At 65.5% G+C, this 53,886-nt stretch carries 61 protein-coding genes and 1 riboswitch (1 of these 62 only partly in view); of the genes, 26 read left to right on the forward strand and 35 right to left on the reverse strand.

From position 1 onward, the window contains the following. The first annotated feature begins 15 nt into the window (after positions 1–15). Positions 16–129: a hypothetical protein gene (locus HZB49_RS30100; protein WP_365858028.1), complete on the forward strand. Its 114-nt coding sequence runs from the start codon at positions 16–18 to the stop codon at positions 127–129. 37 nt (positions 130–166) lie between these two features. Here HZB49_RS30100 and HZB49_RS22605 read toward each other — a convergent pair whose 3' ends face one another. Further along, positions 167–1,009 carry a MoxR family ATPase gene (locus HZB49_RS22605; protein ID WP_291615338.1) on the reverse strand — a complete coding sequence of 281 codons (843 nt, stop codon included), beginning with the start codon at positions 1,007–1,009 and terminating at the stop codon, positions 167–169. Positions 1,010–1,122: 113 nt separating this feature from the next. After that, on the reverse strand, positions 1,123–1,368 hold the full coding sequence (locus HZB49_RS22610; RefSeq protein ID WP_291615340.1) for a GlsB/YeaQ/YmgE family stress response membrane protein: 246 nt from the start codon (positions 1,366–1,368) through the stop codon (positions 1,123–1,125). 123 nt (positions 1,369–1,491) lie between these two features. Here HZB49_RS22610 and HZB49_RS22615 point away from each other — a divergent pair, with 123 nt between their 5' ends. From HZB49_RS22615 to sseA, 3 genes are all read left to right on the forward strand, one after another. Then, positions 1,492–2,667, forward strand: coding sequence for a VWA domain-containing protein (locus HZB49_RS22615; RefSeq protein WP_291615342.1), 1,176 nt, complete (start codon positions 1,492–1,494; stop codon positions 2,665–2,667). A 140-nt stretch (positions 2,668–2,807) separates the two neighbouring features. Then, entirely contained in the window at positions 2,808–3,221 is a 414-nt protein-coding gene (locus HZB49_RS22620; protein WP_291615343.1) for a rhodanese-like domain-containing protein, read from the forward strand. 131 nt (positions 3,222–3,352) lie between these two features. Beyond that, the gene (gene sseA / locus HZB49_RS22625; RefSeq protein ID WP_291615346.1) at positions 3,353–4,204 is read left to right on the forward strand and encodes a 3-mercaptopyruvate sulfurtransferase; all 852 of its coding nucleotides are present in this window, start codon (positions 3,353–3,355) and stop codon (positions 4,202–4,204) included. A 74-nt stretch (positions 4,205–4,278) separates the two neighbouring features. Here sseA and HZB49_RS22630 read toward each other — a convergent pair whose 3' ends face one another. Then, positions 4,279–5,136: a hypothetical protein gene (locus HZB49_RS22630; protein ID WP_291615347.1), complete on the reverse strand. Its 858-nt coding sequence runs from the start codon at positions 5,134–5,136 to the stop codon at positions 4,279–4,281. Positions 5,137–5,408: 272 nt separating this feature from the next. Between HZB49_RS22630 and HZB49_RS22635 the strand changes: the two genes are divergently transcribed. Together HZB49_RS22635 and HZB49_RS22640 are read left to right on the forward strand one after the other, a co-directional pair. Continuing rightward, positions 5,409–6,644 carry a L,D-transpeptidase gene (locus HZB49_RS22635; protein ID WP_291615350.1) on the forward strand — a complete coding sequence of 412 codons (1,236 nt, stop codon included), beginning with the start codon at positions 5,409–5,411 and terminating at the stop codon, positions 6,642–6,644. 114 nt (positions 6,645–6,758) lie between these two features. After that, on the forward strand, positions 6,759–7,550 hold the full coding sequence (locus HZB49_RS22640; protein WP_291615351.1) for a creatininase family protein: 792 nt from the start codon (positions 6,759–6,761) through the stop codon (positions 7,548–7,550). Positions 7,551–7,765: 215 nt separating this feature from the next. Here the strand turns inward: HZB49_RS22640 and HZB49_RS22645 are convergent, their stop codons facing one another. Continuing rightward, positions 7,766–8,728, reverse strand: coding sequence for a D-2-hydroxyacid dehydrogenase family protein (locus HZB49_RS22645; RefSeq protein ID WP_291615353.1), 963 nt, complete (start codon positions 8,726–8,728; stop codon positions 7,766–7,768). 137 nt (positions 8,729–8,865) lie between these two features. Then, positions 8,866–9,060 (reverse strand): hypothetical protein, encoded by a 195-nt coding sequence (locus tag HZB49_RS22650; RefSeq protein ID WP_291615355.1) that lies wholly within the window; start codon positions 9,058–9,060, stop codon positions 8,866–8,868. A gap of 266 nt (positions 9,061–9,326) precedes the next feature. Here HZB49_RS22650 and ettA point away from each other — a divergent pair, with 266 nt between their 5' ends. The 3 genes from ettA to HZB49_RS22665 all read left to right on the forward strand — a co-directional run bounded on the left by ettA (position 9,327) and on the right by HZB49_RS22665 (position 12,945). Next, positions 9,327–10,976 carry an energy-dependent translational throttle protein EttA gene (gene ettA / locus HZB49_RS22655; RefSeq protein ID WP_291615357.1) on the forward strand — a complete coding sequence of 550 codons (1,650 nt, stop codon included), beginning with the start codon at positions 9,327–9,329 and terminating at the stop codon, positions 10,974–10,976. Between the two features lie 137 nt (positions 10,977–11,113). After that, entirely contained in the window at positions 11,114–11,692 is a 579-nt protein-coding gene (locus tag HZB49_RS22660; RefSeq protein WP_291615359.1) for a TIGR00645 family protein, read from the forward strand. Between the two features lie 47 nt (positions 11,693–11,739). Then, positions 11,740–12,945, forward strand: coding sequence for a lytic murein transglycosylase (locus HZB49_RS22665; protein ID WP_291615361.1), 1,206 nt, complete (start codon positions 11,740–11,742; stop codon positions 12,943–12,945). Positions 12,946–13,031: 86 nt separating this feature from the next. Here the strand turns inward: HZB49_RS22665 and HZB49_RS22670 are convergent, their stop codons facing one another. Then, the gene (locus tag HZB49_RS22670) at positions 13,032–13,304 is read right to left on the reverse strand and encodes a hypothetical protein (RefSeq protein WP_291615363.1); all 273 of its coding nucleotides are present in this window, start codon (positions 13,302–13,304) and stop codon (positions 13,032–13,034) included. Positions 13,305–13,528: 224 nt separating this feature from the next. After that, complete coding sequence (locus tag HZB49_RS22675) at positions 13,529–13,792, reverse strand: hypothetical protein (protein ID WP_291615365.1); 264 nt, start codon at positions 13,790–13,792, stop codon at positions 13,529–13,531. Positions 13,793–13,950: 158 nt separating this feature from the next. Between HZB49_RS22675 and HZB49_RS22680 the strand changes: the two genes are divergently transcribed. From HZB49_RS22680 to bfr, 3 genes are all read left to right on the forward strand, one after another. Beyond that, complete coding sequence (locus HZB49_RS22680) at positions 13,951–14,259, forward strand: hypothetical protein (RefSeq protein WP_291615367.1); 309 nt, start codon at positions 13,951–13,953, stop codon at positions 14,257–14,259. A gap of 165 nt (positions 14,260–14,424) precedes the next feature. Then, complete coding sequence (locus HZB49_RS22685; RefSeq protein WP_291615785.1) at positions 14,425–14,688, forward strand: (2Fe-2S)-binding protein; 264 nt, start codon at positions 14,425–14,427, stop codon at positions 14,686–14,688. Positions 14,689–14,823: 135 nt separating this feature from the next. Next, complete coding sequence (bfr, locus tag HZB49_RS22690; protein ID WP_291615368.1) at positions 14,824–15,309, forward strand: bacterioferritin; 486 nt, start codon at positions 14,824–14,826, stop codon at positions 15,307–15,309. A 165-nt stretch (positions 15,310–15,474) separates the two neighbouring features. Here the strand turns inward: bfr and HZB49_RS22695 are convergent, their stop codons facing one another. Genes HZB49_RS22695 through HZB49_RS22710 form a run of 4 tightly spaced genes read right to left on the reverse strand, consistent with a single transcriptional unit; the run spans position 15,475 to position 17,548 of the window. Continuing rightward, complete coding sequence (locus tag HZB49_RS22695) at positions 15,475–16,077, reverse strand: MSMEG_1061 family FMN-dependent PPOX-type flavoprotein (protein ID WP_291615370.1); 603 nt, start codon at positions 16,075–16,077, stop codon at positions 15,475–15,477. Between the two features lie 60 nt (positions 16,078–16,137). Next, entirely contained in the window at positions 16,138–16,569 is a 432-nt protein-coding gene (locus tag HZB49_RS22700; protein WP_291615372.1) for a DoxX family protein, read from the reverse strand. 10 nt (positions 16,570–16,579) lie between these two features. Further along, a complete protein-coding gene (locus HZB49_RS22705; protein ID WP_291615374.1) occupies positions 16,580–16,927 on the reverse strand; it encodes an MmcQ/YjbR family DNA-binding protein in 348 nt (115 codons plus the stop codon). Positions 16,928–16,945: 18 nt separating this feature from the next. Beyond that, on the reverse strand, positions 16,946–17,548 hold the full coding sequence (locus HZB49_RS22710) for a hypothetical protein (RefSeq protein ID WP_291615375.1): 603 nt from the start codon (positions 17,546–17,548) through the stop codon (positions 16,946–16,948). A gap of 124 nt (positions 17,549–17,672) precedes the next feature. Here HZB49_RS22710 and HZB49_RS22715 point away from each other — a divergent pair, with 124 nt between their 5' ends. Together HZB49_RS22715 and HZB49_RS22720 are read left to right on the forward strand one after the other, a co-directional pair. Next, on the forward strand, positions 17,673–17,945 hold the full coding sequence (locus HZB49_RS22715) for a DUF2277 domain-containing protein (RefSeq protein ID WP_291615377.1): 273 nt from the start codon (positions 17,673–17,675) through the stop codon (positions 17,943–17,945). A gap of 87 nt (positions 17,946–18,032) precedes the next feature. Then, complete coding sequence (locus tag HZB49_RS22720; RefSeq protein ID WP_291615379.1) at positions 18,033–18,230, forward strand: hypothetical protein; 198 nt, start codon at positions 18,033–18,035, stop codon at positions 18,228–18,230. A gap of 7 nt (positions 18,231–18,237) precedes the next feature. Here the strand turns inward: HZB49_RS22720 and HZB49_RS22725 are convergent, their stop codons facing one another. Then, positions 18,238–19,005, reverse strand: a complete 768-nt coding sequence (locus HZB49_RS22725; RefSeq protein ID WP_291615382.1) for a glucose 1-dehydrogenase — start codon at positions 19,003–19,005, stop codon at positions 18,238–18,240. 110 nt (positions 19,006–19,115) lie between these two features. Here HZB49_RS22725 and HZB49_RS22730 point away from each other — a divergent pair, with 110 nt between their 5' ends. Then, positions 19,116–19,601, forward strand: a complete 486-nt coding sequence (locus HZB49_RS22730; protein WP_291615384.1) for a hypothetical protein — start codon at positions 19,116–19,118, stop codon at positions 19,599–19,601. Between the two features lie 46 nt (positions 19,602–19,647). Here the strand turns inward: HZB49_RS22730 and HZB49_RS22735 are convergent, their stop codons facing one another. Continuing rightward, a complete protein-coding gene (locus HZB49_RS22735; RefSeq protein ID WP_291615385.1) occupies positions 19,648–19,902 on the reverse strand; it encodes a hypothetical protein in 255 nt (84 codons plus the stop codon). A 271-nt stretch (positions 19,903–20,173) separates the two neighbouring features. Here HZB49_RS22735 and HZB49_RS22740 point away from each other — a divergent pair, with 271 nt between their 5' ends. Continuing rightward, positions 20,174–20,518, forward strand: a complete 345-nt coding sequence (locus tag HZB49_RS22740) for a hypothetical protein (protein ID WP_291615387.1) — start codon at positions 20,174–20,176, stop codon at positions 20,516–20,518. 363 nt (positions 20,519–20,881) lie between these two features. On the opposite strand, the gene HZB49_RS22745 is transcribed toward HZB49_RS22740, so the two are convergent. Further along, positions 20,882–21,265, reverse strand: a complete 384-nt coding sequence (locus HZB49_RS22745) for a RidA family protein (protein ID WP_291615389.1) — start codon at positions 21,263–21,265, stop codon at positions 20,882–20,884. Between the two features lie 204 nt (positions 21,266–21,469). On the opposite strand from HZB49_RS22745, the gene HZB49_RS22750 reads away from it, so the two are divergent. Further along, entirely contained in the window at positions 21,470–21,904 is a 435-nt protein-coding gene (locus HZB49_RS22750) for a hypothetical protein (protein WP_291615391.1), read from the forward strand. A 171-nt stretch (positions 21,905–22,075) separates the two neighbouring features. Here the strand turns inward: HZB49_RS22750 and HZB49_RS22755 are convergent, their stop codons facing one another. The 6 genes from HZB49_RS22755 to HZB49_RS22780 all read right to left on the reverse strand — a co-directional run bounded on the left by HZB49_RS22755 (position 22,076) and on the right by HZB49_RS22780 (position 27,565). After that, positions 22,076–22,606: a hypothetical protein gene (locus HZB49_RS22755; protein ID WP_291615393.1), complete on the reverse strand. Its 531-nt coding sequence runs from the start codon at positions 22,604–22,606 to the stop codon at positions 22,076–22,078. A 21-nt stretch (positions 22,607–22,627) separates the two neighbouring features. Beyond that, on the reverse strand, positions 22,628–24,526 hold the full coding sequence (thiC, locus tag HZB49_RS22760) for a phosphomethylpyrimidine synthase ThiC (RefSeq protein WP_291615395.1): 1,899 nt from the start codon (positions 24,524–24,526) through the stop codon (positions 22,628–22,630). Between the two features lie 263 nt (positions 24,527–24,789). Further along, the gene (locus HZB49_RS22765) at positions 24,790–25,398 is read right to left on the reverse strand and encodes a thiamine phosphate synthase (protein ID WP_291615397.1); all 609 of its coding nucleotides are present in this window, start codon (positions 25,396–25,398) and stop codon (positions 24,790–24,792) included. Next, positions 25,385–26,167: a thiazole synthase gene (locus HZB49_RS22770; RefSeq protein WP_291615399.1), complete on the reverse strand. Its 783-nt coding sequence runs from the start codon at positions 26,165–26,167 to the stop codon at positions 25,385–25,387. The genes HZB49_RS22765 and HZB49_RS22770 overlap by 14 nt, the downstream gene beginning before the upstream one ends. A 196-nt stretch (positions 26,168–26,363) precedes the next feature. Then, positions 26,364–26,561, reverse strand: coding sequence for a sulfur carrier protein ThiS (thiS, locus tag HZB49_RS22775; protein WP_291615402.1), 198 nt, complete (start codon positions 26,559–26,561; stop codon positions 26,364–26,366). Next, positions 26,552–27,565, reverse strand: a complete 1,014-nt coding sequence (locus HZB49_RS22780; RefSeq protein ID WP_291615404.1) for an FAD-dependent oxidoreductase — start codon at positions 27,563–27,565, stop codon at positions 26,552–26,554. The genes thiS and HZB49_RS22780 overlap by 10 nt, the downstream gene beginning before the upstream one ends. After that, positions 27,553–27,662, reverse strand: a riboswitch (TPP riboswitch). (Overlaps the previous gene by 13 nt.) Before the next feature lie 230 nt (positions 27,663–27,892). Between HZB49_RS22780 and HZB49_RS22785 the strand changes: the two genes are divergently transcribed. From HZB49_RS22785 to HZB49_RS22800, 4 genes are all read left to right on the forward strand, one after another. Then, positions 27,893–29,383 carry a hypothetical protein gene (locus HZB49_RS22785; protein WP_291615406.1) on the forward strand — a complete coding sequence of 497 codons (1,491 nt, stop codon included), beginning with the start codon at positions 27,893–27,895 and terminating at the stop codon, positions 29,381–29,383. 206 nt (positions 29,384–29,589) lie between these two features. Further along, positions 29,590–29,790, forward strand: coding sequence for a hypothetical protein (locus HZB49_RS22790; protein WP_291615407.1), 201 nt, complete (start codon positions 29,590–29,592; stop codon positions 29,788–29,790). Positions 29,791–29,931: 141 nt separating this feature from the next. Further along, positions 29,932–30,450 (forward strand): PRC-barrel domain-containing protein, encoded by a 519-nt coding sequence (locus HZB49_RS22795; protein ID WP_291615409.1) that lies wholly within the window; start codon positions 29,932–29,934, stop codon positions 30,448–30,450. 184 nt (positions 30,451–30,634) lie between these two features. Beyond that, positions 30,635–30,850 carry a dodecin family protein gene (locus tag HZB49_RS22800; RefSeq protein WP_291615410.1) on the forward strand — a complete coding sequence of 72 codons (216 nt, stop codon included), beginning with the start codon at positions 30,635–30,637 and terminating at the stop codon, positions 30,848–30,850. A gap of 69 nt (positions 30,851–30,919) precedes the next feature. Here the strand turns inward: HZB49_RS22800 and HZB49_RS22805 are convergent, their stop codons facing one another. The 8 genes from HZB49_RS22805 to HZB49_RS22840 form a co-directional block, all read right to left on the reverse strand. Next, on the reverse strand, positions 30,920–32,113 hold the full coding sequence (locus HZB49_RS22805; protein ID WP_291615411.1) for an HlyD family efflux transporter periplasmic adaptor subunit: 1,194 nt from the start codon (positions 32,111–32,113) through the stop codon (positions 30,920–30,922). 1 nt (position 32,114) lies between these two features. After that, entirely contained in the window at positions 32,115–34,478 is a 2,364-nt protein-coding gene (locus HZB49_RS22810; protein WP_291615412.1) for an FtsX-like permease family protein, read from the reverse strand. Continuing rightward, positions 34,475–35,134: an ABC transporter ATP-binding protein gene (locus HZB49_RS22815; RefSeq protein WP_291615413.1), complete on the reverse strand. Its 660-nt coding sequence runs from the start codon at positions 35,132–35,134 to the stop codon at positions 34,475–34,477. Before HZB49_RS22815 ends, HZB49_RS22810 begins: the two co-directional genes overlap by 4 nt. Before the next feature lie 194 nt (positions 35,135–35,328). Continuing rightward, positions 35,329–36,894: a DUF4403 family protein gene (locus HZB49_RS22820; RefSeq protein WP_291615787.1), complete on the reverse strand. Its 1,566-nt coding sequence runs from the start codon at positions 36,892–36,894 to the stop codon at positions 35,329–35,331. Positions 36,895–37,224: 330 nt separating this feature from the next. After that, positions 37,225–37,902, reverse strand: a complete 678-nt coding sequence (locus tag HZB49_RS22825; RefSeq protein ID WP_291615414.1) for a L,D-transpeptidase — start codon at positions 37,900–37,902, stop codon at positions 37,225–37,227. A 191-nt stretch (positions 37,903–38,093) separates the two neighbouring features. Then, complete coding sequence (locus HZB49_RS22830) at positions 38,094–39,548, reverse strand: FecR domain-containing protein (protein ID WP_291615416.1); 1,455 nt, start codon at positions 39,546–39,548, stop codon at positions 38,094–38,096. Between the two features lie 165 nt (positions 39,549–39,713). After that, positions 39,714–40,034: a hypothetical protein gene (locus HZB49_RS22835; RefSeq protein WP_291615417.1), complete on the reverse strand. Its 321-nt coding sequence runs from the start codon at positions 40,032–40,034 to the stop codon at positions 39,714–39,716. A gap of 228 nt (positions 40,035–40,262) precedes the next feature. Then, on the reverse strand, positions 40,263–41,021 hold the full coding sequence (locus HZB49_RS22840) for a DUF2147 domain-containing protein (RefSeq protein WP_291615419.1): 759 nt from the start codon (positions 41,019–41,021) through the stop codon (positions 40,263–40,265). Between the two features lie 166 nt (positions 41,022–41,187). On the opposite strand from HZB49_RS22840, the gene HZB49_RS22845 reads away from it, so the two are divergent. Further along, positions 41,188–42,051 carry a DUF2147 domain-containing protein gene (locus HZB49_RS22845; RefSeq protein ID WP_291615421.1) on the forward strand — a complete coding sequence of 288 codons (864 nt, stop codon included), beginning with the start codon at positions 41,188–41,190 and terminating at the stop codon, positions 42,049–42,051. 13 nt (positions 42,052–42,064) lie between these two features. Here the strand turns inward: HZB49_RS22845 and HZB49_RS22850 are convergent, their stop codons facing one another. Continuing rightward, complete coding sequence (locus tag HZB49_RS22850) at positions 42,065–42,355, reverse strand: hypothetical protein (protein WP_291615422.1); 291 nt, start codon at positions 42,353–42,355, stop codon at positions 42,065–42,067. A gap of 365 nt (positions 42,356–42,720) precedes the next feature. Between HZB49_RS22850 and HZB49_RS22855 the strand changes: the two genes are divergently transcribed. Continuing rightward, positions 42,721–43,899 (forward strand): extensin family protein, encoded by a 1,179-nt coding sequence (locus HZB49_RS22855; protein ID WP_291615424.1) that lies wholly within the window; start codon positions 42,721–42,723, stop codon positions 43,897–43,899. 20 nt (positions 43,900–43,919) lie between these two features. Here the strand turns inward: HZB49_RS22855 and HZB49_RS22860 are convergent, their stop codons facing one another. Both HZB49_RS22860 and HZB49_RS22865 read right to left on the reverse strand, forming a co-directional pair. Then, complete coding sequence (locus HZB49_RS22860; protein ID WP_291615426.1) at positions 43,920–45,473, reverse strand: caspase family protein; 1,554 nt, start codon at positions 45,471–45,473, stop codon at positions 43,920–43,922. 46 nt (positions 45,474–45,519) lie between these two features. Beyond that, on the reverse strand, positions 45,520–46,008 hold the full coding sequence (locus HZB49_RS22865; RefSeq protein WP_291615428.1) for a hypothetical protein: 489 nt from the start codon (positions 46,006–46,008) through the stop codon (positions 45,520–45,522). A 155-nt stretch (positions 46,009–46,163) separates the two neighbouring features. Here HZB49_RS22865 and HZB49_RS22870 point away from each other — a divergent pair, with 155 nt between their 5' ends. Then, a complete protein-coding gene (locus tag HZB49_RS22870; RefSeq protein WP_291615430.1) occupies positions 46,164–46,619 on the forward strand; it encodes a hypothetical protein in 456 nt (151 codons plus the stop codon). Positions 46,620–46,733: 114 nt separating this feature from the next. Continuing rightward, positions 46,734–47,588 (forward strand): RMD1 family protein, encoded by an 855-nt coding sequence (locus HZB49_RS22875; protein WP_291615432.1) that lies wholly within the window; start codon positions 46,734–46,736, stop codon positions 47,586–47,588. Positions 47,589–47,618: 30 nt separating this feature from the next. Here the strand turns inward: HZB49_RS22875 and HZB49_RS22880 are convergent, their stop codons facing one another. From HZB49_RS22880 to HZB49_RS22895, 4 genes are all read right to left on the reverse strand, one after another. Next, positions 47,619–48,536, reverse strand: a complete 918-nt coding sequence (locus tag HZB49_RS22880; protein ID WP_291615434.1) for an FAD binding domain-containing protein — start codon at positions 48,534–48,536, stop codon at positions 47,619–47,621. After that, a complete protein-coding gene (locus HZB49_RS22885) occupies positions 48,533–51,223 on the reverse strand; it encodes a molybdopterin-dependent oxidoreductase (RefSeq protein ID WP_291615436.1) in 2,691 nt (896 codons plus the stop codon). The genes HZB49_RS22880 and HZB49_RS22885 overlap by 4 nt, the downstream gene beginning before the upstream one ends. Further along, entirely contained in the window at positions 51,220–51,870 is a 651-nt protein-coding gene (locus HZB49_RS22890) for a TetR/AcrR family transcriptional regulator (protein ID WP_291615438.1), read from the reverse strand. Before HZB49_RS22890 ends, HZB49_RS22885 begins: the two co-directional genes overlap by 4 nt. A gap of 82 nt (positions 51,871–51,952) precedes the next feature. Beyond that, positions 51,953–52,591 (reverse strand): TetR/AcrR family transcriptional regulator, encoded by a 639-nt coding sequence (locus HZB49_RS22895; RefSeq protein WP_291615440.1) that lies wholly within the window; start codon positions 52,589–52,591, stop codon positions 51,953–51,955. 193 nt (positions 52,592–52,784) lie between these two features. Between HZB49_RS22895 and HZB49_RS22900 the strand changes: the two genes are divergently transcribed. Continuing rightward, on the forward strand, positions 52,785–53,886 hold the 5' portion of the coding sequence (locus HZB49_RS22900) for an HlyD family secretion protein (protein WP_291615442.1). It continues 206 nt past the right edge of the window; only the first 1,102 of its 1,308 coding nucleotides appear in the window; the start codon lies at positions 52,785–52,787; its stop codon lies off the right edge, out of view.

Consider the following 53,886-nt stretch of genomic DNA (forward strand, 5'->3'; position numbering starts at 1 on the left):
CACTTCGCCAACGAACTGTTCGAGTACCTGGTCTACTACAACAACCACAGGCCCCATCAGGCCCTCGCAGGACAAACCCCGAAGGCCTTCGCCGAAACCAAGACCACCGCGATCCAATCAGCGAATTAGTGAACATCGACAGCAATGACGGGGAGAGACTGACGGCCTACACTTCCCTTCGGCTCAGGAACGCCAGCCGCTCGAACAGATGCACGTCCTGCTCGTTCTTGAGCAGGGCGCCGTGCAGCGGCGGGATCAGCTTGCGCGGGTCGCGCTCCCTGAGCATCTCGGGCGTGATGTCCTCGTTGAGCAGCAGCTTCAGCCAGTCGAGCAGCTCGGACGTCGACGGCTTCTTCTTCAGGCCCGGCACCTCGCGCACCTCGAAGAAGATGCGCAGCGCTTCTTCCACCAGGCGCTTCTTGATGTTGGGGAAGTGCACGTCGACGATTCGGCTCATGGTGTCGGCGTCGGGGAACTTGATGTAGTGGAAGAAGCAGCGGCGCAGGAAGGCGTCCGGCAGTTCCTTCTCGTTGTTGGAGGTGATCATCACGATCGGGCGCAGGCTGGCCTTGATGTTCTCGCCGGTCTCGTAGACGAAGAACTCCATGCGGTCGAGTTCGAGCAGCAGGTCGTTGGGGAATTCGATGTCGGCCTTGTCGATCTCGTCGATCAGCAGCACCGGGCGCTTGTCATGGGTGAAGGCCTCCCACAACTTGCCGCGCTTGATGTAATTGCTGATGTCGGAAACCTTGGAGTCGCCGAGCTGGCTGTCGCGCAGGCGCGACACGGCGTCGTATTCGTAGAGGCCCTGCTGGGCCTTGGTGGTGGACTTGATGTGCCAGGTCAGAAGCGGCGCGCCGAGCGCTTTCGCGACTTCCTCGGCCAGCACCGTCTTGCCGGTGCCGGGCTCGCCCTTGATGAGCAGCGGACGTTCCAGCACGATCGAGGCGTTCACCGCGACCTTGAGGTCATCGGTCGCGACGTAGTCCTTGGTACCGGTAAATTTCATCGGGGTGCCTTAAGTCCGTTCCATACATGTTTCTTGTGCGCAGCCGCTATGCTCCTGCCTTAACAGGAAATTCCGCTCAAAACAGCATTCGCCGCCGGAATAGGGGGGATGCGTCAGGCGCGCTTTACCAGCGACAGGATGACCAGCACGACCACGGCGCCAATGGTGGCGTTGACGATGTCGCGGACCCAGCCGACGCCCAGGTTGACGCCCAGCGCCGGCAGCAGGAAGCTGGCCACCAGCGCGCCGATGATGCCGATCACGATATTGCCGATCAGCCCGAAGCCCGCGCCGCGCACGATCTGTCCGGCCAGCCAGCCCGCAACCGCGCCGATGATCAAAGCTGCAATGATGCTCATGGAAAACCCCTGCCAAAATACCCCGTCGAGAGGCCAATTCTAGTTGAAAAACCGCCCCGGTCTAGGGCCTGCCATGCGCCCGGCACCCTTGACCTTCCGCCACCGGCGGGCAATCTGTCGGCCATGTTCCTGCAATTCTTCACATCGCTCCGCGACGCCCAGGTCCCGGTGACCTTGCGCGAATATCTGACGCTGATGGAGGCGCTCGACGCCGACCTCGCCGATCAGTCGGTGGATCATTTCTACTATCTGTCGCGCGCCACCCTGGTGAAGGACGAGCGCAATCTCGACAAGTTCGACCGCGTGTTCGGCTCGGTGTTCAAGGGGCTGGAGAGCCTGCTCGACGCCATGGGCAAAGCCGAGATCCCCGAGGAGTGGCTGAAGAAGCTCGCCGAAAAATACCTCACCGAGGAAGAGAAGAAGCAGATCGAGGCCATGGGCTGGGACAAGCTCATGGAGACCCTGAAGAAGCGCCTTGAGGAGCAGAAGGGCCGCCACCAGGGCGGCAGCAAGTGGATCGGCACCGCCGGCACCTCGCCGTTCGGCGCCCACGGCTACAATCCCGAAGGCGTGCGCATCGGCCAGGAGAAGAACCGCAACAACCGCGCGGTGAAGGTCTGGGACAAGCGCGAGTTCAAGGATCTCGACGGCAATGTCGAGCTCGGTATCCGCAACATCAAGATCGCGCTGCGCCGCCTGCGCAAGTTCGCCCGCACCGGCGCGCCCGACGAACTCGACCTCGACACCACCATTCGCGAGACCGCCAACCAGGGTTATCTCGACGTCCACATGCGTCCCGAGCGGCGCAATGCGGTGAAGGTGCTGGTGTTCTTCGACATCGGCGGCTCGATGGATTCCCATATCGAGCAGGTCGAGGAACTGTTCTCGGCGGCGAAGACCGAATTCAAGCACATGGAATATTTCTACTTCCACAACTGCCTCTACGAGGGCGTATGGAAGCAGAACAAGCGGCGCTTCACCGACCGCACGCCGACCTGGGACGTCCTGCACAAATATCCGCACGACTACAAGGTCGTGTTCGTCGGCGACGCCTCGATGAGCCCCTACGAGATCATGGTGCCGGGCGGCTCGGTCGAGCACGTCAACGAGGAGGCAGGCTCGGTCTGGCTCGATCGCGTGATCCGCACCTATCCGCACGCGGTGTGGCTCAACCCGGTCGCGCAGCGGCACTGGGACTATTCTGAATCCACCACCATCATCCGCCGCCTGTTCGCCAACCGCATGTATCCGATCACGATCGAGGGTCTGGAGAGCGCGATGAAGGAACTGGTGCGGTAAAAGACCCTCATGGTGAGGAGCGCGCAGCGCGTCTCAGGACGATACTAGCGCATCGCCTGGGGAACCATGAGGCCACAGACAGGCCTGCATCCTTGGAGACGCCGCTTCGCGGCTCCTCAGGATGAGGAAAGGGAGTGAGAATGCCCCAGAACATCCACCGCGGCATCAAGGCGATGATCGACGAGGCCAATGCCGAGATCGAGACCGTCAGCGCCGCCGACGCCATCAAGCTGGTCGGCGACCAGAGCGTCGTCATCGTCGATATCCGCGACCCCCGCGAGATCGAGCGGGACGGCCGCATTCCCGGCGCCTTTCCCTGCACGCGCGGCATGCTGGAATTCTGGATCGATCCGCAGAGCCCCTACGCCAAGGCGATATTCCAGGAAGACAAGAAGTTCGTCTTCCATTGCGCCGGCGGCCTGCGCTCGGCGCTCGCCGCCAAGACCGCCAAGGACATGGGGCTGAAGCCGGTCGCGCATATGGGCGGCGGCTTCGCCGCCTGGCGCGACGCCGGCGGCCCGGTGGAGAAGTGGGAGCCGAAGAAGAAGGGGTAGGGGCACGCTCTATCCACGCGTCATGGCCGGGCTCGTCCCGGCCATCCACGTCTTGGCCGCGAGCAAGGAAGTCGTGGATGCCCGGGTCAAGCCCGGGCATGACGATCGAGAGAACAGCGAGAGAAGCACTCATGACCGCCACCGATCCGCTCGTCTCGACCGAATGGCTGGCCGCCAACCTCGGCAAGCCCGACATCAAGGTCGTCGACGCCACTTCCAAGCTGCCCGGCATGCTGCCGCTGCCGAAGGACGACTATCTCGCCGCGCACATTCCGGGTGCGGTGTTCTTCGACGTCGACGCGGTGTCGGATCATTCCAATCCGTTGCCGCACATGTTTCCGCACCCCGAACAGTTCGGCCGCGACGTCGGCGCGCTCGGCATCGGCAATGACGACACCGTCGTGGTCTACGATTCCGGCGGCTGGACGGCCGGCCCGCGCGCCTGGTGGATGTTCCTGTCGTTCGGCAAGGACGTTCGCATCCTCAATGGCGGCCTGAAGAAGTGGGTCGCCGAGGGGCGCAAGGTCGAGAGCGGGCAGGTGACGCCTGCGCCGTCGACGTTCAAGGCAAAATTCGATGCGCGGCGGGTGCGCAGCATGCAGCAACTGGTCGCCAACCTTTCGAGCCGCGCCGAGCAGGTGATCGATGCCCGCTCCAATGAGCGCTACCAGGGCAAGGTCGCCGAGCCGCGGCCGGGACTGCGCTCCGGCCACATTCCCGGCAGCCTCAGCTTGCCCTTCAATAATCTCTTCAACGCCGCGACCGGCGAGATGAAGCCGCTCGAGGAGTTGCGTGCCGCGTTTGTCGGCGCCGGCGTCAATCTCGATGCGCCCATCGTGACGAGCTGCGGCTCGGGTATCAGCGCCGCCGTGCTGACGCTGGCGCTCTATCGCCTCGGCGTCGAGAATCCGGCGCTCTATGACGGCTCATGGACGGAGTGGGGCGCCGCCGACGGCCCACCGGTCGCCACCGGTCCTGTCTGACGCTTTCACCTCTCCCCGCTCTTTCGCGGGGAGAGGTGAGCCAACGATACCGTCTAAATCTGTTGCATCTCACGCTAGCGGCGACGCGTGGTTGTCGTCGCCGGCTGCGCAGACGGCACCGCGGTTTGCGAGAAGGGGTCGGCCGCCTGCTGCGCGGCCGCCTGTTGGGCCGCGAGCCTTGCGCGGCGAGCCGCCTGACGCCGGCGCTCCTTGGCGCGCTCGGCGCGCTGCTGCTTCCTGATCTCGGCGCGATCTGGCTTCTCGCTCGCTTTCTTCGCCTCGGCCGGCTTCTCGACCTTCGCAGCCGGGCTGCTGAGCGCCGCCGTCTTCGTCACGGGGACACCCGGGTCGATCATGGCAGGTGTTGCGACTTGTTCGAGCAGGGCAGGCGCGGCCTCGACGGGCGGCGGGGGCGCCGCATCGAGCGCGGCGACCTTCGTCCCGGTTGCAACGGCGGGCTCGGCCGCCGGGGAGGGCGGCGTCTCCAATGCGGCGGCCTCGGGCTTTGCCGCGATTTCTGGCTGCACGGCGATTTCGGGCTTCGCCGTTTCGGCTGCCGCGGCATCGTCGAGCTTCAGCGCGGCGAGCTTTTCCGCCTCCACGTTCGGCACCGGCATCGCTTCCGGCGCAGGCAGGGCGGCGGGCGGTGGGTCCGGCGCCTTCTCGGGCACAGCCGGCTCGATGCGGAGCATGGCCAGCGTCGGGGCCGGCGCCTCGGCCGGCTGCGCAAAGATCGGCTCGGGCATCACCCGCCGCGTCGGAACGCTGGCAACTTCCTCGTGCGCGGCGCGCAGCAGGGCTGCCGCGCCGAGGCCGAAGATCAGGATGGACATGGACAGCAGGATCGCGGCGAGCAGAAAACGAATTCCGGGGAGCATGGGCTCGGGTTCCGCCTGAGCGGCTTTTTTGACCTCGGGAAACGCGGTGAACACTGAATCAGCCGCCTTCGCCGCCGCGAATCAGGCTGAATCCAGAATACAGCAATCCGGGCCCGACCGTTGCTGCCAAAGTGACGGGCCGGAACGGCTGAAAAGACCGGGGGGTCGAGGGTTAAAATCCGCCGCAATCCGGGCATTTCCGGGGTGGCTGCCGATCACGAAGCGCCTGATTTGGGCCGAATTTCGCTGATTTGTCTTGAATGCGCCGCTATCTTCCTCCACTGACCGTTAACGGTCCGGTGTGGCTTGGGGTCTATACAAGAGCGATGATGACCAAGAGAATTCTGACGATCGGCGCCGCAGTGGCAGCCGCCGCGGCGGGAAGTTTGCTCGCCACCACGCTAGCCACCTCGGTTGCCTTGGCCCAGAGCTATCCGGTGCCCCCCGGCTCGGTGTATTCGGCCAACCCCGGCTATCCGCCCGGCGGTTATGTGGTCGACGAACGCCGCCGGCCCGGCGCCCCCGATTTCGACGAGCTGGAAGACGACGATACGCCGAACGCCCAGTCCTCGACGGCGCTGCCGCCGCCCGGCCCGGTGCTGTCGCCGAACGATCCGCGCTACGGCCGCCCGGTCTATTCCAACGTGCCGCCGCCGCTCCCGACCGGCCCGATCCTGTCGCCCGATGATCCCCGCTATGGCCGCCCCGCCGGTCCGCCGCCGGTGATCTATGCCGACCGCCCGCCGGCCTCGGCGCCGCCGGTCAGCGACAACCGCATCCCGGGCTCCGGCATCGTCAACTCGAACGAAGATTTCCCGCGTCCGCCGGGCGCGATTGGTGCAGCGCCGCCCACCGTCACCGGTGCTGTGCCGCAGCAGCCGCAGGCCGGCGCCGACGGCAAACCGTTGCAGCTGTCCGCGCTGCCGCCGGAAGAGCAGCCGGAAGTGGGCGCTGTGCAACTGCCGCCGCATCTGCGCCGCACCGAAGTGGCCTTCGCCACCAAGGAGCCGGCCGGCACCATCGTGGTCGATACGCCCAACACCTATCTCTACTACGTGCTCGGTAACGGACGTGCGGTGCGCTACGGCGTCCGCGTCGGCCGTGACGGTTTCACCTGGACCGGCGTGCAGAAGATCACCAAGAAGGCTGAATGGCCGGACTGGCATCCGCCGACCGAGATGATCGAGCGCCAGCCCTATCTGCCGCGCTTCATGGCGGGCGGCCCCGGCAATCCGCTCGGCGCGCGCGCGATGTATCTGGGTTCGACGGTCTATCGCATCCACGGCACCAACCAGCCTTCGACCATCGGCAAGTTCGTCTCCTCCGGCTGCATCGGCATGCTGAACGAGGACGTCTCCGACCTCTTCGAGCGCACCAAGGTCGGCACCCGCGTGGTGGTGATGCCCGGCGGCCCGCCGCCGGGAACGGCGACTGCCAATGCCGCGCCGCCCGCCGGTGGCGCGCCGGTGGCCGCCATGGCCCCGCCGGCTCCGGTCGGCGCCGTCCCCGGTACCGGACCGACCGTGGTGGCGCCGCTGCCGCCGCCGACCACGATCCGCTGATCCAGCACCGCTTTCGAATTCATTCCGCTCTCGCCCGAGAGCGGGCTTTTTCATGCGTTGGTGAGAACGGCGGGCTTATGCTGGCGTGCGTGATTCCATTCGCCGGAGGCGCCCGTGAGGAAACTGCACCTGCTCGTCGCGATGTTCGCCTTCATCGCCGCGCCTGCGCTGGCGCAGCCGCGCCCGGTCTGGATCGATGACCTCACCTGGGTGGAAGTGCGCGCCGCCATCGCCGACGGCAAGACCACGGCGATCATCTTCGTCGGCTCCAGCGAGCAGAACGGTCCGCATATGGCGATCGGCAAGCACAACTTCATCGCCCGCTATTGCGCCGAGCAGATCGCGGGCAAGCTCGGCGATGCCTTGGTCTATCCCGTCATTCCCTTTGCCATCACCGGCGATGCCGCAGCGAAGAGCGCGCATATGCGCTTTCCCGGCTCGGTGACCTTGCCGCCGGACGTGTTTGCGGGCGTCGTGCGCGCGGTGGCGCAGAGCGCGCTCGCCGCGGGCTTCAGGCTGGTGGCGTTGATGGGCGACCATGGCGGCGGCCAGGAGGAGATGGCACGCGTGGCGCAGGCGCTTGACGCGCAATCGAAAAGGAGCGGCGGGCGCGTGCTCCATGTCGGCGATCTCTACAGCAAGGCCGACGCGCAGTTCGACGAGCTGATGGCCAGGCGCGGGATCACCAGCAAGGAGTTGCATGCCGGCATTCCCGATACGTCGGCGATCCTGTTCCTCGGCGCGGATGCGTGGATCAGGAAGGACCAGATCGCGGCCGCCAATGAGTCAAACGGCGTGCAGGGCTCGCCCGCGCTTGCCACAGCCGAACTCGGCAAGCTCTACCTCGACATGAAGGTCGACAACGCCGTCAACCAGATCCGCGCGTTCCGGGCCAACCCACGGTAACAACCCCTCATGATGAGGAGCGCGTCTTCGCGCGTCTCCGGACGATGCTGGGCGCATCGCCGGGCAAACCATGAGGCCCCTATCGTGCCATTCATCCTTCGAGACGGCGCTACCGCACCTCCTCAGGATGCGGTCCAGGACTCATGCCATCGGCCACCGGCTACTTTGCATGGGGTTGTTTTCGATATTTTTGACTGGGAGCGGAAACCGCCGGTTCACGCCAGCCGCCGCGGCGGTTCGTTGCCTTTGGTGAAGGCATCGATGCAGTCGACCATCTGGCTGTAGTGGATGCCGAGGCTTTCCCGCGTCGCGTAGCCGAGATGCGGGGTCAGCACGAGATTGTCGAGCGTGCGGAAGGGATGGTCTGATGGCAACGGCTCGACCGAGAACACGTCGATCCCCGCGCCGGCGATCTTCTTCTGCCTGAGCACATCGAGCAGCGCATCCTCGTCGACGATCGGCCCACGCGCGGTGTTGACCAGATACGCCGTCGGCTTCATCCGCGCGAGATCGGCGGCGCCGACGAGGCCGCGCGAGCGCTGGCTCAGCACCACATGGACGGTGACGATGTCGGCGGTCGAGAACAGTTCTTCCTTGCTGGCGTAGCCGACGCCGGCTTCGGCGCACTTCTCGGGCGTCAGATTCGGGCTCCAGGCGATCACGTTCATGCCGAACGCCTTGGCGAGGCCCGCGATCTTGCTGCCGAGCTTGCCCAGCCCAACGACGCCGAGCGTCTTGCCCTCGATCTCGGTGCCCGCAAAGACCTGCCAGGGCTCGCCCGCATGCATGCGCGCGTTCTCGCGGCCGATGCCGCGGGTCAATTCCAGGATCAGGCCCATGGTCAGCGGTGCGGTGGGGTCGCGGGTATATTGCGTGCCGCAATAGACGATTTTGCGGTCCTTGGCGGCGTCGCTGTCGATCGAGGCATTGCGCATGCCCGAGGTAATCAGCAGCTTCAGCTTCGGCAGCGCAGTGAACAGCGAGCGCGGAAACGCCGTGCGCTCGCGCATGGCGCAGACGATCTCGAAATCCTTCAGGGCGTGTGCTGCGGCAGCCTCATTGGCGAACGGCTCCTTGAACACCGTGATATCGACGCGATCGCGGATTCTGGACCAGTCCGCCACCGACAAAGCGAGATCGAAATAGTCGTCCGGGATTGCACAGCGCAGCCGCGTCATGGGGAGGTCCGATTCTGCAAGGGATGACGGCGCAGATGGCGCCGCCGGGAGAGGCCGCCATGGTCGCGCGCAATCGTGCCTCGCGCAAGCGCGCGGGCGGGGCGAAGCGGCTCAAAACTCGGAGGGAGGCCGTCCCCTTACCCGCCCGGGGAGCGCATATGCTTGGCGCGCCAGGCCGGGCCCGGGCCGCGCATGTAGTGCAGTTCCGGTCGGTAGGGGTTGAAGGCCCTGGCGAAGAAGGCACGCCAGAAGGCGCGGAATTCGGCGAGCGGCTTTTCCGGCGCCATGTGGCCGGCGGCCGGAGCGGGGGATACAGAGGTGATCGTAGCCATGACGCAAGACCCGTTGTTTCACCGCGGCTTTTGTTGCCCCTTTTCTTGCTCTGGGGCGTGTTTCGCCGCGCTGAAACCGAGCTTTGGCCCGATTCATTAAAAGTTGGTTTCAATTGTAGGGATGGGCTTTCCCTATGGTGTCGGTCCCGTAATCATCCGTGGTGAACGGAGGGAAAACGAGTTCCCGCGGTTGCCCTTTGGCCGCTGCGCCGCTATGTCAACGGCAGCAAATTTTCCCCAAATCCAAGGGTTTCCAAGGGATCGCGATGGCGCGCCAATTCGTCTATTTCATGCAGGGTCTGAGCAAGAGCTATCCGACCCGCAAAGTCCTCGACAACATCCACTTGTCCTTCTACCCGGACGCCAAGATCGGCGTGCTCGGCGTCAACGGCTCGGGCAAATCGACCCTGCTGCGGATCATGGCGGGGCTCGACAAGGAATATACCGGCGAGGCCTGGGTCGCCGAGGGCGCGCGCGTCGGCTATCTCGAGCAGGAACCGCAGCTCGATGCCAGCAAGACCGCCCGTGAAAACGTCATGGAGGGCGTCGCCAAGCAGAAGGCGATCCTCGACCGCTACAACGAGCTCGCCGCCAACTATTCCGACGAGACCGCCGACGAGATGACCAAGCTGCAGGACGAGATCGAGGCGCAGGGCCTCTGGGATCTCGACAGCAAGGTCGACCAGGCGATGGACGCGCTGCGCTGCCCGCCCGACGATGCCGATGTGACAAAACTCTCCGGCGGCGAGCGCCGCCGCGTCGCGCTGTGCCGGCTGCTGCTCGACCAGCCGGAATTGCTGCTGCTGGACGAACCGACCAACCATCTCGACGCCGAGTCGGTGAATTGGCTGGAAGGTCACTTGAGGCAGTATCCCGGCGCGATCCTGATCGTTACCCACGACCGCTACTTCCTCGACAATGTCACCGGCTGGATCCTCGAGCTCGACCGCGGCCGCGGCATTCCCTATGAGGGCAATTACTCCTCCTGGCTGGTGCAGAAGCAGAAGCGGCTGGAGCAGGAAGGCCGCGAGGATGCCGCCCATCAGCGCACGCTGGCGCGCGAGCAGGAGTGGATCGCGTCCTCGCCCAAGGCGCGCCAGGCCAAGTCCAAGGCGCGTTACCAGCGCTACGAGGAGCTGCTGAAGCAGGCGAGCGAGAAGCAGACCACGACCGCACAGATCATCATCCCCGTCGCCGAGCGGCTCGGCGCCAACGTCGTCGACTTCGAGCACCTCAGCAAAGGTTTCGGCGACAAGGAGCTGATCGACGATCTCACCTTCAAGCTGCCGCCCGGCGGCATCGTCGGCGTGATCGGTCCGAACGGCGCCGGCAAGACCACGCTGTTCCGCATGATCACCGGGCAGGAGAAGCCCGACAAGGGCACCATCACCGTAGGCGAGACCGTGCACCTCGGCTATGTCGACCAGTCGCGCGACGCGCTCGACGGCAAGAAGTCGGTGTGGGAGGAGATTTCCGGCGGCAATGAGCTGATCCTGCTCGGCAAGAAGGAAGTCAATTCCCGCGGCTATTGCTCTGCGTTCAACTTCAAGGGCGCCGACCAGCAGAAGAAGGTCGGCGCGCTCTCCGGCGGCGAGCGCAACCGCGTGCATCTGGCCAAGATGCTGAAGTCCGGCGCCAACGTGCTGCTGCTGGACGAACCGACCAATGACCTCGACGTCGACACGCTGCGCGCTCTGGAAGAGGCGCTGGAGGATTTCGCCGGCTGCGCCGTGATCATCAGCCACGACCGCTGGTTCCTCGACCGCATCGCCACGCACATCCTCGCCTTCGAGGGCGACAGCCATGTTGAATGGTTCGAGGGCAACTTCCAGGACTACGAAAAGGACAAGATGCGAAGGCTCGGCCAGGACAGCATCATCCCGCACCGGCTGAAGTACAAGAAGCTGACGCGGTGATCCTGCGGCGCCAGCTGCTCGCCGCCTGCTGCCGACAACTTTATGGCAGGCCGCTGCGGCCAGTTGTCGCTTCCCATGCAGACCAGATTGAGTAGATAAGAGCTTCCTTCCTCAACCCTTTCGAACTGTTCCCAAACATGTCCGCCACGTCAGAAGTTTTGCCGAAGAGGAAATCCCTCGGCCCCGTTCCTATGCTGATCTTCGGATCGCGATGGCTGCAATTGCCGCTCTATGTCGGCCTGATCGTGGCGCAGGGCATTTACGTCGTGCTGTTCCTCAAGGAGCTGTGGCATCTCTTCCTGCACTCCTTCGATTTCAGCGAGCAGCAGATCATGCTGGCGGTGCTGGGCCTGATCGACGTGGTCATGATCTCGAACCTGCTGGTGATGGTGATCGTCGGCGGCTACGAGACCTTCGTCTCCCGCCTCAACCTGCAAGGTCACCCCGACGAGCCGGAATGGCTCAGCCACGTCAATGCCAGCGTGCTGAAGATCAAGCTGGCGATGGCTATCATCGGCATCTCCTCGATCCACCTGCTGCGCACCTTCATCGAGGCCGGCGGGCTGGCGGCGGGCAAGACCGCCTACACCGAAACCGGCGTTATGTGGCAGACCATCATCCACACGGTGTTCATCCTCTCGGCGATCGGCATCGCCTATGTCGACCGCATATCGAATATCGCGCAAGATGAGGCCAGGCGCGCCGCCTCGCACTGACAGGGGTCGACTGGGCTATGGGTTTGCGTGAGCATGCGATAGCCACAATGTTTGCGGTCGCGACCGCCTTCAACGTGTCGCCCGCCCGCGCAGCTGACGCCGCGTTCGCGCAGTTCATCGCCTCGCTGTGGCCGGAGGCGCAGGCCGCGGGCGTGTCGCGCGCGACGTTCGATCGCGAGACCCGTGGACTGGAGCCGGACTACAAGCTGCCCGACCTGATCCTGCCGGGACGGCCGGCCACCGGCGCGCCGTCACAGGCCGAGTTCGTGCAGGTGCCGGCCGACTATGTCAGGGAAAAAACCATCGCGCGGCTTGCATCCGAGGGACAGCGGCTGATGCAGAAGCATCGCGCGGCGCTGGATCAGATCGAACAACAGTTCGGCGTGCCGGCAACGATCGTGCTGGCGATTTGGGGCCGCGAGACCGATTACGGCCGCTATGCGCTGCCGCATGACACGCTGCGTGTGGTGGCGACGCAGGCCTTTGTCGGGCGGCGCAAGGACCAGTACCGCGGTGAATTCATTCTCGCGTTGAAACTGCTTGGCGAGGGCGTGGTGACGCGCAAGACGTTCCGCTCGTCCTGGGCGGGCGCAACGGGGCTGACGCAGTTCCTGCCGTCGGAATATTACAAGCATGGCGTCGATCTCGACGGCGACGGCCGCGTCGATATCTGGCATTCGGTTCCGGATGCGCTGGCCTCTGCCGCGAAGCAACTCGTCAACAAGGGCTGGCAGGGCGGCCTGCGCTGGGCCTATGAGGTGCGCGCGCCCGCCAATGTCGACTGCACCATGGGCACCCCCGAGGTACAGCGGCCGATCGGCGAATGGCTGCGCGCAGGCTTCGTGCCGGTGCGCGGGCAAAAACTTTCCGCGGCCGAGCAGGCGCAGCCGGCCTCGCTGCTGCAGCCCGAGGGCATCTACGGTCCGTCATTCCTGACCACGAAGAATTACTTTGTCATCAAGGAATACAATTTCTCGGATCTCTATGTGCTGTTCGTCGGCCACCTCAGCGATCGCATGACGAGCCCGCAGCCCTTTGCGACGCCGTGGTCGGCCTCGACGCAATTGCGCACGACATCGGTGGAGGCAATGCAGAAGCATCTGACGCGCATCGGTCTCTACAAGGACAAGATCGACGGCAAGGCGGGGATGCTGACCCGTGCGGCGCTCGGCGCCTATCAGAAGTCCGCAGGCATCAAGGTCGATTGCTGGCCCAGCGAAGCGGTGCTGCAGTCCATGAGCGCGACACGATAGCGTCCCCGCGCTACGCGCAATGAAAAACCCGGCCGTTGCCGGCCGGGTTTGAATTGGAGCGCGGAATGGTCGCGCTGGAAGGCCGCCTAGTTGCAGACCTCGTAGCGGCGGACGCGCCAGCCATAGCCGTCCCAGAAGCGCTCGCGCACCATGCGGCAGGCCGGATATTCATCCACATAGACCGGCGCCGGCGCGGCATAGGCCGGGCGGCTGGCGGCAATCGCGCCACCGACGATGGCGCCGCCGATCAGGCCGGCCGCCACGCCCGCGGCGATACCGCGCTGCGCATGAGCCGGCGTCGCACTCAGCGAGGCGGCAATGGTGGCGACCGCAACCATGGCGGCAAATGTCTTCTTCATGTCCTGCTCCTGGAGGGGCGCATCGCGGCGCCGGGTTTTGCTATTCGCACGCTGTCTTCGAGTAGGTCGTTCCCGCAAGGGAAGCGCAGAACGGTCAACCGAAAGTAAACGCAAATGGTCAATGGCCGGAAAAGGCGGCTTTTTCTGGCCACTTGCGGCAGATGCCGGGGGAATACTGGTGTTTCCCGGGGTGTCCTGCGCGATTTAATGAAGATGAACGGGACTTATCCGCAGACCCTGACGCTGCGGAACCGCCAGCCGACACCGTCCCAGAAGCGCTGGCGCTGCCAGTAGCAGGGGCCGGCGGGATCGGCCACAGGGGCCGGCGCGCCGTTGTAGTAGTAGCTTTGCGGCGGATAGTAATAGCCCGGGCCGTAATAGTAGCCTGGGCCGTAATAATAGCGCTGGGCATGAGCGGGGGCGGATGCCGCGACGACAGAGCCGGCGAGGGCGGCAATGGCGGCAAGCGCCTGCAAGGATTTCCTCATGACTTCACCTGTTTCATGGTCCCGATGACCAGCAAATTGCCGGTGTGAAAGTTCCATATCCGGATGGAATGTTCAATGAACGCTCCCTCTGGATCTGGCGACAAACATGGCGGCCGCGGATATCGGCGCGGCACCTCGATTCTCGGCGGAAACCGGCCATGAGCGGCATTATGGGCTTCTTCATCGCGGTCGGCATCGGCTCGGCGATCTTCCTCATGCTGATGCTACGCTCGGACCGCATGCGCGACCGGCGCCGGGCCTATGCCGACAGTGCAACCACCGACGCCAGCGGCGTCTCGTCCGGCAATGACGGCTTCGGCCTGCTCAACTGGTTCGGCGGCAGTTCTTCATCCTCGTCCGACGATTCCTGCACATCGAACTCCTCTTCGTTTTTCAGCGGCGGCGACAGCAGTTGCAGCAGCGACGGGGGCGGCGGTGGAGATGGCGGCGGGGGTGGCGGGGACTAACCGAACCGGCCAAATCGCCTCCGTCCCCCGACTCTTTAGACTCGTTCTAGGTTTGATATGCATCAGTTTGGAATTGCTAAAAAGCTCTAGCTTTTCCTTTGCATCGCGTTGCTGCCTTCAATATCGATGGGTCAGCAAGCATCACCCAAAGGGCTCGCCGGCTTCATGATCGTCTGTTCCTGCAACGTCCTGAGCGACCATGATGTCCGCAACGCCGTGAATGCGTCCTCGGACCTGCCGCGCAGCGCCAAGCAGGTCTATGATTGCCTTGGTCGCAACGTCGAATGCGGCCGCTGCGCCCGCACCATCAAGACCATCATCGACGAAACCCTCGGCCCCTGTGCTGAGGCTTGCTGCGCCGGTTGCCGGCATGAGGCGGAAGAGGTCGAAGTCGAAGTTCAGGTCGAATACGCCCTCGCGGCGGCCTGAAGTCCCCGAAATTCCGGTCCAATCGGTCGCACCGCGGGTTCCGGGCGGGACGGTTGCCCTTGCCCTGTTTCTCATTTAGAAGCGTTCTAAACTATGATTCCGGCCGGAAGCAGGCCGCAAACGCTGGAGTGCATCATGCAGGGCGACGCCAAGGTCATCGACTACCTGAACAAGGGGCTGCGGCACGAGCTGACGGCGATCAACCAGTACTGGCTGCACTACCGGATCCTGAACAACTGGGGCCTCCTGGAGATGGCCAAGGTCTGGCGCAAGGAGAGCATCGAGGAGATGCAGCACGCCGACAAGTTCACCGACCGCATCCTGTTCCTCGACGGCTTCCCCAACATGCAGGTGCTCGATCCCCTGCGCATCGGCCAGAACGTCAAGGAGATCATCGAGTGCGACCTCGCCGCCGAGCACTCTGCGCGGGCGCTGTACCAGGAAGCCGCGACCTACTGCCATGGCGTCAAGGACTACGTCTCGCGCGACCTGTTCGAGAGCCTGATGAAGGACGAGGAGCACCACATCGACTTCCTCGAGACGCAGCTCGACCTGATCAAGCGCGTCGGCCTCGAACTCTACACCCAGAAGCATATTGGCGGGCTCGAAGCCGAGAGCTGAGCGGGGCTTGCGGGCTAGCGCGAACGACTTCGCAACACTATCACCACACGTCATGCCCGGGCTTGTCCCGGGCATCCACGAATTCTCTTCGTGCTGCTGCAAAGACGTGGATGGCCGGGACGAGCCCGGCCATGACGCAGTATATCATTCAATGCTTGGCTGTCGCTACAGCTGCGTCTTGTAGCGCTCGTAGATCACCTCCTGGCTTTCCCGCTCGCCGAGGCCGGTCTGGTCGTGGATCACCTCGCCGATCGAGGGCATCACCTTGCGCTCGACCCGCTCCGCGCTCCACAGCTTCGAGCGCATCAGCGCCTTGCCGCAGTGGAAATAGGCTTCCCTGACCTCGATCGCGAGCACCGCGCGCGGCGGCTTGCCGAACTCCACCATGTCAGCCATCACGTCGGGGTCGGCCGTCAGCGTTCCGCGGCCGCCGACGCGCAGCGTCTCGTCGATGCCGGGCACGAAGAAGATCAGCTGCAGCAGGCCGGATCCCTCGACGATATTGCGAAAACTGTCGATGCGGTTGTTGCCGGAGCGGTCGGGCATCAGCAGGCTGTTGGCGCCTGCGACATGGACGAAGCCCGGCGTGCCGCCGCGCGGCGAGGCGTCGACGCTGCCGTCGGAGCCTGACGTTGCGAGCACGCAGAACGGCGACATCTCGATGAACTTCTTCGAATGCGCATCGAGCGAGGGCCGCGCCTTGGCCAGCACGCGCTCCGATGGCTTGGGATAGATCGAGGCGAGGTCGCAGGATGCGGTGTCGGTCACGTTCTGTCTCCGCTCGAGTCCATGTTGGCGAAAGATATCATTGCTCGGTTCCAAGGACCATCAGCCATCGCCTGGAATAGTCCTGCTGTGCCGCCGCCACGGCCAGTCGATCACGCCGGCGCAGTACAGCGAGCACCAGATGATCACCGGTTGAAACGCCAGCCGCGGTCCGTGATACCACCAGCTGCTGGCGATATAGGGCAGTTCGATGCCGTCGATGGCGTGCTTGAAATTGGCAGGCCACACGCAGAGTGCATAGGCCGCCAATGCGACCCCGGCCCACCAGCGCAATGGCCTCGTCACGAGCGCGACGGCTCCCGCGAGTTCGCACAGGCCGGTGATGAGAATCACCTGCGGCGCCAAGGGCACCCATGACGGCGTGATGGCCAGCAGCTTGTCCGGCACCGCGAGGTGAGCGATCCCGGCTGCGGCATAGAATGCCGCAAGTACCCAGCGCAGGATGGCGCGAACCGCTTCGTTCGATGTTGCCATTCGCCTGCCTTCAGGTTTTCCTTGCCGCGCGCGATTTTGCCGGCGGCTTTTCCGCGATGTTGCGCCAGGCCATGGTCAGCGCGCTCTTCAGGGTCGTGGCATCGGCTTTCGCGAGCCGCACATTGGTGGCGCCGCCCTTGCCCCACGCGCCGGGTACGGGGCGAAAGATTTCCGGCTCCGCCTCGACCAGCACCGATTGCTGCTCGGGCGTGAGCTTGACCATGCCCCAGTCTGCGTCGGGATAGCCGAGGGTCGCGAAGATGCGCTTCCTGACGCGAAAATCGGTCTTGCCGTGATGCGCGCCTTCGAGTGCGTCGGGCAGGCCAAGGGCGATCTTGCGGAAGCGGGCTGCGGACATTTTCTCACATCACCGTCATCATCGGGCCGTCACGAGTTCGCCGAACAGCGTGTAGTTCGCCTTCGGTCCCTGCATCACCAGCGTCCAGTGCGAGAAGTCGTTTGCGTCGGTGCAGCTGTTGCCATGGCCGTGGACGATCAAGGTCAGGATATGGCGCGCCCCGGCGGCGGGTGCGAAGACGCCGGTGGCCGAAGCCGGCGCCGACAGCTTCCATTCCTTGTAGAGCGCCGGTCCCTGGCCGGCATCGCGGCCGTTGCGCGGATCGACCTCGAACATTGCAATGGAAGCCGGGCGGGCAAGCGCAAGCGTGCCGGTGCGGCCGCCATTGTCGCGGAAGGAAAGCACCAGCCGGTTGTCGCGCCATGCCGCGGTCATGTCGTAATGGCCCGACGGCGTTGCGATGCCCTGGACGGATTCGACGTCGGCTTCGCCGGTGAACAGTTTTGCCCGCCTGGCGAAGCGCAGGCTTTCGATCTGTTGCTGCTTGCCGGAATCCAGCGCCACGGTACCGACGTTGCGCTGGCCCTCATTGGTGCAACAGGCGCAAGCCAGCGCGTGGCGTGAGCCGGCGAGCCATGTGATCGCGAGCGCGAGGGCAAGGCAGCGCATCCATACCTTCATCTCATGCCTCGTATTGCGGGCCCAATGGTATGAAGCCGCCAATTCATGCCAACATAGCTGCCGGTTGTCGGATTTTGCCGCCGCCGTTCGTCTTCTGGTACGAACGAGGCAGGGGAGAGGGTTCATGTGCCGCAACATCAAGACGCTGTTCAACTTCGAGCCGCCGGCGACCCATGCTGAAATCCATGCCTCCGCGCTGCAGTTCGTGCGGAAGCTTTCCGGTTTCAATTCGCCGTCCCAGGCCAATGCCGAAGCATTCAATCGCGCTGTCTCCGAAGTCTCCGACAGTGCCCGGCGCTTGCTGGCGGCGCTGCAAACCAACGCGCCGGCACGCGACCGCGAGGTCGAGGCGGAAAAGGCGCGGGAACGCTCGCGGCTGCGATTTGGGCGTGGCTGACCGTGCAGGCTGCGTGACCCGCCTCACGGTGGGGAACCCGGCGCCCCGGCACAATGGCGGCAACAATCCGGCCATTGGAGCTGTGCCATGCATCCCGAGACTCCCCTGAAAATCAGTTCGATCGCGTTCGCCATTCTCTGGACTGTCTGGATGGTGTGGTGGAGCGGCGCGTTCGATCCGGTCAATGTCGGCATCATGGCGGCCTGCGGCGGGCTGGCGGGCTGGCTCTGGTTCCGCGCCATGCGCTGGTATTTCCGCCGCGCCGGCCTGCTGCCGAAAGCGTGATCGCCTCTCACACCGTCAGATAGCCGCCGTCCGCCATCACGATCGACCCGGTGACGAAGCCGGCGAGATCGGAGGCGAGGAAGATCGCGGGTCCGACGATATCCTCCGGCTTGCCGGTGCGGCCGAGCGGCGTGTGGGCGAGGAAGGTGTTGACCAGCTCCGGATTGCTGGCGCGCACCTTTTCGTTGATAGCGGTCTCGATGAAGCCCGGGCCGATCGCATTGACGCGCACGCCGTCCTTGCCGAGCTCGGCGGCGAGCGCCTTGGTGAAGCCGAGCACGCCGTGCTTGGAGGCGGTATAGGCCGGCGAGCTTGGCGTCCGCAGATGCAGGAAGGACTGGATCGAGCCGATATTGACGATGCGGCCCTTGTTGGCGCGCAGCGAACCGAGGAACGCATGCGTGACGTTGAACACGCCGGTGAGGTTGATTGAGATGATGTTCTCCCAGTCGCGGATCACGGCGTCATCAGCGCCGGTCATGCCGTTGCGGCCGACGATACCGGCATTGTTGACGAGGATGGTGACCTTGCCGACCTTGTCGGCGACCTGCTTCGCCATCGCGATGCAGTCGTCCCGCTTCGTGACGTCGAGCGCGAAGCTCTCGGCCTTGCCGCCGGCGTTGAGGATCTGCTGCGCCGTCTCCGCCGCCGTATCCTTGTTGACGTCGAGCACCACCACGCGCGCGCCCTCCCGCGCATAGCCCAGCGCGATGGCGCGCCCGATGCCGGAGCCCGCTCCGGTGACGACGGCGATGTGATTGGCGAGCAGCGGCATGAACGTTTCCTCACGGGTTATGGTTATTGCCGACAAGCTAGTTCAATTTGTTGGAAACCAAAACACGCTTCGTCGCTTGCGCGCATCCGCCATTCCGTTTTGGATGGGCCATGGATCGGCATGTCGGCGAATGGAAGCATGCGGTGGACCGGTTCTGGCAGGCCGAAGGGCCTGACTGGACCGAGGTCGCGCATGTCATGGCCAGTATCGCTGCGACTGCCGGGGAGGCCGACCTGCGCCATGCCGCAACCCAGGCGCAGCCCTCCATCCGTAACGCCGCCGCCAATCCGCAGGACCACATGACCCGCGTGGTGGCGCGGCGCCGGCTCGGCGTCGTCCGCGACGTCCTGCACGAACTGGTGACGCCGAAATTCGGCCGGCGCGGCACGGAGAGGGTGCCGACCGAGGACGAGCGCTTTCGCCAGATGCTGGGCCTGCCGCTCGACCGCCAGCTGGCCGCCACCGAAATCCACCAGGCGTTCCGCCGCAGCGCCAAGCGCATGCATCCCGATGCCGGCGGCGATGCGCATGCGTTCCTGGCGCTGTCCGCCGCGCGCGACGCGCTGATGCATCCCGGCAGCAAAAAGGGCGGATGACGTCGCCGCCGATCCGCCCTTCTCGTCAGAATTTCAACGCTGCGCGTCAGAGCTTGCAGACGCCCTTCTTCATCAGGCCGGCCTTGACCGCGAGCGCGGCATCGAAGGTCGGCACGGGCTTGCTCACCGCCTTGTAGTTCGACGGCACCGGCTTGGTCGGGACGCCGTTGTCCCAGATCTGGCAGAAATTGCTGCCGCTCCACTTGATGATGTGGAAGGGCGCCGCCTGCGCCGGGCCGGTCATGGCGACCGCGGAAAGCGCAAGGCTGGAAGCTGCACAAAGGGCGAAAACACGACGCATGCTCAATGCTCCTTTTGGGAAAGATTGACCGGCCCTCCTTCGCATGGGGAATGCGGCGAGGGCGGGCGCCCATCCGATCGGACGATCCGGGCACTGTATGAGTATGGCGAAACGGTGATCGGTTCAAATTGACGCAGCGCAAACTCGATCCTTGCCGCTCATGGCGGGTGATTTCGTCGCGCGGAAGGGCAGGCGGCTGGGCGCAATTGCCGCCGTGCGGGGATTGCCTTACGCTGCCGCTCCTGGTTGCAAATTGGGGCGGGGGATTGTCGTGGACGAAAAGCGTGTCGCAGCCTTCAACGCCCTGCCGCAACCTTCCGCCTGCCGCCTGATCGACTTCGACGACATCCAGGTCATTCCCGGCACCATCCTGCGCACCTATTTCCTGATCGTGAAGGGCACCAAACCCTGGGTCACCATGGATGTCGGCCTGCATCCGCTGCCCTACGCCACGCGGCCGGACTTCACCGGCATCGAGGTGGTCGGCTGCCAGAACGGCATCGGCCTGCCGCAGGCCGGCCCCTACAGCGCGGTGATCGAGTTCACCCATCTGATCGGCGTTAGAGGCATCGAGGTGATCGGCGCGACGATGCGGAAGAAGATCGAGATATCGTAGGCGCAGTCCTTGCAACTGCAGGGCGATGTGGGGCCCACAGAACAGATGTCGCCCCGGCGCAGGCCGGGGCCCATAACCACAGGACTTCGCTGGTAGGACACGCTGGGGCTACAGCCTTCGCAAAACCACGTCTTGTGGTTATGGGTCCCGTATCGCGCTCGCTTGTACGGGACGACAGCGGAGTTTGCTGATGCGGCATTGATACAGCCAACGGCATTCCCGCGGCACAAAGAACGTGGATGCCCGGGACAAGCCCGGCCATGACGAGCCCGCGGCGGGCAGTCCGTAGGATGGGTTGAGCGCAAGCGAAACCCATCGCTCTTGTTGCAGGCCATGATGGGTTTCGCCTGCGCTCAACCCATCCTACCCCTTCACCGCCGCCACCGCCTCGATCTCGATCAGCATCGCCGGGTTCGGCAGCGCCACCACGACGCAGGTCGTGCGGGCCGGATACGGCGCGGGGCCAAAGGCCGACGCATAGAGCGCGTTCATCGGCGCGACATCGGAGGCGCGGGTCAGCAGCACGTTGACCTTGACGAGGTCGCGCATCGTGGCGCCGGCCTCGCCGAGGATGCGCTGGATGTTGGTCACGACATTGGCGAACTGCGCCTCGAATTTCTCCGGCAGTGCGCCTTGCGCGTCGAAGCCGGGAATGCCGGAAATGAACAGCAGATCGCCGCTGCGCGCGGCAAACGACAGCGGCGGCGCCTTGATGCCCGGAGGAGCGGGGAAATGTTGGATGGCCATGGTTCACCTCATGCTGAACGAACGCCGGTTTCGCGGAAAGCCTAGCAAGATGCCGGCGGGCCGTGAAACCGGATTTGGGCCTCGGCTGCCTTCAAACCGCCGCGACGGCCGCGCATTTCTCGCTTCCTCGCCCCTGCGGTAGATTCGCGCCGTGATTCGCTCCGCTGCTCGCGCCGCACCGAAAAGCCATCCGGAGACCATCCCATGAAGATCAAGTCCGCCTTCAGTGCCGCGTTGCTCGCGCTCGTTGTCGCCTTCGCCGGCGTCTCCTCCGCCCGCGCCGACGAGGGTTTCGTCACGCTGACCATCTACAAGGCCGGCTGGATCATCGGCGGCAGCGGCGGCTCCGGCGTGCTGCAATTCCGCGGCCGCAGCTATGGCCTCTCCACCGGCGGCCTCGACTACGGCCTGGTGTTCGGCGGCTCCAAGACCGTGCTGCGCGGCCGCGTCAGCAACATCAACCGCGCCTCCGACGTCGCCGGCGTCTACGGCGCCGCCGGTGCCGGCCTCGCCGTCGGCCGCGGCGCCCGCGCCATCGTGCTGACCAACCAGAAGGGCGCGGTGCTGGAATTGACCGGGCACCAGGTCGGGCTGATGGCGAACGCGGATCTGAGCGGGCTGGCGATTACGATGAGGTGAGGAGATTACGTGCGTAGGGTGGGTTAGGATGTTCATCAGAAAATCGATCAGTAACGACAAGACCTTCTTCGCTGCCGACCCCCACTCTAGTTGGGCGTACGTTTAGCAGGCATAAGCCGCCGCCGCCGGAGTTGAGGGGACGGCGGATTACGCTGCGCTAATCCGCCCTACTTAGGGTGCCTTGGGTATGTTTAATAGCTTTAGCTTGTCCATTATTTCTTCGAACAGGAGGTATTCTCCTCCTACAGCGTTGTCCCAGTCGATTCCTTGGAATTCCGGGTCTGAGCCGATCTCTATATACGCGCGGTAACGACTAAGCTTCCGTAACGTATGATCAACTCGGGCAAACAAGGGCTCGCTGTCTTCAAGGCGAAGATTTTCTAACCGACTTACGAGGTCATGAGCCAATTCGTTCCTATGCTTTTTCAGTTCTTGGATTGTAGCTACGTCTTCAGCATCAAGAGCTTGCATGAAATCCTGAAGATACAGCAGGCAAGCCTCAAATTCGTTTTTGTGTCGAGAAAGCACGTCGTCTTGATAGGACTTGAACGGAAGTCCTTCGCCAAACGTCGTGTCCTGGTAGAATACTTTGATCGGCCAAACGATCATTCTCTGAACCAGTTCAAAAGCCAGCAACGTTAATCCAACATAGGCCAACACCTCGGCAACGTCGTGCTTGCCAAAGTGGCGAGAAGACGACAACGAAGATTTCGATCTATTGGATCACAACGCCCTGTTACTCTCTTTCACCTTGTCCGCGTCCAGATACACGCTGCTCCCCATCTCCTTGAACTTCGCGCTCATCTGCTTCATTCCGTCCTCGATCGTGCCCTGCATCGACATCCCCACCGCCGCCGGATCGTTCAGTGTCGCCGCGTAATCCCGCACGTCCTGCGTGATCTTCATCGAGCAGAATTTCGGGCCGCACATCGAGCAGAAATGGGCGACCTTGTGGGCTTCCTTCGGCAGGGTCTCGTCGTGGAAGTTCTTCGCGGTCTCGGGATCGAGGCCGAGGTTGAACTGGTCGGTCCAGCGGAAGTCGAAGCGGGCGCGGGACAGCGCGTCGTCGCGCAGCTGCGCGGCGGGGTGGCCCTTGGCGAGATCGCTGGCGTGGGCCGCGATCTTGTAGGTGATGACGCCCACCTTGACGTCGTTGCGGTCGGGGAGACCCAGATGCTCCTTTGGCGTGACGTAGCAGAGCATGGCGCAGCCGAACCAGCCGATCATGGCGGCGCCGATCCCCGAGGTGATGTGGTCGTAGCCCGGCGCGATGTCGGTGGTCAGCGGCCCCAGCGTGTAGAACGGCGCCTCGCCGCATTCCTTGAGCTGCTTGTCCATGTTGATCTTGATCTTGTGCATCGGCACATGGCCGGGGCCCTCGATCATGACCTGGCAACCCTTGTCCCACGCGATCTTCGTCAACTCGCCGAGTGTCTCCAGCTCCGCGAATTGCGCGCGGTCGTTGGCATCCGCAATCGAGCCGGGCCGCAGGCCGTCGCCGAGCGAGAACGAGACGTCATACTTGCGCATGAGGTCGCAGATCTCCTCAAAACGGGTGTAGAGGAAGCTTTCCTTGTGATGCGCGAGACACCACTTCGCCATGATCGAGCCGCCGCGCGAGACGATGCCGGTGACGCGGTTGGCGGTGAGGTGGATGTAGGGAAGGCGCACGCCGGCATGGATGGTGAAATAGTCGACGCCCTGCTCGCACTGCTCGATCAGCGTGTCCTTGTAGACCTCCCAGTCGAGCTTGACGGGATCGCCGTTGACCTTCTCCAGCGCCTGGTAGATCGGCACGGTGCCGATCGGCACCGGCGAGTTGCGCAGGATCCACTCGCGGGTGGTGTGGATGTTGCGGCCGGTCGAGAGGTCCATCACGGTGTCGGCGCCCCAGCGGATCGCCCACACCATCTTGTCGACTTCCTCCTCGACCGACGAGGTCACGGCGGAGTTGCCGATATTGGCGTTGATCTTGGTCAGGAAGTTGCGGCCGATGATCATCGGCTCGAGCTCGGCATGGTTGATGTTGCAGGGAATGATGGCGCGGCCGCGGGCGATCTCGCTGCGGACGAACTCCGGGGTGATGAAGGCGGGCACTGCGGCGCCAAAGCTCTCGCCGTCGGCAAGGGCTGCTTCCGCGCGCTCGAGCTGCTGCTTGCGGCCGAGATTTTCGCGCTCGGCGACGTAGATCATCTCCTTGGTGATGATTCCGGCCCGCGCAAATTCGAGCTGGGTGATCTTGTGGCCGTCGAGCCCGCGCAGGGGCTTGTGATGCGCGGAGAAAGACTTTGCCGCCTTGTCGGCGGAGACGTTGCCGTTGTCGACGGGCAGAATCGTGCGGCCCTCATACTCCTCGACACCGCCGCGCTCCCTGACCCAGGCGAGGCGATTGCGCGCCAGGCCGGCATTGACGTCGATGGTGACGGAGGGATCGGTGTACGGGCCGGAGGTGTCGTAGACCGGCAGGTTCGGCTCGCCCGCGCCTTCGCTGAGGATGATCTCGCGCAAGGGCACGCGCAGGTCGGGCGCGGCATCGGGGTTCGCGAAGATCTTGCGCGAGGAGGGAAGGGGACCGGTGGTGACGGCGGGCAGGGTGGCTTTCGGATTGGAGCGGATGTTCATTTGATCCTCCGTTTTATTTCGTTGTCATTCCGGACGGGTTGGGCCGGACGCTAGAGCATGGTGTCGTTGTTTTCGTCGTTACGGGTTGTCGGGCCCCTCACCCTGAGGAGCGCGCCATTGGCGCGCGTCTCGAAGGGCGAGGCCACCAGCGGGGCCTTCATCCTTCGAGACGCGCGCATTGTTTGCACCGTTCGCGACGGCCTCGCTAACGCTCGGCCTGCTCGGGTGCGCGCGCTCCTCAGGATGAGGAATTGAGGGTTGCATCACGCAGCCTCCGATTTCTGGCCGAGCCATTGCCGCACCCGCGCGTCGGGGTCGGCGTTCTGGGTGACGTCGGAAACGACAGCGATGGAATCGGCACCGGCGGCGAAGATTTCGGCCGCGTGCTCGAACTTGATGCCGCCGATGGCGACCAGCGGAATATTGCCGATGCGCTTCTTCCATTCCGTGATTTTTGCAATACCCTGCGGGGCGAAGCGCATCGATTTCAGCGTGGTCGGGAAAATCGGGCCGAGCGCGACGTAGTCGGGCCCGGCGGCGAGCGCGGTGGCGAGTTCCTCGTCGTCATGGGTGGAGATGCCGAGGGTGAGGCCGGCGGCGCGGATCGCCTTGAGGTCGGCGTCCGCCAGATCCTCCTGGCCGAGATGCAGATCGTGTGCCCGGGCTTCGATCGCCGCGCGCCAGTAGTCGTTGACCACGAGCCGCGTGCGTGTGCCCCTGATGACGGCGAGTGCTTCCCTGACGATCGCGAGCGCCTGCGCGTCGTCGAGATTTTTCGCGCGCAATTGAATCGTGCCGACGCCGAGTTTCGTCAGGTGCGCGACCCAGGCGACGCTGTCGACGACAGGATAGAATCGATCAGGATACGGCATGCCAGAACGGAGTCCCGATTACAGGGGTTGAGGGCGAGGCGAAGTCGCGGGCTTCCATCAGGCCCGCTTCGAACGCGGTGCGGCCGGCGTCGACGCCTGATCGAAAGGCCTTCGCCATCGCGACGGGATCGGCGGCTTTCGCAATCGCGGTGTTGAGCAGCACGGCGTCGTAGCCGAGCTCCAGCGCTTCGGCCGCGTGCGAGGGCGCCCCTAAGCCGGCATCGACCACCAGCGTGATATCAGGCAAGCGGTCGCGCAGCAGCTTCAGCGCATCGCGGTTGATGATGCCCTTTGCGCTGCCGATCGGAGCCGCCCAAGGCATCACGACCTTGCAGCCGGCATCGACCAGCCGCGTGGCGATGGAAAGGTCTTCCGTGCAATAGGGGAATACTTCAAAGCCGTCCTTGACCAGGATGCCGGCCGCTTCGACGAGGCCGACGACATCCGGCTGCAGCGTGTCGTTGTCGGCGATCACCTCGAGCTTGATCCAGGAAGTGCCGAACAATTCGCGCGCCAGCTTTGCCGTGGTCACGGCCTCGCGCACGCTGCGGCAGCCGGCGGTGTTGGGCAGTACCGTCACATCAAGCTCGCGGATCAGCGACCAGAACGCATCGCCGGTCTTGCCGCCGGCGGCTTCCCGCCGCAGCGACACCGTGACGATGTTGGCGCCTGAGCTGCGGATCGCCGCCTGCATGATCGCGGGCGAAGGATACAGCGCCGAGCCGATCAGGAGGCGGGAGGAGAAGGTTTTGCCGTAGAAGTTGACCACTATGCGTCTCCCCGAGTTCGGTCTGCTCCCTCGCCCCGCCCTTCGCGGGGAGAGGGTTGGGGTGAGGGGCTGCTGCCGCGATGACCGTGAGAGTTGGACTCGCGGAGAGTCCCCCTCACCCGATCGCTTCGCGATCGACCTCTCCCCGCAAGCGGGGCGAGGTGAGGGGAGTTTGTGGCGCCGTTCATGCCCATCATCACCCTCCCTGCCGCGGCGTGATGATCTCGATCTCGTCGCCGGCTTTCAGCATGGTCTCGGCCCAGCGGCTCTTCGGCACCACGTCGAAATTGAGCGCGATGGCGAAATGCGTGCCCTCGTATTCGAGCTCGCTGAGCAGCGCATCGACGCGCGAGGCCGCCACTTCCCGCTGCTCGCCATTGACGATCACCTGCATCGCATCACCTCGTTGTCCAGCGCGCCGCGCTCGACATAGGCGAGCGTCAGCTCCGCCAGCGCCGGCGCCAGCAGGAAGCCGTGGCGATAGAGCCCGTTCACGGAAATGCGCTTCTTGTGAACGGTGATGCGCGGCAGGTTGTCGGGATAGGCCGGGCGCAGCCCCGAGCCGAATTCGAGGATGCGCGCCTCGGCAAAGGCCGGATGCACGGCGTAGGCCGCCCCCAACAGCTCCAGCGCCGAGCGCACGCTGACGCCCCAGTCCTCGGCCTCGATCGAGGTCGCGCCCAGCATGAAACGGTTGTCGCCGCGCGGGATCACATAGAGCGGCCAGCGCGGATGGATCAGCCGCACCGGGCGCTTCAGCTCGACCTCGTCGGTCTCGATCACGATCATCTCGCCCTTGACGCCGCGCAGCTCCGGCTCGGCGTCGCGCGCGGCCAGCCCGCGGCAATCGATCACGATACCTTCGAGCGACTCGATGTCGACGTCGCTGTCGAACTTGACGGTGCCGCCGGCCTTGACGATGCGCGCATGCAGCTCCGGCAGCACGCGGCGCGGCTCGACATGGCCCTCGTCGGGATAGAACAGGCCCTCGCGGAATCGGCCTTCCAGCGACGGCTCGAGCTCGCCGACGCCCGCCGCATCCAGCCGCCGGTATTCCGACGTCAGCCGCGCGAAGCGCTCGAAATCGCTGCGATCGCGCGCATGCGCCACCACCAGCGAGCCGTTGAACTCGGTGTCGGGAAAATGCTCGCGCCAGACTTTCAGCGAGTGCAGGCCGAGCCGGCCGATGACCGGCTCCGACGTCTCCGCCTCGCACCACGGCGCCAGCATGCCGCCGGCCCAGTGGCTGGTGGCTTCCGTCATTGCGGCGTCACTGCGCTCGTGCAGGGTCACGGCATGGCCGGCCTGCGCGAACAAAAGCGCCTGCCAGGCGCCGGCAATGCCTGCACCTATGATGGTGACGGGGGAATTTCCCCGCGGCTTGGTCGTCTGCTGCATCCCTGTCCCTTCGCCGGCATGACCCGGATCAGGTTCAAAGGGTCACCGCGGATTGCGGTATCTCAGCTCCACCATCGGAGCACCCCTCGGAACGACCCTAATGTAGGCGCGCGGGGGGCCGTGTCAACGCGGCTTTGCGCCGTTTGCACCGCTGGAACGAGGGGCTGGCTTGCGGAACCGGCGCGGCTGGCCGGGTGCGGCAAAGGCTCCGCGTTAACGCTTTACCCACCTTGATTGCGGCTATGCACGGCCAGGCCCATGGCGGGCTTTACCAAGCATTATGCGCCGGCATGGTTCGATCCGGGCCGGAAAATCCGGAAAAGCCCGATGAGCATCACCACCGTCCACGCCGGCCAGGCCGCGCCTTCGCTGCGCGGGCTTTTGCCTGTCTGGGTGGGCGCTGCGGTCTACGCGCTGTTCGTGCTCGCGGGCGACCGCCTGCTGATCGATCCCGACACGCTGTGGCAGATCGCCGTAGGGCAATGGATCATCGATCACGGCGCGGTGCCGACGGTGGACGTCTATTCCTTCACCATGCGCGGCCAACCGTGGATCTCCACGCAATGGCTGGCGCAGGTGCTGTACGCCAAGGCATTTGCGATCGCCGGCTGGACCGGGCCGGTGGTGCTGGCGGCAGCCGCGATCGCCACGACCTTTGCGCTCGTGGCGCGCTTCGTCAGCCGCCGCCTGTCCGAGAGCGCGACGCTGGTCTGCATTGCCGCCGCGCTCGCGCTCACCGTGCCGCATCTTTTGGCGCGGCCGCATGTGCTGGCGCTGCCGGTGCTGGTGGCGTGGGCGGCGGGATTGATCGCCGCCGCCGACCGCCGCGAGGCGCCGTCGTTCTGGCTGCTGCCGCTGATGACGCTGTGGGCCAATCTGCATGGCGGCTTCGTGTTCGGCCTGGTGCTGACCGGCGGGCTTGCGCTCGATGCGGTGTGGAGCGCGCAAGCGAGTGCGCGCAAGGGACTGTTGCTGCGCTGGTTCGCCTTCGGCCTCGCCGCGCTCGCCGCAGGCTGCATCACGCCCTATGGCTGGAACGCGTTGCTCGCCTCGCAAAAAATCCTTTCGCTCGGAAGCGCGCTGCCGCTGATCATGGAATGGCGGCCGATGGATTTCAGCTTCATCGGCGCGTTCGAAGTCTGTCTGCTGCTCGGCATGGGGCTTGCGCTCCATCACGGCATCAAGCTGCCGGTGATGCGGATCGTGCTGCTGCTCGGCCTCGTGCACATGTCGCTGGCGCAGGGCCGCGCCGCGGAAATCCTGGCGCTGCTGGCCCCGATGCTGCTCGCCGCGCCGCTAGCGCCGCAGGCCGGCGGCACGGATGCGCCCGCCGCAACTGCCTCGCCATTGCGCGGCGCGCTGCTTGCCGGCCTCGCTGCTGTGCTGGTGGCGGGAACCGTCGTCTGGGCGTCCGTGCACCGCTTCGAGCCGCACATGCGTGCCTCGCCGGTTGCCGCCGTGACGGAACTGAAGAAGCTCAATCTGTCGCGCGTGCTCAACGACTACGATTTCGGCGGCTATCTGATCGCCAATGGTGTGGCGCCGTTCATCGACGGCCGCACCGAGCTCTATGGCGAGAAATTCTTCGTCGACCACAACGCCGCGTCCGGCCTGATGAAGCCCGACAATCTGTTCCGCCTGCTGGCACAGTACGACATCGAGGCGACGCTGCTGCGCACGCAGAGCGCTGCGACAACTCTGCTCGACCATGTCGACGGCTGGCAGAAGGTCTATTCCGATGACATCGCTACCATTCACTTGCGCAAGGCGGGGGCGGTTCACACCGTGGAACCCGCGGTCAACGCAAAGACGAAGTGATCAGCACTGTGCCAAAACGAATCAGGTGCGCCGCAACAACCACCGCAACGCAACGACGAATTGCCGCATCGTCCAGGCCAGTTTGTCGTGCAAATGACTCAATGCGGGTTTACAAGTTTCGCCAACACAGAAGTGTTCGGTTCCGGCAGTAGTTCTGTCACATCATCCGACATCTCGATTCAAAAAAGATCCTGAGGGAGTGCGTCATGGCGAGAGCGTATCTCGGCAATTTGCCCCGTGGAAATCCGTGCGCGCAATGCGGCAAGCCGATCGCGTCACCTGACTGGGTGGAACAGGGCCAAGGCCGCATCTCCTATCTCTGGTCCTGCCGTGCCTGCGATTACCGCTTCGAAGCGATTGCGATCCTCGACGAGCGGCAGGTGGAACCGGAGCCGCTCGCGGCCTGACGGCAATTTCCCTTCATCTCGCTTGAGCGACGCTGTGCCGAGCGGCCGGTGTCGCCGCGTTGTTCCATGCCTGATGGCTGGAACAGTTGTCGCGATGACGTGTTCTCCCCTCATTGAATATCTGAAATGAGGGAGACCATCATGATCGCCAAATATGCCATTGCCGGCCTCGCCGGTTCGGCCCTGCTTGCGTCCGTCGCGTTCGCGCAATCGCCGTCGACGCCGTCGGACACCACCAAGAATTCGCCGACCACGACCATGTCCGACACGTCGAGGCAGTCCTCGTTCCAGGGCTCCTGGCGCGCGTCGAAGCTGGTCGGCCTCTCCGTCTACAACGACAAGAACGAGAGCGTTGGTTCGATCAACGACCTGCTCACCGACAAGAACGGCAAGATCACGGCCGTCGTGATCGGCGTCGGCGGCTTCCTCGGCGTCGGCGAGCATCTGGTCGCCGTGCCCTTCGAGAAGGTGAAGTTCTCGGACCAGCCGGTTGCCTATACCGGTGCCTCGAACGCGCCGGCCAAGCCGTCCACCACGACCACGGGCGCGGCAACAGCGCCCGCCGCCTCCAAGCCGAACCCCTGGTGGCCGGACCACGCCGTCTTCAACGCCACCAAGGATGAGCTGAAGGCGATGCCGGAGTTCAAGTACGCGACCTGAGGCAAACCCACGGGTTGAAGCCTGATCGGAAAGGAGCCGGGCCGCTTCGCGGTCCGGCTACTTTTGCAGGTGCGTCCTTCAAGCGCATGGTGCGCCGCATCCTATCAGCCCCGCCAAGTGGATGTTACGGTGGACACGCGGCAGGAGCGTCCTGCGTCCTGCCCCATCACAACGGGAGGACGATATGGCTGACAGCGTCTACAAGGTGATCGAGCTGATCGGTACCAGCAAGGAGTCCTGGGAGAAGGCGGCGGCGGCCGCCGTCGGCCGGGCCAGCAAGTCGCTGCGCGACCTGCGCGTCGCCGAAGTCGTCCAGCTCGACCTTGCGATGGACGCCAAGGGCAAGGTCGAAGCCTACCGTGCCAAGATCAAGGTCTCGTTCAAGTTCGAGGGTTCATAGCGATCGAGCCGATCCCGTGCTTCACCCCGCCTGCGTGCGCGAGGTGAAGCATCGGGCCGGCCGGCGGCATTACGGTCTGGCGCTGACCCGGACGCCCGCGCCGATCTGATCCCCTGGATAGACGATCACGCGCTCGCCCTGCTTCAATCCGGTGCCGATTGCCGCGAACCCGCCGGAGCGGCGGGCTACTTCGACGGCACGCAATTCCGCGCGGCCGCTTTCGACGACATAGACGCCCCAGCCATTGCCGCGGCGGAACAACGCGCCGGCCGGAATGATTTCGACATCGTCCCGCGTATACACGGTAATTCGCGTATCCACCCGGTAGCCGTCTCCGAGTCCGCTCCATCGCTGCTGCGGAGACAGCAGATCAATGAGCACATTGACCCGTTGCTCTTCGACGCCGAGCGTGGAGATCTTGGTGAATGCCGAAGGTTCAACCCGGCGCACACTCCCCGAAAGGAGTCCGGGACCGCCCCAATGGTCGATCGCAACATCGGCACCGGCGCGTATTTCGACGGCATCGGTGCTCAGGACGTCGGTCACGATTTCGAGGTCGCGGGGGTCGCCGATTTCCATCAACGGCATACCCGGCTGAACCACAGTCTCGCTCTCCTGCGCGACCTTGAGCACGACGCCCGAGACGGGCGCGGTGACGTTCCACGGCTCTGCCGGTCCCGCATCATCCTTGTAGCGGCCGAGCAGCGCCCTGGCCTGGGCGAGTTCGTGGCTCGCCGCATGGTCCTGGAATTCAGCGGCACGCAGGTCGCGGTCGGCGATCCGTTGCGACAATTCGGCGCGTTCCAGCGCCTGGACGGTGGATGCTCCGCTGGCGGCAAGGGTGCGAGTGCGGTCGAGATCGGTCTTGGCCTGGGCGGCCTGCGCCTGCGCCCGCTCGACCGTGGCCTTGCTGCGCTCCAGCGCTGCTTCGGCGATACCCATCCGTTCCTCGGCTTCGCGCCGGGAGCGGGGATCGAGCAGTGGTGCAGGCGGTGGCTGGATCGCGGCAAGAATATCGTCTGCGGCAACCGGATCGCCGGCCTTCAACCGGACGCGCGTGAGCCGCCCGGCAAGCGGCGCGGTCACGACATAACGCTGACGGATGCGGGTCTTGCCGTCCTCGTCGACGCTGGCAACGAAGCGTCCCTTGGTGACGGTTGCCGTCTCGACCGGGATCGGCCGCGGCAACAGAAACCAGACGATGCCCGCGGCAGCTGCCATCGCCCCCAGCGTCAACCCGACACGACCGGCCGTGATCTGCATTTCAATCCCTCGTCTTCAATGCTGCGACCAGATCGAGACGGTCGACGCGGCGGCGAACGATGTAGGCGCTTGCGGCCGCGGCGGCTACGACGATGGCAACCGCCATCGCATAGGTCGGCGGCTCGACGATGCCCGGAATCTGGAAACTCTCGCTGGAATGAAATTGCGCAATCAGGGTGACGATGTACCGCGAGAGCACCAGCCCGACCGGAATCGCCAGCGCAATCTCGATCGCGAACTGGCTGAACAGGATTTGCGCCACCTCGGCGCGCGTAAAGCCGAGCACACGCAGGCTGGCAAGCTCCCAGGCCCGCTCCTGCAATGCGATCCTGGCGCTGTTGTACACCACGCCCACCGCGACGATCACGGCAAACGCCGTGAGGATCCCGGCGCTGACATAGACGATGCCTGCGATCTTCTCGAAGAACGAATTCAGCGTGTAGGTCTTCACCGCCACCGATTCGATGATGGGTAGTTGCTTGAAGCGCTGTGCCAGCGCCGGCAATGCCGAGGGCTCGACGAACAGCGACGCGGCCGATGCCACCCTGCCTTCGCCCGTCAGGCGGTTCAGGGTCTCGATCTCCATGTAGGACGACATTCCGACCATCTCGTCGACAAGGGCGCTTGCCGGCAGGTCGATCTTGCGGCGCCGGCCCTCCATCACCTCGACCGTCACGATCCCGCCGGGGACGACCCCGATCCGCTCGGCCAGCCGGCGGGTCAGGGTGATGCCGTCGGGCGGCACGTCGATGGGATGCAATGCCACATCGTGCGGTCGCCGCAGGCTGCCCCCGGAAGGCAGGCCGATCACCGATGTCAGGTAGCTGCGATGTCCGGCGCGCAGGCGGACCGGCACGATGCGTAAGCCTTCGGCGACGAGCACGCCCGGTTCGCGGGCGAGATCGCCGATGACGGCGCGGTCGAGCGGGCGGGGAAAGGTGACCATCGCGTTACCGCGTTCGACCAGGTTGAACTGGACTGCCACCATCTGGTTGATCGAGTCGCGCCAGAACAACCCGAGCACCACCATCGGCACGGCGAGCGCAATGCCGGCGATCGTGAACAGGCTCCGCAGCGGGCGCCCCGCGAAATTGCGGATCACCAGCACATGGCGCGGGGTCAGCATCCTTGCCGACAGCCATGTCTCGATCCAGGAGCGGCGAAAGCGCCAGGGCGCCGCCGGTCGCATGGCAACGGCGGGGGGCAGCGCAACGATCTCCTGCAGCGAGGTCACAACGCCGAGCGAAGCCGCCGCAAGGCTGATGAGGAAACCGGCGAGAGCGGACCAGGGCGTGAGCTCGAATACCAGCGCGGGCAGGCGAAAGAAGCCGTGATAGCTCGCCACCATCGCCTCGCCGAAAATGTAGCCGGCGGCGAGCCCGATCGCCGCTCCGATCAGGACGATGACGGCAACCAGCTTGAGATAGTGCAGGATCAGCGGCGTTGCCGGAAAGCCGAGCGCCTTCAAGGCGGCAATCTGCTCCCGCTGGGCGATTACCAGCCTTCCCAGCACCACGTTGAGCAGGAACGCGGCGACGCCGAAGAAGATGACGGGAATGGTGATCGACATCACCTTCTGCTGGTTGAGTTCGTCCTCGAGGAAGCGATTTGAGGGGTGATCCCGCCTCGCGATGGCGCCGACCGACCCGTAGGGTTCGAGCAGGCGGTCGAGCGCGTCGATCACCTGCTTCGGATCGGTGCCGGGGACGAGCGACACGATGGCATCGTTGAACGCCCCCTTCATGTCGAAGGCGGCTTCTGCCGCGCTTCGGTCGACCCACAGCACCGCGTAGAAACGGTCATCGGGGATCGGCAGGCCCGGCTTCACCGCATAGACATATTCAGGCGAGAGCGCGACGGCGGCAACCCGAAAGCTCTGGAGATGTCCGTTCAGCACCACTGCGACGTCGGCACCCAGCCGCACTGCATTTGCTTCGGCAAACGCCTCGTTGATCGCGACGCTGCCGGTGTCGCCCGGTTCCGGCGGAGCGCCGCGGCGAATGTGCAACCGCGCCAGCGGCTCGTCTCCGGCATGCGTCAGCGACACCATCCGCGCCGAGACCGGCAATGCGGCGGAAGGCCAGTCCAGAATCACGTCACGGACGATGCGCGGCTCGATGGCGGCCACGCCGGGAATTTCCCTGATCTGCGCCACGACGGGAAGCGGCGCACGCTTGAGCGTGACAAAGACCTGCGGGAAGCGGGCGCTGTCGTAGAAGCGATCCCGCCCGGCGCGGAGCGAATCGTAGGTCGATATCGAGGCGACGAAGACTGCGATGCCGGCGGCGACCACGAGCGCAATGGTCATCACCTGCCCCCGCATGGCGAGTATATCCCGCGCAAGCTTGCGATCGAGCAGGCTCACCAGTGCACCTCGTCAGGGGAAAGCCGCCGCGCGTTGCGTTCCTCGCCGACCAGACGGCCGCCGCCAAGACGGAGGACGCGATCCGCCATGCCCGCGATCGCTGCATTGTGGGTGATGATGATCGTCGTCGTGCCCAGCCGCTCGTTGACCCGCGCGATCGCGGCCAGCACGATCTTGCCGGTGTCGTAATCGAGCGCGCCCGTCGGTTCGTCGCACAACAGCACGTCGGGCGACTTGACGATGGCGCGGGCCACCGCGACGCGTTGCTGCTCGCCGCCGGAGAGCTGCGAGGGGAAATGGTCGAGCCGGTGCTCGAGGCCGACCAGCGCCAGCGCTTCGCGGGGGTCGAGCGGATTCTCCGCGATCTCGTTCACCAGCGCGACGTTCTCCAGCACAGTCAGACTCGGGATGAGATTGTAGAACTGAAACACGAAACCGACATGTTCCCGCCGGTAGCGCGTGAGCTCGGCATCGCTCGCGCCGACGAGTTCATGGTCGCGCCATCGCGCCTGGCCGCCGGTCGGCGCATCCAGTCCCCCGAGGATGTTGAGCAGCGTCGATTTTCCCGAGCCGGAGGGTCCGAGCAGAACCACAAACTCACCCTCGTAAATGTCGAGATCGACATCACGGAGCGCGTGTACCTCGACCTCACCCATGATGTAGGTCTTGGACAGGCGGCGCGCCTGAAAAACCGCGTGGCGTGAATCGCCTTGTTGCTGGGGTCGACTCGGCGCCACGATGTCCTGCCGCGGTGAACTTCGGATGGAGATTGATACTAACCCATTTCGGCTTGCAATTGAGATGGGTCAATCCGGCCGGGCGCTGCTGGTCGACCGCGGCCCGTGGCCCGTCACAGAGCCGGCAGCGCCGAGATGAAAACGTTGATCGTGCCCTCGCTCTCCGCAATCACGCGCAGCGTTTTTGAATCGAAGGCGATGTCGGCGAGTTTCAGGCTGGTGACCTCCGCCGTGACGCGCACGCCGTCCTCGCTCCTCTGCAAATCGGCGATCGCGGCGGCGATCTTCTTCTGCGCATTGCCGGCAAAGGGCTTCAGGTCCACCATCGCCTTTTCCGCCAGCACCCGCTGCAGCTGCGGCATCGCCGTGCGCGCCGCGGCGCCGAGCAGGCCGAAGGCCGCTTCGGACTCCACTGCCACCTCGATGGAATCGAGCCGCAGCGTCTGCCGCGCCGGATCGAGCACCGGCACGCCCCAGATGTGTACATAGGCCTCCGCGCCGAAGCCGAAGTAGCTCTTCTTCTCCCTGGCGTAGACCAGCAGCGTGAACAGCAGCCGGTCGCCGGAGGCCGCCACGCTCGCCTTCTTCACGGTCACGCCGACCGGGGCCGAGCCGTCCTCCGGAAACGTCTTTCCGGCAAACTGCGCCTCGACGATCTTGTTGATCTCGGTGAAAGGCAGGTCGATCGGGACGGCGATGTTGACGCCGCCTCTGGTCGCCGGCCCGATGGCCAGCGTCGCCGGGAACGGGCAATCCGGCTTGGTCTCTGCCGGCGTGATACGCGTCTCCGCCTCGATCCCCATGGTCAGTATCATCGCCGAGGAATCGATGCGCGGCTGCGCCGCTATCGCCCGCGTCGGTTTCAGTTCGAGCCACAGCGGGGGAAGGCCCGAGCCGCCGGTGCCCTGCAGCGGGATCGAGCGGCAGGCCTTTGCCCATTGCTGGCGCGCATTCTGCTCGAAAGCCGGATCGTTCTTCAGCCGCGCCTGCGCCGCCGCAAGCTGGTCGGCGACCTGCTTGTCGATGATGGGCTTGACCTGCGCCGGCACGCTGATGCGCGCGCCGGCCGCCTGCAGGCTGGTGTCGCCGAGGTTCACCTGCGCGGCCAGATTGGGCTCGATGCGCCAGTTGGCGGCGAGCCGCGGCCGCGAGGTGACGACCACGTTGCCCCTGATCTCGCCGCTGACGTTGAGATTCTTGATGTTGATGCTGCCGATCTGCTTGGCGGCATTGGCGCCGAGCAGGCCGCCGATCGCGTCGTTCACCGCGCCGCCCGCCTTCGACGACAGCGAGCCGGTGACGTTCAGCGTCCCCGTCAGCGGCGTGGTCAGCGACAGCGCGTCCTGCACGCCCGTCACCGCGATCGGCCCGCGCGAGGCGGTCCAGCCGATGTCGGCGTTCTGCAGGACCTGCGACACCGGATTTTCCGCCTTGCCGCCGAAGGTGCGCGCGGTAGAGCGCTCGGCGGCGTCGCGGATCGCCATCAGCGAAATCGAAACCGGCGCCATCACGCGCGAAGATCGCGTCGCCGGCGGCAGTGGCGGCAGCGCGGCCAGCACGGGCGCCTTGCCGCCGCCGCGCGGCGACAGGAAGTCCATGGCCTTGAGGCTGACGAAGAAGGAAGCCACGACCACCGCGACCGCGATCAGGATCGTCTTGAGACTGAAATCCAGTTCCAGGTGTCTCAGCTTCAGGCGTTTGAGATCCAACTTCAGGCGCATCGTCCCCCCGGAATCGGTCCGGATTTTACAGGCGGGGGCAGGGGGGCGCCAGAGCAGGCCAGGACCAGTGGCCGCCTTGCGAACTCACAATAGTTCGACGTCATGCCCGGGCCTAGCCGTCTGAAGGACGGCGTCGCTTCCGCTCGCCTATGCCCGGGCATCCACGTCTTTGGTACCACACGCAAGAAAGACGTGGATGGTCGGGACGAGCCATGACGAGAAACAATCCGCACAAAACAAGAATGGCGCCGCGGGGGCGCCATCTTGTTTCAATTGAATTCGGTGCGATCAGCGAATGCTGAGATCGGCGCGGCGGTCCATCGGCAGCACGATCACCTTGGTGCCGACGTGAACGCGGGAGTAGAGATCCGTCACGTCCTCGTTGGTCAGGCGCAGGCAGCCGGACGACACGCGGGTGCCGATGGTGTGCGGCGCGTTGGTGCCGTGGATGCGATAGATGGTGCCGCCGAGATACATGGCGCGGGCGCCGAGCGGGTTGCCGGGGCCGCCGGCCATGTGGCGCGGCAGATAGGGCTGGCGGGCGATCATCTCCGGCGGCGGAGTCCAGTCCGGCCATTCCGCCTTCTTGACGATGGTCTGCGTGCCCGACCAGGTGAAACCTTCGCGGCCGACGCCGATGCCGTAGCGCATGGCCTGGCCGTTGCCCATGACGAGATAGAGATAGGTGTTCGGCGTGTCGATGATGATGGTGCCGGGCGCTTCGCGGGTCGGATAGTTCACGACCTGGCGCTTCAGGCGCGCGGGCAACTCGTGCGGCACGGCGGCATCTTCGTCATCCGGCACGGCCTGCGCCGGAGGCGGCGCATATTGCTGCTGCGGAGCGAAGAAGGGAAACAGCGGCAGCGGAGCGGCCGCGGCGGAAGAGGTGAAGGCAATCGCGCCGATCGTCAGCGCGCCCAAAGCGGCGGCAACGAGCTTCGCATTCAGCTTGGCTGAGTTGAACATTGTCGTCCCCTGTTACTTGCGCCCTTGCGCACCAGTCCCCGGTGCGTCGTTGGGAACAGCAATACAGATGAACCGTTTCGGGACGTTTGCACGAAACCGCCAAAATGGTTTCGTCGGATTAACCAATTGTTTCATCGTGCGGGCGGGCGACGACACATTTCCGCGAGCCTCGCGGGCGATCCGGCCACCCCTTAGCGCAGGCTGTTCGGCGGCTTCTTGCCCTTGGGCGGCGCCTGCACGGGCGGGGTCCGCCGCGGCAGTTGCAGGGCCGGCCGGCCGGTAAGACCCGGCTGCTGCAATGCGGGCGCGCCGGGCTGCCTGAACTGGCCGCCCTGCTGCGGCAGGGGTTGCGGCCCGCCCGGCTGCTGGAATCGCGGCTGATTTAACGGCGGAGTTCCGGCGGGCCCGCCCGGCCTGGGCTGGCCTGCGATCGGTGCGCCTTGTTGCGGAGCGCCGGCTGGCGAGCCGACCTGTCCGGGCGTGCCGGGGGTCTGGCCCGGCCGCGGCGGCAGGCCCGGACGTGGCGGCCCGCCCGGCTGCTGGCCGGTCTGCTGTCCGGGCTGTCCCGGCTGCCGGTTCGGCTGGCCGAGCCGGCTAGGCTGACCCGCGCGCGGCGGCTGACCGGACTGCTGTGGCGAGCCGGGTTGCTGCAAGCCTTGCCGGCCGGGCGCGCCGGGCTGCTGCCGGCCCCGACGGTCCTGCAACCCCGGCTGTTGCGGCTGGCCGGGCTGACCGTTCCGCCTGAACTGGCCGGGTTGTTGTCCGGGCTGGCGGATCGGCCGGTTCGGATTGACGAAGGTGGGATTGGCGCGGCGGAAGGCGCGCTGCTCGTCGAACACGCGGCGGCCGAGCGTCTGGGTGGAGTGCGCGAGGCGCACAAAACCCTGGTCGCGCTGCATCATCTGCGGCGTGATCGCGATCGGCACCGCGGCGAAGCGTGCCCCGCCGATGCCGGGCCGGATGGTGAAGCCGCTGGCGCCCTGACTGAGAAAGCCGAGCCGCGCGCCGGCGCGGTCGTTGACCTCGATGCGGCCGACGCGGCCGTCGGCGTCGGGATAAAGCTTGATGTTGACGTTGTTGGCAGGGCTGGCAGCCGTCGTGCCGGCCGGCACCTCGACCAGGCCCGAGGTGCCGCGGATGCCGAGCGTCGCCGTCGGCGTCGTGATCTGCATGTTGCCGGTCTTGGCAACCTGCGCGGCGACGAAAGCGACGGTGCCCTTGGCGACGTCGAACAGGCCGGAATTCTTCTTGCCGCCTTCCTCGTAGACGAAATCGTCGATGGTGATCTGCGAGCTGGCCTTGAGGTTGAAGGTGGTGCCGTCGCTGAAGGTGATGCCGAGCGCCGAATTCGCCGAGGTCTGCACGACGTCGTTGAGATAGATGTCGTCCTTGAGCGCCAGCGGGATCTGCTTGTCGTTGCGGGTGACGCTGGCCTTGCCGCTCAAGGTGGCGACGTTGCCGATCGGCTCTTCCGCCTGCTGCGCATCCGCGGCCTGCGCGGGCGCTGCGGCGGGGGCTTGGGCGGCCGGCGCCTGCGCGGCGGGCTGCGCCTGCGCCACCTGCACGGCACCGGATTCCGCGCGCGCACCATCGGCGCATGCGAGGCCGGCCAGCAGCAGGAGCGCGAAGGATAACCAGCGCCGCATCACAAGGGAGATTCCAGACCAGGCGGAGACGAAACAGAAGAGGAGGCGATTTCATTCGGTCCCGGCTGAATGCGGGATGAATGGGCTGTTGTTCTCACGCTCCCGAAAAGCGATCAAGCGCCACGTCCGTCGGGACATGGCGCTTGAACAGGTCGGCGAAAAATGTCAGCCGCGCTTGTGCGGGTTGATGTTGAGCGGCTGGTGCGGCTTGCCCGTGGGCGGATAGTTCACCGGCGTCGGCGCGGGCTCCATCTTGCGGAAAACCGACTTGCAGCCGTCGGAGAGCTGCGCGCGCTTGGCGACCATGCAGGCGGTGACGCGGTCGACGTCGGGGATGGCGTCGCTGCACAGCCGCATCGCATCGCCCGTGCAGAGCTGCTGCTGTTCCTGGGTGTAGGCCAACGAAGCCGTCGTCATCAGGCCGAAAGCGAGAAGGCTTGCGGCCACGAGCTTGCTGCCGCGGAAAACCGAACCGGTGGATGTCATGGAAGTCCCCTTGAGTATGCGCCCCGAGATGCGTCGCCCGACGTCTCTCGTCACGCAGCAAGATAGGCGGCCCCGGTTTCGGGAGTTTTTCGTGGAAGGGGCGAAATTGTTTCGTCGCCGGCAAGATTTGTTTCATCCCTCGGCGGGTAGGGGTTTCTTAACCAGGCCGGCAGCCGGCAAGGTAAAGGCCCCGCGGTCTTGCGCGGGGCCTTTTGCCGATGATTGTGCTCAGCTGACCCGCTTCCAGGTCTGGCCGCCGCAGAACATGCCGCCGAAGGCGCAACCCTGGACCCGCAGCGCGTTCGGGCCGCGCATCGCAATCGTCGAGTCGTAGTTGCGGCCGGAGTCCGGATCGTGAATGCGGCCAACCCACTTGTTCTCGGACGGCTTCATGTTCATCAGGATGCGCTCATTGGTCTTGACCGCATAGCCGCACAGATTGGGGCCGCACTGCTCGATACGCACATTGCCCTTGTTCTCTTCGGTCGCCCACACGCCGAGCGGCGAGTTGGCGACGACAACCGGCGCAGCGGCGACGGGCGCCGGCGCGGCGGGAGCGGGGCTGGCGGCAACTGGCGCCGCAGCAACCGGAGCCGGGGCCGGCGTGACGTCATTGGTGACGACGGGCGCGGCGGCGACGGGGGCCGGAGCCGGAGCGGGCTGGGCCGCAACAGGCGCTACCGGGGCCGCAGCCACGGGAGCCGGAGCGGGCGCAGTCGTGGTGGCCGGCGCCGTGGTGGTCGTGGTCGCGGGCGGCGACACGTCGTCGTCCTTGTCCTTCGAGCCAAAACCCTTGAGGTCGATATTGCCGAGCTTGCCCTTGAAGCCCGGCGCAGAGACCTGGATGCAGGACAGCGAGTTGCAGCCGCGCGGCGATTCGATGTGAACGCGCTGGCCGTCGATCTGGAAGGTGACACCGCCGCCAGCCTGGGCAGAGGTGGTCGCCAAGAGCAGCGCCGTGGCGGCGGCGAAAACGAGCTTGTTCATGTGAGCCTCCTGGGGGCTTGAATGAGATGCCGGACCCTAGGCTCAGTCGCACGCCCCTTCAGTGACGTTCGTCACAACGAGGCGGTTCCCCCGGGCCGGGTGATTTGAATCACATTCAAACCGGGCAGTTCCCGCCACAGTCTCGCCATTGCTCGGGGAGGCTCCGATGAAACGGCTTTACGGTCTCATGGTGCTGATGGCGGTCAGTTCGTCCGCCGATGCGGGAACGATCTCGTTTTCGGTTGGAGGCCATCGCATCCGCATCGAGGCGCCGCGCGGTTGCAGCTCCTCGTCCTGTGCTTCCATCTCCATTCCAGGCGTCTATGAATCCCGCAGGAAGCGCGACGACGACACGCGCGACGTCGTTGCATCGCCGCCTCCGCCGCTACCGGCTGCTCCGGCGCAAGTCGCGCCGCCGCCTGCACCCGCTCCCGTTCAGCAGTCGGCACCGCCGCCGTCGAGACCAATTATCGCTACCGCTCCCGCCCCGGCTCCGCTCGCCGTCTACAGGCCGGCTGCCGCAACGACGCAGGAAGTAGCGCCCCCGCCACTGCCCCCGGTGCCGCAGGCGCCGACGCCAGCGATCGTTTCGCAGCCCTGCACAATGCCTCCCGCCGACAGGCCGGAAAATAGTGCGAGGCCCGCCCCGCCGGTGCTGAAGGTTCTGCATGAGGAAGATCCCGACTCTCCGCTCGGCGACTGGCAGACCGAAGGCAAGGGCATGGTGCGCATCGCCGAATGCGGCCGCGCGCTGTGCGGCTATGCCATCAGGGAAGGCGACAGCGAGAAGGGCGAAGCCATCCTGATCAACATGAAGCCGAAATCGGACGTGCAGTGGCGCGGCAGCGTCTACAGCAAGGACTCCGGCGACACCTATTACGGCACGATGCGCATGAAGGGCGCGAACATGCTGCGGGTCGAAGCCTGCGCCTTCAGCCGCTTCTATTGCAACGGCAACAACTGGACGCGCATCACCAGGCCCGAGCGCATGATCACCTCGCGCCAAACCGCGCAGGAGCCGCGTACCTGACGAAAGTTTGACGTCATCGTCTGTCGACGAAGGCTCGCTTCCTGGCGTCGTAGCGGAACGGCTCGTTCGCCTTGTCGAGACGCTGGTTGATATAGGCCTCGGCCTTGATGAGGATGTCGTTGTAGCCCGGCGGAGCGTTCGGATCGGTGCGCAAGTAGTCAGCGACAATGTCATTGAGCAGTGCGTTGCGCCGCTTCGTTTCGACATCCGGCGTTACCGCGCCTTGTCCACGCAACTCGGCCGATGCGATCGCGCAAAGGGCAATCGCGCTGATCAATGCCGGCAGCGGACGCGGTGCTCTCATTCTTTCCTACAGAAATGAAAAAGCCCGGCGGTAGCAGCCCCGCCGGGCCATTGAATCCAAGCCTGCTTGTCCGGGTCGGACTGGGGAGATAGGCTAGAACACTCCCAGCACGATGGCGCCAACGAATGCGAAGGCGACATAGGCGGTAACAACGCTCAATCTGCTGACCAAAGTCATGGATGACTCCCTGGTTCACGTCGTGCCCGCATTAACGATAAAGGCTAGCAAGGCGTTCCCGGCCAAAAAAGTCAGGTTCCCTGTCTATCCGGCTTGTCCACAGCCGGGACCGGGCTGCCGACGTGGTTAAATATCCGTGAAATCAAGGCGTTGAAGAGTCCTTAAATAAATTCGCCGAACTTGCGCGGATGACGCGCGGAGTTCGTTTGTATCTCGTCGGCTCCCTTGTCCTTGTTTCGCTGGCAGGCTGCGGCCGTGGATTCTTCCAGGCTGAGCGCGAGCCATGGCGGGCCGAGGCGGAAGTCGCCTGCCTGAAATCGGGCGCGGTGAAGGAGGGACCGGATCGCGTTCGCGTCGAGCCGATCGCCGGCCCCGGCATGTGTGGCGCGGAATATCCGCTGAAAGTCGCCGCGCTCGGCGATGGCTCGGGCGCCTTCGGCTTTGCCGACGATCTGCGGCCGCCGGCATCGATCGGCAACCAGCCGCGCTGGCCGGTCGCGCAACCCCAGGCCGCGCCGCAAAACTATCCGGGCACCTATTCGAACAATGCAGTGCGGCAGCCGACCTATGCTGCGCCGCCGAACGGGCCGATCTCGCTCGCGCCGCCCGGCGTGGTGCAGCAGGACGACGACGTCGATCTGCCGCCGCCGCGCGCGCCCGACCTGCGCCAGCGCGCGCCTTATGCGAATGCGCCGTCCTATCCGCCGCGCGCTTCGGCGCCTTACCCAGAGCGGCAGGAACTGCCGCGGCTCGGTCCGTCGCGCGGCGATCCCGTCGGCGCGGTCGGTCCGATCTCGGTGAAGCCAACGGCGACGCTGGCCTGCCCGATCGTCTCCATGCTCGACCGCTGGTTTGCCGAGTCGGTGCAGCCGGCCGCACAGCGCTGGTTCGGCATGCGCGTGGTCGAGATCAAGCAGATCTCGGCCTACTCATGCCGCGGCATGAACGGCAATCCGCACGCGCATATTTCCGAGCACGCCTTCGGCAACGCGCTCGATATCGCCGCCTTCACCCTCGCCGACGGAAGGCGCGTCACCGTGAAGGACGGCTGGCGCGGCCTGCCAGAAGAGCAGGGATTCTTGCGCGACATCCAGGGCGGGGCGTGCCAGCTGTTCAACACCGTGCTGGCGCCTGGCTCGAATGCGCAACATGCCGATCACTTCCATGTCGACCTGATGCGCCGCTCCTCCGGCCGCGTCATCTGCCAGCCCGCCGCCGTCTCCGGCGAGCAGGTCGCCGCGCGCGCCGGCCGGCGCGGGCCCCATGTGCGCGATTCCTGGATCACGGGATCGCTCGGCGGCAGGAAGGCTGTGCATCGCCACAAGGCGAGCAAGGTCAACGAGGAAGACGAGTTTCAGGACGATTAGGGCGCCGCTCGGATATTCGCTCAGTTTGCCGCACTGACCTTTTCCGCACCGTCCGCGCAGACCGATGCGATGATGCGGCAGGTCTTGCCCTGTTTGCGACAACCGGCCAGCGCGTCCGCTCTGGCTTGCGCGATGCTCCCGCGCGCCACGATCGCCCAGCTTGTCTCCGAATGGGCAAAGACGCCGCACTCCGTGCCGAAGAAGCTGATCTCGGTCGGGCATAACGAACCGTCGGCGCAGGAGGCCTGGGCACTCGCCACCGCGGCCTTGCGCGTATCCTGCGACCAGGCCATGCCCCATTTGCTGGTCGCTCTCGAATAGACGATGGCGCCCCACGGCTTCAGGGCGCCGACATCGCGAAGCCGCCGCAGCAGGCCCTGGTTGATCTCGCCGGTGGATGCGAGCTTGCTGGCCTGCTCGAACTCGCGAACGGCCTGGCGCGCCGGTCCGCCGATCGGTCCGTCGAGCGGGCCGGGGTCGAAATTCAGCTCGTAGAGTCGCTCCCGAACCTCCCGGATCAGGACCGGGTCGGAAAGTTCGACGCGGTCGTCCGGTTGCGCGATGCCGGCCGAGTTGAGCGCGGCGGTTTTCTGCTGCCGCAGCATGATCGTGGCGATATCGGCAAAGACGCCCTTCGGGTAACGATTGAGATAGGCTTGGAACAGCTGCGGGTTCTTTTCGTTCTTGATGGTTTCCCAGAATGCAAGCTCGAGCCTGGCCTCGTCGACGGGCTTGGCGGTATCCGCCGAGGGCTTTTCGGTGCCGGGAACGAGGGAAACCGTCGATCCGCCGAGCGAGCCATAGACGAACGGCTCCTGCCGGTTCCTGGTCGTTCTCATCACCTCGTCGCGTATCTTGCCAAAGGCCAGCCGCACGTCGAGACCGGGGGAGGCAACGTATTTCAGCAATGCCGCCGTGAACGGGCTGTTCAGACCGTCCCCGTCGGCGGCGACCGATCCCGCCTTGGCCGAATAGGCGATCAGCGTATCGGACACGGCCGGCTCGACCTTCGCCAATCCGCGCGTGACCGCGCGCGTTCCCAGGGTCCGCTTCATCGAACTGGCGAAGGGGTTGTCGCGGCAGGCGTCAAGGATGACGAGCCTCAGCCGTTTCACCGGATCGAGCACCCGGAGAATGCGATCCAGCGGGACCGCCTCGTCGTCGGCGTCGATGTCCCGCTTGAGCACGGCGTCGACGGGAATCATGTAGTTGTTGCCGTCTACCTCCATGCCGTGGCCGGCATAGTAGACCACCGCGACGTCGGCGTCGGCCGCGACTTCGGAAAAATTGCTGATCGCCCTTCGCATCTCTGTGACGCCAAGGTCCGTTCTGGCTTCGACGACGTCGAAGCCGGCGCCTTTCAGCAGCGCCGTGACGGCGGTGGCGTCGTTGACCGGATTCGCGAGCGCGGGGACGCTCTTGTAGGCCGAATTTCCGATCGTCAGCGCGACGCGCTTGTCGGCAAGCGCCGAAGTCGGCGCATGGCCGAGGGCGAAGAGCACGGCGGCAAGAACGGCGCTGCGGATGCGCACCGTGGAAGGGCTCGAACGCCGGTTCAAATCAGGCATGTTCATGCCAGCATCCTATCCATGCGGACGTACCGCTCAAGCCGCACCCGGCCTAGTTACAGCGCAGGCTGATCGTCTTCTGGTACCCCGCCTCCGGCGGTACGGATGCACTGCGAACGCGGCCGTCGCCGCAGCGCCATTCGGCAATATAGTTCTCGCCGCAAAAGCGCTTGGGATCGCCGATGATCTGCCAGTCGATGAGGTAGTCGCAACTGGTCCTGCCGTTGCAGGCCTGCGCCAGCTGCCGCGTCGCATTGCCTCGCGGCGCGCCGCAGTTGCCGCCATACGTTGCCGAAGTCACGACCACACCTGCTTCAGTCCGTCGCGGCGCACTGCGCGAATCCTTCGCGACGGGCGGCGCCGTATCGGTGGAAGCGCCGGTAGCCGACTTCTCCGTCTTGCCGATGCTGCCGCCGGTCGAGCCGGCCTGCGCAAACGCGCTGGATGAGAGAGCGAGCGACAGCACGGCGCCGCTGGCAGCGATTGCAGCGAAGGAGCGGATATTCATTCGAGTCGGGCTTGCCTTCCGCTTGGCGGTCATCGGATGTCCTCGGGACGCGGCGCGTTCTTCATCGATAGCCCGGATGGTTCGATTGAACAAAATCCGGACGATCGTGCCGCCTTGTCAAGGGTTCGATCGATCCGGCAGTTGCAACATTCTCCGCGGCAGATAGTGTCGATGCCGGAGAGTGAAACATGACGGGGATCAACGCGACCGGCCGTCTCCTTGCGGCGGGACTCTTGTCCGTGACGCTCGGATCCATTGCCGTCAGCCCCAAGGCGCTTGCCCAGGCCGGCTCGACCGGCGGGACGATCGGAAAGACCGACAAGTCGGAAACCGGAAGCGACCGGACGCCTTCGACGCGGCCGGCGCCCCAATCGCGCAAGCAGGACGACTCTTCCCGCAATGTCGGGGCCTCCCCGTGCAGCAGGATGCCGGGAAGCTGGTCGTGGTTCAACGGCATCACCGTCGTCATCAAGCCGGACGGCACCGCGCAGGGAGGGCCTCACACGGCGAAGTGGTCGTGCACGAATGGCAGCGTCGTGATGCTCTGGAGCCACGGCTATACCGACCGGCTCAGCCTTTCCCGGGACGGCAGCCACCTGCAAGGCACCAACGGCTTCGTCACCGTTTCCGGGGACCGCAGATAGGATCGGGCCGTTTGCGGCAATCGTCGCGGCAGGGCAACGGCTTGATGTTGATGTGGCTCAAGGCTGCTCCCTCGCTGTGTGAGAGTCTTGCTGGCGAGGCGATCCGGAGCCAGCATGGAATCGAACGCTACGCAGGCTGAAACGGCGGACAGGTCGATCCTGCCTGCCGCATATGCTGCTCCGGGGCAGCGGGTGCCCGCCCGCGCCCTTCGCCTTGGCGGCCGTTTCAGGCTGACGGGCATCGAGACCGGCGACTTCGACCAGGCGGAGACCCTCGGGACAGCGCCGCTGCAGCTGCGCCTTCGCAGCGGAGGGTTTGCCGCGCTGTTTCCCTACGGCACCGTCGTCGTCATCGGTGTCTCGCCCGCGGCGGAAGAAGCCTTGCTGCACAGACTGGCCGATCGCGTCGAGGGCCGGCTGGGCGCGCCGGCCGTGGTTGCGACGGAGATCGAGATCGGCACCGGCGCGAAAATATCGGGCGACGTCATCACGGTCCGCGATCTCTCGGCATCGTCCCTCTATATCGTGGCCGACGCACTCGCCAAGAATGCAGCCCTTGCATTCGAGGAAGAAGAGGTCCGCAGGGTGCTCGAGGTGCTCGAGCCCTTCGCCAGCGATCTTGCCGACACCGGCCGGCTGCCGCGCAACCGGCGGCGGATGCTGCGCACGGTGGGACACGCGCTGCGCACCCACCATCGGCTGATCGAGCGCGTCGAAGTCGAGGACAGGCCCGAGCTTCTGGACGACGGCGATGCCGACCGCTTGCATGATGTGCTGGCCCATGCCTGGCATTTCAAGAAGCGGGCCAAGGCACTGTCGCGACGACTCTCCGTCATCGAGGTGATGACGTCGGCGCTCACCGAGCTGATCGACGCGCAGCGCGAGATCCGGCTGGAGGCGCTGATCGTGCTCCTGATCGCGCTGGAAATGTCGGTCTACTTCTACGAGCTGTTCATCCGTGGCGGGTGACGGCCCGGTCTCGCGGTGGCTGCGTTGCGCTCATTTCGCCAAGGCTCCCAGCAAGTCGCGCACAAGGCCGTCCAGCAGATCGAGCTTGTAGCCCGTCATCGGCAGCGGCTTCGCGCCCGTGGCGGCGAGCTTCGCCGCGTTGGCGATGGTCGCTTCGGTCGGCGGCCGGCCCTCGAGCGCTGCTTCTGCCGCCTGCAGCCGCAGCGGCACCGGCGCAATTCCGCCGGCCGCGATGCGGACGAAGCGGAACGCACCGTCGGCGATCACGGCGCGCGCGCAGATTTCCACCAGCGGCCATTCGGCGTAGCTGCGGCTGATCGCCCGCTTGTAGAGCGCGCGCTCGCCTTGCAGCGGAGTGGGCAGCACGATGCTGCGGATCGTCTCGCCCGCTTGCAGCGCGTGATCGGCGCGGCCGTCGGAGCCGTTGCCGAGCAACTCGGCGATCGACAGCGCCTTGCGGCGGTCGGTGCTGACGGTGGCCTCATAGGCCAGCAGCGCCGCCGCCATCGAGGAGGGATGCGGCGCGACGCAGGGGCCGAGATCGAAGGCGACGCCGTAGAGATGATTGCCCGCGCGTGCCGGGCAGTCGCTGCCGCCCTTCTTCAGGCAGGCGATGTGCGGATTGCGATAATACCAGCAGCGCGAGCGCTGAGCGAGGTTGCCGCCGAGCGTGGCGAGGTGACGGATCTGCGGCGTGGCGAGGCCGAGCGCGGTGGCGGCGACGCCGGGATAGGCGTCCTTGATGCGCGTGTCGGCCGCAATTGTCGCAATCGTCGCGAATGCGCCGATGGTGGCGGCGCCGTCGGCGCCCCAGACGATGCCGTCATCGCCGGGCAGGACGAGATCGACGACCGGGCCTTTCGATACGCCGGTGCGTCGGCGTTCGGAAAGGTCAGTGCCGGCGGCGCGGAATTCACCCGCTGCTGTCATGGTGGCGGCCTCGCTCATGCTGCGCTCCTTGCGTTGAGGGCGGCGACAATGCGCGCCGGGGTAATGGGTGTTTCCGTCAACCGGACGCCGATCGCGTCACGAATCGCGTTGGCGATCGCCGGCGACGTCGGCACGGTCGCGACCTCGCCGATGCCGACGCTGCCGCCCATCACGTGATCGAAACCGGCTTCGTCGAAATGCACGTCGATCTCGGGCGTGTCGGCGATGCCGGGAATGCGGTAGTCCTCCATGTTCGACGTCAGCACATGGCCGCTCTTCGCATCGGTCTCGCGCGCTTCATAGAGCGCATAGCCGATGCCCTGGATGACCGAGCCGGTCGCCTGGCTGCGCGCCAGCGCGGGCGCGGCGATCCTGCCGACGGCGATACCGGTATGCACGCCGAGCACGCGGACATGGCCGAGCCAGGTATCGACCTCGACCTCCACGACCTGCACCGAGCTCGGCACTCCGGCGCCGATCGCCAGATTCGAGAAGCGCCGCATCATCCAGCCGAAGATGATGCCGATGAAGCCGGCGTCCCGCAGCGGCGAGCGCACGCCCGGCGCCGTTGGCTTGCTGTCTTCGGGGCGCACGCCGTTGGCGGAAAGATCGGGCGAGGCCGCGAGCAGCTCGCGCCACGGTGCGTTGGAGCCGGGCGCAGGCATGCGCTTGGCGCTGCGCTCGATCGCGGCCTTGAGCTTCTGCACCGCGATCAGCGTCGGCGGGATCACCGAAGCGGTGACGCGGCTGCCGCCGGCGCCCGGTCCCTCCGGCAAGCGGGAATCGCCGATCCGCACCTCGACCTCATGCGGCTCGATCCCGAACGCGTCCGCGACCGTGTTGGCGATGACGGTGCGGCTTCCCTGGCCGATATCCTGCGTCGACGTGCTGGCGACGAGGCGGCCGCCCTTGACGGCGACTTCGATGCTGGAGCCGGGCTGCCAGATGTAGAGCCAGTATCCGCTGGCGACGCCGACGCCGCGGCGGTAGCGGCCGGTCTGCGCGGGGCCGTTCTTCCTGTTGCGCCAGACATCGAGGCCCAATGCCCAGTCGTAAAGTCGCCGGCGGTTGGGGTTGGTGTCCCATCGCTTGCGCAGGGAAATCGGATCGACCTTCATTCGCAGTGCGGCTTCATCGACGGCCTGCTCCAGCGCGAATGCCATCGGCGGTCCGCCGGGTCCGCGGAACGGCGCGCCGGGCGGCAAATTGCTGATGACGTCGAAGTCGGAGAGCTCTTTCGCCTCGGCCGGGTAGATCAGTCGCGCAAGCCCCGCGAGCGTCGAGTTGGTGGCTGCACCGGTGTCCGCATAGGCGTTGAAAGTCAGCGCCTTCAGTGCTCCCTCCGGCGAGGGCAACAGCGCGATCTGCATCTCGGCCGCCGGCCGATAGCCGGTGACGGAAAGTTCTTCATGGCGATCGAACACGACCCGCACCGGCGCCTTGGCGGCGCGCGCGAGCTCGATCGCCGCAATGGTCTCGGTGCCGAGGCTCGCCTTGGAGCCGAAGCCGCCGCCGACGTGATCGGCGATGACGCGCACCTTGTCATGCGCCATGGCGAAGCGCTTGGCGATCAGCTCGGCCAGATGAAACACTGCCTGAGTGGACACGTGCACGGTGAGGCGGTCGCCCTCGAAGCGCGCCACGGCGGCATGCGGCTCGAGACAAGTGTGCTGCTGCGTGGCGGTGCGGAACGTCGCCTCGAACAGCAGCGGATCCTGCGCGTCCCGCGCGCTGCCGATCCAGCTTCGCGCTTTCTTCGCCTTCTGCGAGAACGCCGCCGAGGGCCCGCGCAAATTTCCCTTCCAGGGCGCAGGCCCTCCGGCGCCCTCGGAAACGTTGCCCGCCTTCTTGCGGCTCGACTTGTCGAACACAACAGGCGCATCGGGTTTGCGCGCGTCGTCGAGCCCGACCACCGCCGGCATCGGCTGGCTCGTCAGCCTTATCGACGCGATCGCGGCCAGCGCGGTCTTGCGGTCCCTGGCCGCGACGGCTGCGACCGGCGCGCCGACGAAGCGGACGACGCCGTCGTCGCCGAGCAGCGAGACCGCGGCGATCACGCCGGGAATGGCGCGCGCGGGCGCAAGATCGACGTTCGTAATTTCCGCGTGCGCGACGTTGGAGCGCAGGATGACGCCTTCGAGCTGGCCGTCATGCCTGATGTCGACGGTGTATTTCGCCGCGCCAGTCACTTTGGCGCCGGCCTCCACGCGCGGCGGCTGGACGTCGCGGCCGTCGAACTGCCCGGCGCAGGCGGCGGCGACCGCGTTGAAGATGCCTTCATAGGCGCCGCATCGGCAGAGATGCCCGGACAGCGCCGCGCCGATCTCCTCGCGCGACGGCACGGCGATGCCGTTCGCCGCGCGCCAGCGCTCGAAAAACGCCGTCGCCTCGACGATGAAGCCCGGCGTGCAGAAGCCGCATTGCAGCGCGTCGTGCGCCATGAAGGCCTTCTGGACCGGATGCAGGTTGGCCTCGCCGATGCCCTCGACCGTGGTCACGGACTTTCCGGCCGCGGCCTGCGCCGGCAACAGGCAGCTTGCCACCGGCACGCCGTCGAGCAGCACGGTGCAGGCGCCGCAGACGCCCGAGCCACACACGAGTTTCGTGCCGGTGAGGTCGAGCCCGTCCCTGATGACGTCGACCAGCAGCGCGTCGCGGTCCTCGGGGAGGGCGGCGGATTTTCCGTTGATCGTCATGGTGCTCATTTGCGGGCTCCTGCTTTGCGGCGGACAAGACGGATCGATTTCGGCCTCGCGGGCTTCGGCGGCGCGACGGCGCCCGCGATCAGCGTGCGCAGCATCGCCTCGGCATCGCGCAGAAAGGCGTCGGCAGGGCGCATCGAGGGGTGCGCGGACTTGGCGCCATTGACTGCGAGCTCGATATAGCGCGCGAGCTTTGCGGCGGTCATGCCGGGGGCGAGTGCCAGCTTCTCGCGCCTTGCGGCGCGTTCGATGGTGGCAGCCACCTGTGCGTCATGCAGCGCCGCGTAGTGCTGATAGAGATCGCGCGCCTGCAGCAAGTGCTCGGAAAACAGCTCTTCGACATGCGGCGAGCCGTCGAAGGAAGCGATGAACGCCTTCAGCCGTGCAGCAACCTGTGCGACCAGGATGTCGGCGAGCGTTTTCCCCGCGGCTTCGGCGCGTTCGGCGGCCTTGGCGCCGTCGGCGAGTGCGACGTCATGCACGCGCTCGATCACGGCGCGGAACAGCGCTTCCTTGGACTTGAAGTGATGATAGAGCGCCTGCCGCGTCAGGCCCGCGGCCTCTGCCGTCTCCTCGATCGAGGAACGGCGGAAGCCGTGGCGGCGGAACACCGTCATCGCAGCTTCGAGAATGCGGTCGCGCGCGCTCATTTGACGAATTTGACACTCTTGGTCAAAACGTCAAATCACGGTTTTGCTACGGGAAGCCCGGCCGCCCGGATCGGCTGTGCGATCAATCCTTTGCGCGATATGCCGCAAGGAACATCCGCACCGCGCTGTCCGCTACCTCGCTGATGCGCGCGGCCGAGGGCGCGGGCTCCGCCTGGAAGACGAAGGGCAGGAACAGGCCAGCCTGGCACACCATCATGAATTGCGAGGCGGCGAGCCGGCAGTCCGATATCGCGAGGTCGCCCGGCTTGACGTGCGCTTCGAGATAGGCGGCCAGCCGTGTGATGTTCAGATCCAACACGTTTTCATAATAGCGGCGGCCGACCTCGGGCATGCGTTCGGCAATCGCCATCACGGTGCGGATCGCAGATCCCCCGCCGGGACGGCACAGCACGCCGATGTAGGCGCGGCCGAATTCGCGCAGCGTGGTCTCGGCATCGCGCGAGGGATCGAAATTGAAGGCGGTCTTGCCCTGCTCGATCTGTTCCTCCTCGAGGATCGCCTCGAACAGGCGGTACTTGTCGGCGAAGTAGACATAAAGGGTGCCCTTGGAGACGCCGCAGGCACGCGCGATCTCGCCCATGCTGGCGCCGTCAAAGCCGAGATCCAGGAACACCTTGCGCGCGCCGTCGAGAATCTGGCGGCGCTTGGCGCTTGCCTCTTCGCCGGAAGTCGGATGCTGACTCGGATGGACTGCAACCATTGGTTTAGCTTCTGGGAAAAGATTCCGCGGCGGCGAAGGGCTCGATAGGGGGGTCTTGCCCTATGGTTCGTTCAATACAAATGTACATTGACCGAACCGTTCGGTCAATGATAATTTGTCTTCTGGCAAGGTGGCAGGAAGCCAGGTCGGCTTATGTCGGTGCGCCGTGACTTCGTTTTGCAAGGAGGCCGCAATGGCCGCGACGAGAGACCAGGCCGCCCGCGTGATCCGGCCCGATGCCGACACTGCGGAAGGCGACGCCGTGGGCCATACGCCATCGGGACTCGGCGAGCAGCTTCGCAGCCATGTCGCGGATGAGACCAGGCGTGTTCCGGCTGAGACACCGAACGCGCTGCCGGGCGCGAGGCCTGCCGGTGCGCCGGCTGCAGCGCCCGCGGCCGACACGCCGAAATCGGGCAAGCGCAAATTCGTCGCCATGGGCGTTATCGGCCTGCTCGCGCTCGCCGCCGCCAGCTACGCCGTCTATTTCGTCTTCGTCGGCCGCTTCTACGTCTCGACCGACGACGCCTATGTGCGCGCCAACAACACCATGCTCGGCGCCCGCGTCGCGGGCCACATCACCGCGGTCGTGCCCGGCGACAACAGCATCGTGAAGAAGGGCGAAACCGTCTTCCGCATCGACGACGGCGACTATCGCATTGCCGTGGATTCCGCGCGCAGCCGGATCGCGACCCAGCAGGCGACTATCGACCGCATCGGCCGCCAGGTCACCGCGCAGGAAAGCGCGGTCGAGCAGTCGCGGGCGCAGCTCGTCTCGGCGGAAGCGGCGCTGAAGCGCGCAGGGCTCGACTTCGAGCGCCAGCAGCAGCTTTCCACCAAGGGCTTTGCCTCGCGGGCCACGTTTGAAGTGTCCGAAGCGAGCCGCGACCAGGGCGCGGCGGCGGTGAAATCCGCACAGGCCGCTTACGACGCCGCGCGCGACAATGTCGAGGTGACCAAGGCGCAGCAGAACGAGGCGCGGGCGCAGCTCAGGGAATTGCAGGCCGCGCTTGCGAAAGCCGAGCGCGATCTCGACTTCACCCATGTGCGCGCGCCGGTCGACGGCACCTTCTCCAACCGGCTGGTCAATGTCGGCGACATGATCCAGGCCGGCCAGCGGCTCGGCAATGTCGTGCCGCTGGACGAGGTCTTCATCGACGCCAACTACAAGGAGACGCAGCTCAAGCGCATCCGTCCCGGCCAGCCCGTGACTATCAAGGTCGACGCCTACGGCTTCCGCAAGTTCAAGGGCGTCGTCGACAGCATTTCGGCCGGCGCAGGCTCGGTGTTCACGT

The organism is Bradyrhizobium sp. (assembly GCF_016219575.1).
In the GTDB taxonomy this organism is placed as follows: domain Bacteria; phylum Pseudomonadota; class Alphaproteobacteria; order Rhizobiales; family Xanthobacteraceae; genus Bradyrhizobium.

Excerpts from the sequence above, each read along its gene's own strand:
- HZB49_RS22605 (WP_291615338.1), bottom strand. The coding sequence starts at position 1,009 with ATGAAATTTACCGGTACCAAGGACTACGTCGCGACCGATGACCTCAAG.
- HZB49_RS22610 (WP_291615340.1), bottom strand. The coding sequence starts at position 1,368 with ATGAGCATCATTGCAGCTTTGATCATCGGCGCGGTTGCGGGCTGGCTG.
- HZB49_RS22615 (WP_291615342.1), top strand. The coding sequence starts at position 1,492 with ATGTTCCTGCAATTCTTCACATCGCTCCGCGACGCCCAGGTCCCGGTG.
- HZB49_RS22620 (WP_291615343.1), top strand. The coding sequence starts at position 2,808 with ATGCCCCAGAACATCCACCGCGGCATCAAGGCGATGATCGACGAGGCC.
- sseA (WP_291615346.1), top strand. The coding sequence starts at position 3,353 with ATGACCGCCACCGATCCGCTCGTCTCGACCGAATGGCTGGCCGCCAAC.
- HZB49_RS22635 (WP_291615350.1), top strand. The coding sequence starts at position 5,409 with ATGATGACCAAGAGAATTCTGACGATCGGCGCCGCAGTGGCAGCCGCC.
- HZB49_RS22645 (WP_291615353.1), bottom strand. The coding sequence starts at position 8,728 with ATGACGCGGCTGCGCTGTGCAATCCCGGACGACTATTTCGATCTCGCT.
- HZB49_RS22650 (WP_291615355.1), bottom strand. The coding sequence starts at position 9,060 with ATGGCTACGATCACCTCTGTATCCCCCGCTCCGGCCGCCGGCCACATG.
- ettA (WP_291615357.1), top strand. The coding sequence starts at position 9,327 with ATGGCGCGCCAATTCGTCTATTTCATGCAGGGTCTGAGCAAGAGCTAT.
- HZB49_RS22660 (WP_291615359.1), top strand. The coding sequence starts at position 11,114 with ATGTCCGCCACGTCAGAAGTTTTGCCGAAGAGGAAATCCCTCGGCCCC.
- HZB49_RS22665 (WP_291615361.1), top strand. The coding sequence starts at position 11,740 with ATGTTTGCGGTCGCGACCGCCTTCAACGTGTCGCCCGCCCGCGCAGCT.
- HZB49_RS22670 (WP_291615363.1), bottom strand. The coding sequence starts at position 13,304 with ATGAAGAAGACATTTGCCGCCATGGTTGCGGTCGCCACCATTGCCGCC.
- HZB49_RS22675 (WP_291615365.1), bottom strand. The coding sequence starts at position 13,792 with ATGAGGAAATCCTTGCAGGCGCTTGCCGCCATTGCCGCCCTCGCCGGC.
- HZB49_RS22680 (WP_291615367.1), top strand. The coding sequence starts at position 13,951 with ATGAGCGGCATTATGGGCTTCTTCATCGCGGTCGGCATCGGCTCGGCG.
- HZB49_RS22685 (WP_291615785.1), top strand. The coding sequence starts at position 14,425 with ATGATCGTCTGTTCCTGCAACGTCCTGAGCGACCATGATGTCCGCAAC.
- bfr (WP_291615368.1), top strand. The coding sequence starts at position 14,824 with ATGCAGGGCGACGCCAAGGTCATCGACTACCTGAACAAGGGGCTGCGG.
- HZB49_RS22700 (WP_291615372.1), bottom strand. The coding sequence starts at position 16,569 with ATGGCAACATCGAACGAAGCGGTTCGCGCCATCCTGCGCTGGGTACTT.
- HZB49_RS22705 (WP_291615374.1), bottom strand. The coding sequence starts at position 16,927 with ATGTCCGCAGCCCGCTTCCGCAAGATCGCCCTTGGCCTGCCCGACGCA.
- HZB49_RS22710 (WP_291615375.1), bottom strand. The coding sequence starts at position 17,548 with ATGAAGGTATGGATGCGCTGCCTTGCCCTCGCGCTCGCGATCACATGG.
- HZB49_RS22715 (WP_291615377.1), top strand. The coding sequence starts at position 17,673 with ATGTGCCGCAACATCAAGACGCTGTTCAACTTCGAGCCGCCGGCGACC.
- HZB49_RS22720 (WP_291615379.1), top strand. The coding sequence starts at position 18,033 with ATGCATCCCGAGACTCCCCTGAAAATCAGTTCGATCGCGTTCGCCATT.
- HZB49_RS22725 (WP_291615382.1), bottom strand. The coding sequence starts at position 19,005 with ATGCCGCTGCTCGCCAATCACATCGCCGTCGTCACCGGAGCGGGCTCC.
- HZB49_RS22730 (WP_291615384.1), top strand. The coding sequence starts at position 19,116 with ATGGATCGGCATGTCGGCGAATGGAAGCATGCGGTGGACCGGTTCTGG.
- HZB49_RS22735 (WP_291615385.1), bottom strand. The coding sequence starts at position 19,902 with ATGCGTCGTGTTTTCGCCCTTTGTGCAGCTTCCAGCCTTGCGCTTTCC.
- HZB49_RS22745 (WP_291615389.1), bottom strand. The coding sequence starts at position 21,265 with ATGGCCATCCAACATTTCCCCGCTCCTCCGGGCATCAAGGCGCCGCCG.
- HZB49_RS22750 (WP_291615391.1), top strand. The coding sequence starts at position 21,470 with ATGAAGATCAAGTCCGCCTTCAGTGCCGCGTTGCTCGCGCTCGTTGTC.
- thiC (WP_291615395.1), bottom strand. The coding sequence starts at position 24,526 with ATGAACATCCGCTCCAATCCGAAAGCCACCCTGCCCGCCGTCACCACC.
- HZB49_RS22765 (WP_291615397.1), bottom strand. The coding sequence starts at position 25,398 with ATGCCGTATCCTGATCGATTCTATCCTGTCGTCGACAGCGTCGCCTGG.
- thiS (WP_291615402.1), bottom strand. The coding sequence starts at position 26,561 with ATGCAGGTGATCGTCAATGGCGAGCAGCGGGAAGTGGCGGCCTCGCGC.
- HZB49_RS22780 (WP_291615404.1), bottom strand. The coding sequence starts at position 27,565 with ATGCAGCAGACGACCAAGCCGCGGGGAAATTCCCCCGTCACCATCATA.
- HZB49_RS22785 (WP_291615406.1), top strand. The coding sequence starts at position 27,893 with ATGAGCATCACCACCGTCCACGCCGGCCAGGCCGCGCCTTCGCTGCGC.
- HZB49_RS22790 (WP_291615407.1), top strand. The coding sequence starts at position 29,590 with ATGGCGAGAGCGTATCTCGGCAATTTGCCCCGTGGAAATCCGTGCGCG.
- HZB49_RS22795 (WP_291615409.1), top strand. The coding sequence starts at position 29,932 with ATGATCGCCAAATATGCCATTGCCGGCCTCGCCGGTTCGGCCCTGCTT.
- HZB49_RS22800 (WP_291615410.1), top strand. The coding sequence starts at position 30,635 with ATGGCTGACAGCGTCTACAAGGTGATCGAGCTGATCGGTACCAGCAAG.
- HZB49_RS22805 (WP_291615411.1), bottom strand. The coding sequence starts at position 32,113 with ATGCAGATCACGGCCGGTCGTGTCGGGTTGACGCTGGGGGCGATGGCA.
- HZB49_RS22815 (WP_291615413.1), bottom strand. The coding sequence starts at position 35,134 with ATGGGTGAGGTCGAGGTACACGCGCTCCGTGATGTCGATCTCGACATT.
- HZB49_RS22825 (WP_291615414.1), bottom strand. The coding sequence starts at position 37,902 with ATGTTCAACTCAGCCAAGCTGAATGCGAAGCTCGTTGCCGCCGCTTTG.
- HZB49_RS22830 (WP_291615416.1), bottom strand. The coding sequence starts at position 39,548 with ATGCGGCGCTGGTTATCCTTCGCGCTCCTGCTGCTGGCCGGCCTCGCA.
- HZB49_RS22835 (WP_291615417.1), bottom strand. The coding sequence starts at position 40,034 with ATGACATCCACCGGTTCGGTTTTCCGCGGCAGCAAGCTCGTGGCCGCA.
- HZB49_RS22840 (WP_291615419.1), bottom strand. The coding sequence starts at position 41,021 with ATGAACAAGCTCGTTTTCGCCGCCGCCACGGCGCTGCTCTTGGCGACC.
- HZB49_RS22845 (WP_291615421.1), top strand. The coding sequence starts at position 41,188 with ATGAAACGGCTTTACGGTCTCATGGTGCTGATGGCGGTCAGTTCGTCC.
- HZB49_RS22850 (WP_291615422.1), bottom strand. The coding sequence starts at position 42,355 with ATGAGAGCACCGCGTCCGCTGCCGGCATTGATCAGCGCGATTGCCCTT.
- HZB49_RS22855 (WP_291615424.1), top strand. The coding sequence starts at position 42,721 with ATGACGCGCGGAGTTCGTTTGTATCTCGTCGGCTCCCTTGTCCTTGTT.
- HZB49_RS22860 (WP_291615426.1), bottom strand. The coding sequence starts at position 45,473 with ATGAACATGCCTGATTTGAACCGGCGTTCGAGCCCTTCCACGGTGCGC.
- HZB49_RS22865 (WP_291615428.1), bottom strand. The coding sequence starts at position 46,008 with ATGACCGCCAAGCGGAAGGCAAGCCCGACTCGAATGAATATCCGCTCC.
- HZB49_RS22870 (WP_291615430.1), top strand. The coding sequence starts at position 46,164 with ATGACGGGGATCAACGCGACCGGCCGTCTCCTTGCGGCGGGACTCTTG.
- HZB49_RS22875 (WP_291615432.1), top strand. The coding sequence starts at position 46,734 with ATGGAATCGAACGCTACGCAGGCTGAAACGGCGGACAGGTCGATCCTG.
- HZB49_RS22880 (WP_291615434.1), bottom strand. The coding sequence starts at position 48,536 with ATGAGCGAGGCCGCCACCATGACAGCAGCGGGTGAATTCCGCGCCGCC.
- HZB49_RS22885 (WP_291615436.1), bottom strand. The coding sequence starts at position 51,223 with ATGAGCACCATGACGATCAACGGAAAATCCGCCGCCCTCCCCGAGGAC.
- HZB49_RS22890 (WP_291615438.1), bottom strand. The coding sequence starts at position 51,870 with ATGAGCGCGCGCGACCGCATTCTCGAAGCTGCGATGACGGTGTTCCGC.
- HZB49_RS22895 (WP_291615440.1), bottom strand. The coding sequence starts at position 52,591 with ATGGTTGCAGTCCATCCGAGTCAGCATCCGACTTCCGGCGAAGAGGCA.